The 55,218-nt window shown below is 71.2% G+C and carries 53 protein-coding genes, 4 tRNA genes and 1 pseudogene; 29 read left to right on the top strand and 29 right to left on the bottom strand.

Annotated elements, in window-relative coordinates; genetic code table 11:
- Positions 1–160 precede the first annotated feature (160 nt).
- Together C5508_RS05985 and cysD are read left to right on the top strand one after the other, a co-directional pair.
- A complete protein-coding gene (locus C5508_RS05985) occupies positions 161–412 on the top strand; it encodes an inositol monophosphatase family protein (RefSeq protein WP_332872181.1) in 252 nt (83 codons plus the stop codon).
- 83 nt (positions 413–495) lie between these two features.
- Positions 496–1,404 carry a sulfate adenylyltransferase subunit CysD gene (gene cysD / locus C5508_RS05990; protein ID WP_104524042.1) on the top strand — a complete coding sequence of 303 codons (909 nt, stop codon included), beginning with the start codon at positions 496–498 and terminating at the stop codon, positions 1,402–1,404.
- Here cysD and C5508_RS05995 read toward each other — a convergent pair.
- On the bottom strand, positions 1,395–1,622 hold the full coding sequence (locus tag C5508_RS05995; RefSeq protein WP_104524043.1) for a hypothetical protein: 228 nt from the start codon (positions 1,620–1,622) through the stop codon (positions 1,395–1,397). The genes cysD and C5508_RS05995 overlap by 10 nt on opposite strands.
- Before the next feature lie 68 nt (positions 1,623–1,690).
- Here C5508_RS05995 and C5508_RS06000 point away from each other — a divergent pair, with 68 nt between their 5' ends.
- A complete protein-coding gene (locus tag C5508_RS06000) occupies positions 1,691–3,028 on the top strand; it encodes a sulfate adenylyltransferase subunit 1 (protein WP_198597914.1) in 1,338 nt (445 codons plus the stop codon).
- A 93-nt stretch (positions 3,029–3,121) separates the two neighbouring features.
- Here C5508_RS06000 and C5508_RS06005 read toward each other — a convergent pair whose 3' ends face one another.
- From C5508_RS06005 to C5508_RS06010, 3 genes are all read right to left on the bottom strand, one after another.
- Positions 3,122–4,471, bottom strand: a complete 1,350-nt coding sequence (locus C5508_RS06005) for a cytochrome P450 (RefSeq protein ID WP_104524044.1) — start codon at positions 4,469–4,471, stop codon at positions 3,122–3,124.
- A gap of 94 nt (positions 4,472–4,565) precedes the next feature.
- A complete protein-coding gene (locus C5508_RS19835) occupies positions 4,566–4,730 on the bottom strand; it encodes a hypothetical protein (RefSeq protein ID WP_198597915.1) in 165 nt (54 codons plus the stop codon).
- Positions 4,731–4,826: 96 nt separating this feature from the next.
- Positions 4,827–5,216 carry an ATP-binding protein gene (locus C5508_RS06010; RefSeq protein WP_104524045.1) on the bottom strand — a complete coding sequence of 130 codons (390 nt, stop codon included), beginning with the start codon at positions 5,214–5,216 and terminating at the stop codon, positions 4,827–4,829.
- Positions 5,217–5,425: 209 nt separating this feature from the next.
- Between C5508_RS06010 and C5508_RS06015 the strand changes: the two genes are divergently transcribed.
- Positions 5,426–5,776: a hypothetical protein gene (locus tag C5508_RS06015; protein ID WP_104524046.1), complete on the top strand. Its 351-nt coding sequence runs from the start codon at positions 5,426–5,428 to the stop codon at positions 5,774–5,776.
- 64 nt (positions 5,777–5,840) lie between these two features.
- Here the strand turns inward: C5508_RS06015 and hrpA are convergent, their stop codons facing one another.
- On the bottom strand, positions 5,841–9,806 hold the full coding sequence (hrpA, locus tag C5508_RS06020; RefSeq protein ID WP_104524047.1) for an ATP-dependent RNA helicase HrpA: 3,966 nt from the start codon (positions 9,804–9,806) through the stop codon (positions 5,841–5,843).
- Between the two features lie 181 nt (positions 9,807–9,987).
- On the opposite strand from hrpA, the gene C5508_RS06025 reads away from it, so the two are divergent.
- The 3 genes from C5508_RS06025 to C5508_RS06035 all read left to right on the top strand — a co-directional run bounded on the left by C5508_RS06025 (position 9,988) and on the right by C5508_RS06035 (position 14,162).
- On the top strand, positions 9,988–10,491 hold the full coding sequence (locus C5508_RS06025) for a MarR family winged helix-turn-helix transcriptional regulator (protein WP_104524048.1): 504 nt from the start codon (positions 9,988–9,990) through the stop codon (positions 10,489–10,491).
- The gene (locus C5508_RS06030) at positions 10,488–12,245 is read left to right on the top strand and encodes an MDR family MFS transporter (protein ID WP_104524049.1); all 1,758 of its coding nucleotides are present in this window, start codon (positions 10,488–10,490) and stop codon (positions 12,243–12,245) included. Before C5508_RS06025 ends, C5508_RS06030 begins: the two co-directional genes overlap by 4 nt.
- Positions 12,246–12,365: 120 nt before the next feature.
- Entirely contained in the window at positions 12,366–14,162 is a 1,797-nt protein-coding gene (locus C5508_RS06035) for an acyl-CoA dehydrogenase (RefSeq protein ID WP_104524050.1), read from the top strand.
- Positions 14,163–14,231: 69 nt separating this feature from the next.
- On the opposite strand, the gene C5508_RS19840 is transcribed toward C5508_RS06035, so the two are convergent.
- A complete protein-coding gene (locus C5508_RS19840) occupies positions 14,232–14,402 on the bottom strand; it encodes a hypothetical protein (RefSeq protein ID WP_198597916.1) in 171 nt (56 codons plus the stop codon).
- 201 nt (positions 14,403–14,603) lie between these two features.
- Here C5508_RS19840 and C5508_RS06040 point away from each other — a divergent pair, with 201 nt between their 5' ends.
- Complete coding sequence (locus tag C5508_RS06040; RefSeq protein ID WP_104524051.1) at positions 14,604–16,082, top strand: MFS transporter; 1,479 nt, start codon at positions 14,604–14,606, stop codon at positions 16,080–16,082.
- A 109-nt stretch (positions 16,083–16,191) separates the two neighbouring features.
- Positions 16,192–17,229 (top strand): YihY/virulence factor BrkB family protein, encoded by a 1,038-nt coding sequence (locus C5508_RS06045; protein ID WP_104524052.1) that lies wholly within the window; start codon positions 16,192–16,194, stop codon positions 17,227–17,229.
- A 66-nt stretch (positions 17,230–17,295) separates the two neighbouring features.
- On the opposite strand, the gene C5508_RS06050 is transcribed toward C5508_RS06045, so the two are convergent.
- A complete protein-coding gene (locus C5508_RS06050) occupies positions 17,296–18,003 on the bottom strand; it encodes a hemerythrin domain-containing protein (protein WP_104524053.1) in 708 nt (235 codons plus the stop codon).
- 97 nt (positions 18,004–18,100) lie between these two features.
- Here C5508_RS06050 and C5508_RS06055 point away from each other — a divergent pair, with 97 nt between their 5' ends.
- The 4 genes from C5508_RS06055 to phaZ all read left to right on the top strand — a co-directional run bounded on the left by C5508_RS06055 (position 18,101) and on the right by phaZ (position 22,403).
- Entirely contained in the window at positions 18,101–19,282 is a 1,182-nt protein-coding gene (locus tag C5508_RS06055; RefSeq protein WP_104524054.1) for an acyl-CoA dehydrogenase family protein, read from the top strand.
- Positions 19,283–19,345: 63 nt separating this feature from the next.
- On the top strand, positions 19,346–19,672 hold the full coding sequence (locus C5508_RS06060; RefSeq protein ID WP_104524055.1) for a hypothetical protein: 327 nt from the start codon (positions 19,346–19,348) through the stop codon (positions 19,670–19,672).
- A gap of 159 nt (positions 19,673–19,831) precedes the next feature.
- The gene (locus C5508_RS06065; RefSeq protein WP_104524056.1) at positions 19,832–21,595 is read left to right on the top strand and encodes a PHA/PHB synthase family protein; all 1,764 of its coding nucleotides are present in this window, start codon (positions 19,832–19,834) and stop codon (positions 21,593–21,595) included.
- Positions 21,579–22,403 carry a poly(3-hydroxyalkanoate) depolymerase gene (phaZ, locus tag C5508_RS06070; RefSeq protein WP_104524057.1) on the top strand — a complete coding sequence of 275 codons (825 nt, stop codon included), beginning with the start codon at positions 21,579–21,581 and terminating at the stop codon, positions 22,401–22,403. The genes C5508_RS06065 and phaZ overlap by 17 nt, the downstream gene beginning before the upstream one ends.
- Before the next feature lie 7 nt (positions 22,404–22,410).
- Here phaZ and C5508_RS06075 read toward each other — a convergent pair whose 3' ends face one another.
- The 3 genes from C5508_RS06075 to C5508_RS19845 all read right to left on the bottom strand — a co-directional run bounded on the left by C5508_RS06075 (position 22,411) and on the right by C5508_RS19845 (position 25,013).
- Complete coding sequence (locus C5508_RS06075; protein ID WP_104524058.1) at positions 22,411–23,250, bottom strand: hypothetical protein; 840 nt, start codon at positions 23,248–23,250, stop codon at positions 22,411–22,413.
- Between the two features lie 637 nt (positions 23,251–23,887).
- Positions 23,888–24,817 carry an oxygenase MpaB family protein gene (locus C5508_RS06080; protein WP_198597917.1) on the bottom strand — a complete coding sequence of 310 codons (930 nt, stop codon included), beginning with the start codon at positions 24,815–24,817 and terminating at the stop codon, positions 23,888–23,890.
- A gap of 55 nt (positions 24,818–24,872) precedes the next feature.
- The gene (locus C5508_RS19845) at positions 24,873–25,013 is read right to left on the bottom strand and encodes a hypothetical protein (protein ID WP_198597918.1); all 141 of its coding nucleotides are present in this window, start codon (positions 25,011–25,013) and stop codon (positions 24,873–24,875) included.
- Between the two features lie 618 nt (positions 25,014–25,631).
- Between C5508_RS19845 and C5508_RS06085 the strand changes: the two genes are divergently transcribed.
- The 4 genes from C5508_RS06085 (at position 25,632) to C5508_RS06100 (ending at position 29,845) form a co-directional block, all read left to right on the top strand.
- Positions 25,632–26,522, top strand: a complete 891-nt coding sequence (locus C5508_RS06085; RefSeq protein WP_157944003.1) for a phosphorylase family protein — start codon at positions 25,632–25,634, stop codon at positions 26,520–26,522.
- Positions 26,519–28,438: a HEAT repeat domain-containing protein gene (locus C5508_RS06090; protein ID WP_104524060.1), complete on the top strand. Its 1,920-nt coding sequence runs from the start codon at positions 26,519–26,521 to the stop codon at positions 28,436–28,438. The genes C5508_RS06085 and C5508_RS06090 overlap by 4 nt, the downstream gene beginning before the upstream one ends.
- On the top strand, positions 28,435–28,830 hold the full coding sequence (locus C5508_RS19460; protein ID WP_157944004.1) for a cytidine deaminase family protein: 396 nt from the start codon (positions 28,435–28,437) through the stop codon (positions 28,828–28,830). Before C5508_RS06090 ends, C5508_RS19460 begins: the two co-directional genes overlap by 4 nt.
- A 121-nt stretch (positions 28,831–28,951) precedes the next feature.
- The gene (locus C5508_RS06100) at positions 28,952–29,845 is read left to right on the top strand and encodes a hypothetical protein (RefSeq protein WP_104524061.1); all 894 of its coding nucleotides are present in this window, start codon (positions 28,952–28,954) and stop codon (positions 29,843–29,845) included.
- Positions 29,846–29,975: 130 nt separating this feature from the next.
- On the opposite strand, the gene C5508_RS06105 is transcribed toward C5508_RS06100, so the two are convergent.
- Positions 29,976–30,179 carry a hypothetical protein gene (locus C5508_RS06105; protein WP_104524062.1) on the bottom strand — a complete coding sequence of 68 codons (204 nt, stop codon included), beginning with the start codon at positions 30,177–30,179 and terminating at the stop codon, positions 29,976–29,978.
- Between the two features lie 433 nt (positions 30,180–30,612).
- On the opposite strand from C5508_RS06105, the gene C5508_RS06110 reads away from it, so the two are divergent.
- Positions 30,613–31,539 carry a hypothetical protein gene (locus C5508_RS06110; protein WP_104524063.1) on the top strand — a complete coding sequence of 309 codons (927 nt, stop codon included), beginning with the start codon at positions 30,613–30,615 and terminating at the stop codon, positions 31,537–31,539.
- Positions 31,540–32,165: 626 nt separating this feature from the next.
- On the opposite strand, the gene C5508_RS06115 is transcribed toward C5508_RS06110, so the two are convergent.
- From C5508_RS06115 to C5508_RS06135, 5 genes are all read right to left on the bottom strand, one after another.
- Positions 32,166–32,855: a hypothetical protein gene (locus C5508_RS06115; RefSeq protein WP_104524064.1), complete on the bottom strand. Its 690-nt coding sequence runs from the start codon at positions 32,853–32,855 to the stop codon at positions 32,166–32,168.
- A gap of 74 nt (positions 32,856–32,929) precedes the next feature.
- Complete coding sequence (locus C5508_RS20215) at positions 32,930–33,874, bottom strand: hypothetical protein (protein WP_232796949.1); 945 nt, start codon at positions 33,872–33,874, stop codon at positions 32,930–32,932.
- A 493-nt stretch (positions 33,875–34,367) separates the two neighbouring features.
- Complete coding sequence (locus C5508_RS06125; RefSeq protein ID WP_104524065.1) at positions 34,368–34,814, bottom strand: very short patch repair endonuclease; 447 nt, start codon at positions 34,812–34,814, stop codon at positions 34,368–34,370.
- 30 nt (positions 34,815–34,844) lie between these two features.
- Entirely contained in the window at positions 34,845–36,068 is a 1,224-nt protein-coding gene (locus C5508_RS06130; RefSeq protein ID WP_104524066.1) for a DNA cytosine methyltransferase, read from the bottom strand.
- A gap of 91 nt (positions 36,069–36,159) precedes the next feature.
- Complete coding sequence (locus C5508_RS06135; protein WP_198597919.1) at positions 36,160–36,954, bottom strand: Eco29kI family restriction endonuclease; 795 nt, start codon at positions 36,952–36,954, stop codon at positions 36,160–36,162.
- A 186-nt stretch (positions 36,955–37,140) separates the two neighbouring features.
- Here C5508_RS06135 and C5508_RS06140 point away from each other — a divergent pair, with 186 nt between their 5' ends.
- The gene (locus C5508_RS06140; protein WP_157944005.1) at positions 37,141–37,341 is read left to right on the top strand and encodes a hypothetical protein; all 201 of its coding nucleotides are present in this window, start codon (positions 37,141–37,143) and stop codon (positions 37,339–37,341) included.
- Between the two features lie 299 nt (positions 37,342–37,640).
- On the opposite strand, the gene C5508_RS06145 is transcribed toward C5508_RS06140, so the two are convergent.
- From C5508_RS06145 to C5508_RS20680, 4 genes are all read right to left on the bottom strand, one after another.
- Entirely contained in the window at positions 37,641–37,937 is a 297-nt protein-coding gene (locus C5508_RS06145) for a hypothetical protein (protein WP_104524068.1), read from the bottom strand.
- 57 nt (positions 37,938–37,994) lie between these two features.
- The gene (locus C5508_RS06150) at positions 37,995–38,318 is read right to left on the bottom strand and encodes a hypothetical protein (RefSeq protein ID WP_157944006.1); all 324 of its coding nucleotides are present in this window, start codon (positions 38,316–38,318) and stop codon (positions 37,995–37,997) included.
- Positions 38,319–39,614: 1,296 nt separating this feature from the next.
- Positions 39,615–39,821, bottom strand: a complete 207-nt coding sequence (locus tag C5508_RS20675) for a helix-turn-helix transcriptional regulator (RefSeq protein ID WP_104524091.1) — start codon at positions 39,819–39,821, stop codon at positions 39,615–39,617.
- A 5-nt stretch (positions 39,822–39,826) separates the two neighbouring features.
- On the bottom strand, positions 39,827–40,048 hold the full coding sequence (locus C5508_RS20680) for a helix-turn-helix domain-containing protein (RefSeq protein ID WP_104524071.1): 222 nt from the start codon (positions 40,046–40,048) through the stop codon (positions 39,827–39,829).
- A gap of 144 nt (positions 40,049–40,192) precedes the next feature.
- Between C5508_RS20680 and C5508_RS06170 the strand changes: the two genes are divergently transcribed.
- Positions 40,193–40,885 carry a hypothetical protein gene (locus C5508_RS06170; RefSeq protein WP_104524072.1) on the top strand — a complete coding sequence of 231 codons (693 nt, stop codon included), beginning with the start codon at positions 40,193–40,195 and terminating at the stop codon, positions 40,883–40,885.
- A 158-nt stretch (positions 40,886–41,043) separates the two neighbouring features.
- Positions 41,044–41,952 (top strand): annotated as a pseudogene (locus C5508_RS20685) (tyrosine-type recombinase/integrase); the annotation flags it as partial.
- A gap of 218 nt (positions 41,953–42,170) precedes the next feature.
- Here the strand turns inward: C5508_RS20685 and C5508_RS06185 are convergent.
- Positions 42,171–42,243, bottom strand: a tRNA-Lys gene (locus C5508_RS06185).
- A gap of 288 nt (positions 42,244–42,531) precedes the next feature.
- Between C5508_RS06185 and mqo the strand changes: the two genes are divergently transcribed.
- A complete protein-coding gene (mqo, locus tag C5508_RS06190; RefSeq protein WP_104524073.1) occupies positions 42,532–44,034 on the top strand; it encodes a malate dehydrogenase (quinone) in 1,503 nt (500 codons plus the stop codon).
- Positions 44,035–44,325: 291 nt separating this feature from the next.
- Here the strand turns inward: mqo and C5508_RS06195 are convergent, their stop codons facing one another.
- The 3 genes from C5508_RS06195 to C5508_RS06205 all read right to left on the bottom strand — a co-directional run bounded on the left by C5508_RS06195 (position 44,326) and on the right by C5508_RS06205 (position 46,290).
- Positions 44,326–44,937, bottom strand: a complete 612-nt coding sequence (locus tag C5508_RS06195) for a hypothetical protein (protein ID WP_157944007.1) — start codon at positions 44,935–44,937, stop codon at positions 44,326–44,328.
- 23 nt (positions 44,938–44,960) lie between these two features.
- Positions 44,961–45,185, bottom strand: coding sequence for a hypothetical protein (locus tag C5508_RS06200; protein WP_157944008.1), 225 nt, complete (start codon positions 45,183–45,185; stop codon positions 44,961–44,963).
- 223 nt (positions 45,186–45,408) lie between these two features.
- On the bottom strand, positions 45,409–46,290 hold the full coding sequence (locus C5508_RS06205; RefSeq protein WP_104524076.1) for a Rieske (2Fe-2S) protein: 882 nt from the start codon (positions 46,288–46,290) through the stop codon (positions 45,409–45,411).
- A 205-nt stretch (positions 46,291–46,495) separates the two neighbouring features.
- Here C5508_RS06205 and C5508_RS06210 point away from each other — a divergent pair, with 205 nt between their 5' ends.
- From C5508_RS06210 to C5508_RS06220, 3 genes are read left to right on the top strand one after another with little or no spacing between them, the layout of a single operon-like run.
- Entirely contained in the window at positions 46,496–47,014 is a 519-nt protein-coding gene (locus C5508_RS06210; protein ID WP_104524077.1) for a GtrA family protein, read from the top strand.
- A gap of 46 nt (positions 47,015–47,060) precedes the next feature.
- The gene (locus C5508_RS06215; RefSeq protein WP_104524078.1) at positions 47,061–48,536 is read left to right on the top strand and encodes a metallophosphoesterase; all 1,476 of its coding nucleotides are present in this window, start codon (positions 47,061–47,063) and stop codon (positions 48,534–48,536) included.
- 23 nt (positions 48,537–48,559) lie between these two features.
- On the top strand, positions 48,560–48,883 hold the full coding sequence (locus C5508_RS06220) for a hypothetical protein (protein WP_104524079.1): 324 nt from the start codon (positions 48,560–48,562) through the stop codon (positions 48,881–48,883).
- A 76-nt stretch (positions 48,884–48,959) separates the two neighbouring features.
- Here C5508_RS06220 and C5508_RS06225 read toward each other — a convergent pair whose 3' ends face one another.
- Complete coding sequence (locus tag C5508_RS06225; protein ID WP_198597920.1) at positions 48,960–49,565, bottom strand: AMIN-like domain-containing (lipo)protein; 606 nt, start codon at positions 49,563–49,565, stop codon at positions 48,960–48,962.
- Between the two features lie 81 nt (positions 49,566–49,646).
- On the opposite strand from C5508_RS06225, the gene C5508_RS06230 reads away from it, so the two are divergent.
- The 3 genes from C5508_RS06230 to C5508_RS06240 all read left to right on the top strand — a co-directional run bounded on the left by C5508_RS06230 (position 49,647) and on the right by C5508_RS06240 (position 49,906).
- Positions 49,647–49,719: transfer RNA gene (locus tag C5508_RS06230), tRNA-Glu, on the top strand.
- 16 nt (positions 49,720–49,735) lie between these two features.
- Positions 49,736–49,809, top strand: a tRNA-Asp gene (locus C5508_RS06235).
- A 23-nt stretch (positions 49,810–49,832) separates the two neighbouring features.
- Positions 49,833–49,906: transfer RNA gene (locus C5508_RS06240), tRNA-Phe, on the top strand.
- Positions 49,907–49,953: 47 nt separating this feature from the next.
- Here C5508_RS06240 and C5508_RS06245 read toward each other — a convergent pair.
- Complete coding sequence (locus tag C5508_RS06245) at positions 49,954–50,931, bottom strand: glycosyltransferase (protein ID WP_104524081.1); 978 nt, start codon at positions 50,929–50,931, stop codon at positions 49,954–49,956.
- 229 nt (positions 50,932–51,160) lie between these two features.
- Positions 51,161–51,847, bottom strand: a complete 687-nt coding sequence (locus tag C5508_RS06250) for a phosphodiesterase (protein WP_104524082.1) — start codon at positions 51,845–51,847, stop codon at positions 51,161–51,163.
- A gap of 222 nt (positions 51,848–52,069) precedes the next feature.
- Between C5508_RS06250 and C5508_RS06255 the strand changes: the two genes are divergently transcribed.
- Entirely contained in the window at positions 52,070–52,285 is a 216-nt protein-coding gene (locus C5508_RS06255) for a hypothetical protein (protein ID WP_104524083.1), read from the top strand.
- 13 nt (positions 52,286–52,298) lie between these two features.
- On the opposite strand, the gene mftG is transcribed toward C5508_RS06255, so the two are convergent.
- A complete protein-coding gene (gene mftG, locus C5508_RS06260) occupies positions 52,299–53,804 on the bottom strand; it encodes a mycofactocin dehydrogenase MftG (protein WP_104524084.1) in 1,506 nt (501 codons plus the stop codon).
- The gene (locus C5508_RS06265; protein ID WP_104524085.1) at positions 53,797–55,101 is read right to left on the bottom strand and encodes a class I adenylate-forming enzyme family protein; all 1,305 of its coding nucleotides are present in this window, start codon (positions 55,099–55,101) and stop codon (positions 53,797–53,799) included. Before C5508_RS06265 ends, mftG begins: the two co-directional genes overlap by 8 nt.
- Positions 55,102–55,218: the final 117 nt, after the last annotated feature.

Raw genomic sequence — 55,218 nt, forward strand, 5'->3', positions numbered from 1 at the left:
TTTTTGTTTTTTTTTTTTATGTATCCGGCGACCTCTGCGCTTTATTTGTTCTCGTTGGTGGGAGGGTTAAAGGGTGTAGAGGAGACAGACCACCGCGAGCGTCTTGTAGCCGGCCGAGGCGGAGGCCGTCGCCGCCGCGCTGGACGGCGAGCTCGTACCGCTGGGCTCGGCCGGCTACAAGACGCTCGCGGTGGTCCGCGGCGAGGTGGACGCCTACGTGCACTCCGGCGGGATGTACCAGTGGGACTCCGCGGCCCCGGTCGCCATCGCCCGGGCGGCGGGCCTGGTCACCACCCGGCTGGACGGCTCACCGCTGGTCTACAACGCACCGGACCCGTCGCTGCCCGACCTCGTCGTCACCCGGCCCGAGCTCGCCGATCGGGTGCTGGCTGCGGTGCGCGGCGGGCGATAGCGGACACTGGAGGGGAATCAGCACCGATCCGATGAGGTTGGCGCACTGTGCCGACCGCCCCCTAGCCACCGGAGCATCGCCCCGTGACCACGCCCGACTACCGGCTCAGCCAGTTGGAGACGCTGGAGGCCGAGTCCATCCACGTGATCCGCGAGGTCGTCGCCGAACTCGAGCGGCCGGTGCTGCTGTTCTCGGGCGGCAAGGACTCGATCGTGATGCTCGAGCTGGCCCGCAAGGCGTTCGCGCCGGCCCGCATCCCCTTCCCGGTCATGCACGTGGACACCGGGCTGAACTTCCCCGAGGTGCTCGAGTTCCGCGACAAGCGGGTCGCCGAGCTCGGCGTCCAGCTCGTGGTCGCCTCCGTGCCGGACGCGATCGCCGCCGGCACGGTCAAGGAGGAGCCCAACGGCTCCCGCAACCGCATCCAGACGCCCGTGCTGCTCGACGCGGTCGAGGAGCACGGCTTCACCGCCCTGTTCGGCGGCGCCCGCCGCGACGAGGACAAGGCCCGCGCCAAGGAGCGGATGTTCTCCTTCCGCGACGAGTTCGGGCAGTGGGACCCCAAGAACCAGCGCCCCGAGATCTGGGACCTCTACAACGGCCGGATCCACCTGGGCGAGTCCATCCGCGTCTTCCCGCTGTCGAACTGGACCGAGCTCGACATCTGGCAGTACATCGCCCGCGAGCAGATCGCGATCCCGCCGCTGTACCTCGCGCAGGAGCGGGACGTGGTGGAGCGCCAGGGGATGCTCTACGCCGTCAACGAGTTCATCACCCCGCGCGAGGGCGAGCAGGTGCGCCGCGAGAGCGTCCGCTACCGCACGGTCGGTGACGCGAACCTGACCGCCGCGGTGCTGTCCGAGGCCGTCACCGTCGCCGACGTCATCGCCGAGATCGCGGTGACCCGCATGACCGAGCGCGGCGCCACCCGAGGTGACGACAAGGTCAGCGACGCGGCCATGGAGGACCGCAAGAAGGAGGGCTACTTCTGATGGCCCGAGCTCTTCGCCGCCCGCCGGCGCCATCGCCGGAGCAGGACGCGCCCCACGACGGCGAGCAGCACCAGCCCCGTCGCCCAGCCCGCGACCTCCGGCGGTCGCCGTCCGTCCACGCCCAGCACGGCGCAGAACCACGTCGCCACCGCGTGGCCGGCGACGTAGCCCACGACGACGACCAGCAGCGCCGGCACCGCCGCGGCGAACACGAACATGCGCTCCCTTCCCGGGCGTCGCGTCCCAGCGTCCGCCGTGCCGCCGTCCTCTGCCAGGAGAGCTACTGATGACCGCCGCCCAGCCCGGCATCCACCCCGAGCCGCCCGTCGACGTCCACTCGCGGGCCGCGGAGCAGGCCGCCGAGATCGCGACGGCCCGCAAGGACATCCTCCGGATCGCCACCGCCGGCTCGGTCGACGACGGCAAGAGCACCCTCATCGGCCGCCTGCTGTACGACAGCAAGGCCGTCTTCGAGGACCAGTACGAGGCCGTGGAGCGCGCCAGCGCCGGTGGCGACTACGTGAACCTGGCACTGCTCACCGACGGCCTGCGCGCCGAGCGCGAGCAGGGCATCACCATCGACGTCGCCTACCGCTACTTCGCCACCCCGCGGCGGACCTTCATCCTGGCCGACACCCCCGGGCACGTGCAGTACACGCGGAACATGGTCACCGGCGCCTCGACGGCTGACCTGGCGATCGTGCTCGTCGACGCCCGCAAGGGCATGGTCGAGCAGAGCCGCCGGCACGCCTTCCTCGCCTCGCTGCTGCGGGTGCCGCACCTGGTCGTCGCGGTGAACAAGATGGACCTGGTCGACTGGTCGGAGGAGACCTTCGAGGCGATCCGCGACGAGTTCAGCGCCTTCGCCGCCAAGCTGGACATCCCCGATCTCACCGTCGTCCCGATCTCCGCCCTCAACGGCGACAACGTGGTCCGGCGCTCCGAGCACATGCCCTGGTACGAGGGCCCCTCGCTGCTGCACCACCTCGAGCACGTGCACGTCGCCAGTGACCGCAACCTGGTCGACGTCCGGTTCCCCGTGCAGTACGTGATCCGGCCGCAGTCCGACGCCCACCACGACTACCGCGGCTACGCGGGGACGGTCGCCAGCGGGGTGCTGCGCCCAGGCGACGAGGTCCAGGTACTCCCGAGCGGCCTGACGACGACGATCGCCGGCATCGACGGGCCCCGCGGGCCGGTGGACGAGGCCTTCGCGCCGATGGCGGTGACCGTGCGCCTGGCCGACGACCTCGACGTCTCCCGCGGTGACCTGATCAGCCGTCCGGCCAACGCCCCGCGCGCCACCCAGGACCTGGACGCGCTGGTGTGCTGGATGACCGACGAGCCGTTGCGCCCGCGCCAGCGGCTGGCGATCAAGCACACGACGCGCACGGTCCGCGGCATGGTCAAGGAGCTCCAGTACCGGCTGGACGTGAACACGTTGCACCGTGACGGCGACGCCGGCGAGCTCGGGCTCAACGACATCGGCCGGGTGAAGATCCGCACGACCCAGCCGGTCTTCGTCGACGACTACGCGCGCAATCGGGTGACCGGCCGGTTCATCCTCGTCGATGAGGCGACCAACGCCACCGTCGGCGCCGGGATGCTCGTCCCCGGGAGCTGACGACCCCGGCGTCCTGGCTCACCTCCCGGCGTCCTGGCTCACCGTCCACCGTGAGCCAGGACCCGGGACGATCAGCTGAGCTGATCGTCAGGATCAGCGCAGCGCCACGGGGAGGCGCTCGAAGCCGCGCAGGGTCTGCAGGTCGCGGCGCTCGGGCGGCCCTGCGACCCGCAGGTCGGGGAACCGCTCGCTGAGCGCGCGCAGGCCCACCACGCCCTCGAGCCGGGCCAGACCGGCACCCACGCAGTAGTGGATGCCGCCGGAGAACGCCAGGTGCTCGCGGGCGTTGGCGCGGGTGACGTCGAAGCGTGCCGGGTCGGGGAAGACCTCAGGGTCGCGGTTGGCCGCACCGAGCAGCACGGTCACGCGGCTGCCGGCACGCACCGTCCGCCCGCCGATCCCGATGTCGGACCGCGCCGTCCGGCCGGTCAGCTGGACCGGGCTGTCCAACCGCAGCACCTCCTCGACCGCACCGTCCCAGCCCGCCGGGTCGGCGCGCAGACCGGCCCACTGGTCGCGGTGGCGGTCCAGCAGGACGACGGCGTTGCCCAGCAGGTTGACCGTCGTCTCGAACCCGGCGCCCAGCAGCAGGAGCACGACGGCGTGCAGCTCGCGGTCGGTCAGCGCCTCCTCCGGCGGCAGCGTCACCAGGCTGCTGACCAGGTCCTCACCCGGGTCGCGGCGCAGCTGCGCGAAGTGCTCGTCGAGGAAGCCGTGCATGGCCCGCAGCGCCCGCTCGGCGGCGAGATAGCGCCGCAGCGGCAGACCGGGGTCCAGCGTGGCGGCGGCCGCTGCCCCCCAGCGCAGGAAGTCCTCCCGCCGCTGCGTGGGGACGCCGAGCAGTTCGGCGATCACCAGCACCGGCAGCTGGGCGGCGTAGGCCTCGATCAGGTCCACGCTGCCGGTGCGCCGTTCCAGGGCGTCGAGCAGGGAGTCGGCGGTGCGCCGGATCGCCGGCTCGAACGCCGTGGTGGCGCGCGGGGTGAACGCCCGGCTGACCAGACGGCGGAACCGGGTGTGGTCCGGCGGGTCGACGACCAGCATCGACGGCGGCTCGGCCACGCCGGCCGAGGCGGGGTCGTCGCCGAACTCCAGAGCCCACCGGATGACCTTCGGGGCGGAGGACCGGTCCCAGCCGACGCCGAACCGGTCGGAGCGCAGCACCTCCTGGGCGACCGCGTGCGAGGTGGTGACCCAGCCCAGACTGCTGGCGCTGAGCGGGCCGCGGGCGCGGACCTCCTCGTAGACCCCGTAGGGCTGCTCGCGCAGCGCGCGGTCGCGCATCAGCCGGCCCACAGGGTCGCCGCGCCGGGCACTGCGGGACAGGTAGACGGCGGGCAGTCCGTGGCGCACCGCCCATCGGGCGGCGGTACGGGCGGGGCGGGTCAGCGACCCCAGGGCCGATCCGGCGGGCACCCGGCTCGTCTCGGCTGTGGCGCTCATCACCGCAGTGTGTCAGCAGGCGGTCGAGCGCCGACATGACACCGCCCCCGTCCCGGGGTGCGGAACGGGGGCGGTGCGCTGATCTCGGGGCCGGTCAGGCCTCGTTCGTCGGTGCGGGCGCGGCGCTCGGGTCGCCGTCCCAGTCCTTGCCGGCGACGTCGGCGTTCTCCGACGCGCTGTCGGTCTGACCGGCAACGGCCTCGATCATCTCCTCGTCGGAGGTGCTCTCGCCGGCCGCGTGGGTGTTGGGCTCGCTCATCGCAGTCCCCTTCCTGTGGGTCGCTCCTCGACGGAGCCTCCCCGATCGGGCGGCACGGCAAACCAGCCCTGCGTCACAGCCGCGGAGCGGCGGGTATCAGAGTCGTTGCGGGCGGAGCTCGAACCAGACCCGCTTGCCGCCGCGGTGTTCCTCGCAACCCCAGCGGTCGGCGACCACCTGGACCATGCGCAGGCCGCGGCCGCGCTGCCTCTCCACGTCCGGCTCCTGGACGACCGGTCGTGTCGGGGAGCAGTCGATGACCGCCAGGCGCAGCCAGTCCTCGGAGTAGATGGCCTCGAGGGTGAGGCAGTCGGAGCCGCCCACGTGGTCGACGACGTTGGCGACGAGCTCGGTGACCAGCAGCGCCGCGTCGTCGTGGTCCTGCCGCGCTCCCCAGGCCCGGAGCAGCTCACGCACGAGACGACGGGCCACCGGCACGCTGGCGGCGGTGGGCGGCAGATCGAGACTGGCGGTGAGGGTCGACATCGGTGTGTGTTCCGTTCTGCCGGTGGGCTGGGAAGCGGCCTGGGTGCCCGGACGTAGTCCTTATCGGCAGGCCGGAGCCCGACCTGTAGGTCGGTTGCGCGCAACTGTGATCCACGGCGACCGCAACTGCAACCCCTATTGCGAGAAAGGGCAGTTGCATGCAACTGCTGTTGCAGTAGGGTCGACGGCACCCGATCCCCAGGAGCCGCATGAGCGCCCCACCGCCCCCGCCCGGCGACGACGACGCCGTCGCGGCGCTCGAAGGGCTCATCGCCCAGATCGACGTCTCCATCGAGGAGCTCACCCGGGCCCGCGCCCGGGCGGTCGAGCTCGCCGCCGCGCGTACGGCGGGACGCCCATGGTTGGACCTGGTCACGGCCGAGGCCCGCCCGCTCGTCGTGGAGAGCGTCTCCTCGGTGCTGTCGTCCCTGGCATCGGCAGGGCACGCGTGGCGCCGCGAGGAGGCGGCGGCGCTGCAGCGCGAGGACGTGAGCATCAACCGGATCGCCGCACTGTTCGGCGTCACCCGGCAGCGGATCTCGGCACTGCTGCGGGACTGAGCCCCTCCCGCGTGCACGGGCCCGCTAACCCAGGATCGCGTCGATCGTCGCGTGCACGGGCCCGCTAACCCAGGATCGCGTCGATCGCCTTGTAGATCCGCTGCTCGGAGACCGGCCGCGGCGTCCCGACGACCTGGGCGAACAGTGCCACCCGGAGCTCCTCGATCATCCAGCGCACGCGGACGACCGGATCGTCGGACGCCCCTGTCGAGGGCACCTGCCGGCGCAGCCGCTCGTAGTCCTCGGTCACCGCAGCCACCTGCTGCATCCACAGCTGGTCCCGCACGGCGTTGGCCGGGAGCTTCTCCAGCCGGTGCGTCATCGCAGTCAGGTAGCGGACCAGGTCGGGCAGCCGGCGCCGGCCGGTCGCGGCCACGAACCCACGGTGCAGCAGGCCGGTCATCTGCCGGCGGAGGTCGGCGACCGCCGCCTCCGGAACCCGCCGCCCGGGCGCGGCACCGATGGCCACGGCCACCTCACGGGCACGGGTGAGGACCGCCTCGACCCGCCGCACCGTGTCCGCCGCGAGCTGCGGCAGCTGCGCCTTCGCCGCCGTCACGAGTCCTGCGAACGCGGCCTCGTCCCGAGGCGGCCCCCCGGCCGCCGCGATCAGCTCGTCGGCGGCGGCGTCGACACAGTCGGCGACCAGGTCGGGGATCTCGCCGTCCGGGTTGAACTGCAGGGCCAGGCGCGTGGCCGGCCCCAGCCCCTTCACCACCTGCTTGACCGGCGAGCCGGCGACCAGGACGAGCAGCCGGCGGGCGCCGAGCCGGGTGAGCCGCGCCGCCTCGGCCGCTGTGGGGACGACGCGGACGCCCACCGTCGCGCCCTCGTCCACCAGCGCGAGGTGGGCCGGTACGACGTGCCCCCCGCGCTGCACCTCGACGGTCTCCGGCAGCGTGCCGAAGGTCCACGCCGTCTGGCCGGTCCGCTCGAGGTCCGACGCCGCGCGGGCCAGGCTCGCCCGCGCCTGCGGGGCCACCTGCGCCTTGAGCGCGGACAGGTCCTTGCCGGTGGCCAGCGTCCGGTGCTGGTCGTCGAGCACGCGGAAGGTGGCACGCAGGTGACCGGGCACCTGAGCGGGCTGCCAGGCATCCGGCGGCACGACCACGCCGACGGCGCGGCGGAGCTCCCGCTCCAGCGCGGGCAGCAGCGGCTCCGCGGCGTCGATCAGCGGCAGCACCGCCCGCACCCGGTCCGGGATCGGCACCAGGGCACGGCGCAGCTGCTTGGGCAGCGACCGGAGCAGCTCGGTCACCAGCTCGGCGCGCAGCCCCGGCACGGTGAACGCCAGGGTCTCCCCCGCCGTCCGCTGCGCCACCGCGTCGAGCACGCCGAGCGGGACGTCGACGGTCACACCGTCCTCGGCCGCACCGGGGTCGAACGCGTAGGACAGCGGCAGGGTCAGGCGACTGCCCCCCGCCCCGGCATCCAGCCGCACCTCGTCGGGATAGTCCTCGGGGCGCACCTGTGCGGCCGCGGCCGCGTTGGTCAGCATCTCCGGCGTGAAGGTCAGCAGGCCCGGCTGCTCGTGCCGGGCACGCTTCCACCACCGGTCGAAGTGACGGGTGGAGACGACGTCGGCCGGGATGCGGGCGTCGTACAGCTCGAAGACCGTCTCGTCGTCGACGCCGATGTCCCGGCGCCGGGCCCGTTCCTCCAGCTCGGCCACCCGCTCGAGCGCCCGCTGGTTGTCGGCCCAGAACGCGTGGTGGGTGCTCCACTCCCCCTGCACGAGCGCGTGCCGGATGAACAGCTCCCGGGAGACGACGGGGTCGATGGAGCCGTACTGCACGCGGCGGCCCACGACGACCGGCAGGCCGTGGAGGGTCACCCGCTCGGTCGCGACGACGCTGCCGCGCTTGGCGTCCCACCGGGGCTCGGAGTACTGGCGCTTCACCAGGTGGTCGGCGAGCCGCTCCACCTCCTCCGGGTCGATCCGCGCGACGGTGCGGGCGAACAGCCGGCTGGTCTCCACGATCTCGGCGGCCACGACCCAGCGCGGCGGCTTCTTGGCCAGCGGTGTGCCCGGCGCGAGGACGAAGCGGGTGTTCCGGGTGCCCAGGTACTCCCGGCCCGGCCGGCCCGGCTTGCCGTCCCTGCCTTTGACAGGCTCCACCTGCAGCCCGATGTTCGTCAGCAGGCCGGCCAGCAGGGCCGCGGAGATGCCGCGCTCGTCGGGCTCTGCCGCCGCGTCGCCGAGGTTCATCCCCAGTCGCCGCGCCGTCCCGCGCAGCTGGCCGTGCAGGTCCTGCCACTCGCGGATGCGCAGGTAGTGCAGGAACTCCCGCTTCACCGTGCGGCGGAACTGGTTGCCCGACAGCGCCTCCTGCTGCTCCTCCAGGTAGCGCCAGAGGTTGAGCAGGGCGAGGAAGTCGGAGTTCTCGTCGGCGAAGCGGCGGTGCAGCTCGTCGGCCGCCTGCTGGTGCTCGGCGGGCCGCTCGCGCGGGTCCTGGATGGTCAGCCCGGCGGCGATGACCAGGACCTCCTCCAGCACGCCCCGGCGGTCGGCCTCCACCACCATGCGCGCCAGCCGCGGGTCCAGCGGCAGGGTCGCCAGGGAGCGGCCCGTGTCGGTGAGCCCCCCGTCGGCGTCGAGGGCCCCCAGCTCCTCGAGCAGCGCCACGCCGTCGTTGACCGCGCGCCGGTCCGGCGGGTCGACGAACGGGAACTCGGCGACGTCACCGAGGTCGAGGGCGGCCATCTGCAGGAGCACCGAGGCCAGGTTGGTGCGCAGGATCTCCGGGTCGGTGAACTCCGGCCGCGCCTCGAAGTCGGCTTCCGTGTACAGCCGGATGGCGATGCCGGGGCCCAGCCGCCCGCACCGGCCGGAGCGCTGGCGGGCCGAGGCCTGGCTCACCGGCTCGATCGGCAGCCGCTGCACCTTCGTGCGATGGCTGTACCGCGAGATCCGCGCGGTCCCCGGGTCGACGACGTAGCGGATGCCCGGCACGGTCAACGACGTCTCGGCGACGTTGGTGGCCAGCACGATCCGCCGTCCGGTGTGCGGGGCGAAGACCTTGTGCTGGTCGGCCGACGAGAGCCGGCTGTAGAGCGGCACGATCTCGGTGTTCGGGAGTGCCTGCTCGGCCAGCGCGTCCTGGGTGTCGCGGATCTCCCGCTCGCCGGCGAGGAACACCAGGATGTCGCCCGGGCCCTCGGCGACCAGCTCGTCGACGGCGTCGACGATGGCGGTGACCTGGTCTCTCTCCGGGTCGTAGCCCTCGTCGTCCGCTTTCACATCGGGGTCGACGACGGGGCGGTAGCGGACCTCCACCGGGTACGTGCGGCCGCTGACCTCCACCACCGGGGCGTTGCCGAAGTGCTTGGCCACCCGTTCGACGTCGATGGTCGCGGAGGTGATGACCAGCTTGAGGTCGGGCCGCTTCGGCAGCAGCTGGGCGAGGTAGCCCAGCAGGAAGTCGATGTTGAGGCTCCGCTCGTGCGCCTCGTCGAGGATGATCGTGTCGTACTGGCGCAGCAGCCGGTCGTGCGCGATCTCGGCGAGCAGGACGCCGTCGGTCATCAGCTTGACCAGGGTGGAGTCCGACACCTGGTCGTTGAAGCGCATCTTGTAGCCGACGGCCTCGCCCAGTGGCGTCCCAAGCTCCTCGGCGATGCGCTCGGCGACGCTGCGCGCGGCGATCCGTCGTGGCTGGGTGTGCCCGATCCGCCCCGCGACGCCCCGCCCCAGCTCGAGGGCGATCTTCGGCAGCTGGGTGGTCTTGCCCGATCCGGTCTCACCGGCGACCACCACGACCTGGGCGTCCCGGAGGGCTGCGGCGATGTCCTCCCGGCGGCCGCTGACCGGCAGGTCCTCGGGATAGGTGATGACCGGGACGGCGGCCCGCCGGCGGGCGATCCGCTCCTCGGCGACGACGACGTCGGCGGCGATTCGTTCGCGCTGCCGCGCGCGAGCCTGCGGGTCCCGGGTGCGCCGCAGGCCGTCGAGCCGCCGGCGCAGCCGGTGCTCGTCGGCGATCGTCAGGGACGCCAGGCGCGCGCGGAGGTCGTCGTGCGGAGAACTCACCGGCGTGCTCGCGTTCCTCTCGGGGTGGACGGGTAGGCGGGGCAGGCCCTCAAGGGTCCCATCTCCGGCCGTCGTCCACTGTCGGCCATGTCACATGCGTGCACCGTGCACCTTGTTGCTTGCACCCTGCAACGGCTTGTACCGTGCAACTCTTCCTGATTCCTACGCGTCCGAGGTGCCCATGCCGGCTGGAAGCGCGCCCGACCGCGACGCGCACGTCGCCGTCCTCGCCGAGCAGCTGCCGCGGATGATGCGGGTGCTGCACGGGCTGAAGAGCCAGCAGACAGCCGATGCCCGCGACCGTGCCGCCCTCGTGCTGCTCTTCCCGCTGAGCCGTCTCGGCGCGCTGCGGCAGAGCGCCCTGGCCGACCTGGTGCACGCCGATCCCTCCACCGTGAGCCGGCACGTGGCCACCCTCGTGGACCAGGGCCTGGTGCGGCGGATCGCGGACGAGTCCGACGGCCGCGCCTCGCGGCTCGTCGTCACCGACGCCGGCCACGCGGCCCTCGACGACCTGCGCCGGGAGCGCGAGTCCCATCTGGGCTCGATCACCGCCGACTGGTCCGACGCCGACCTCGCCACCCTCACCGACCTGTTCGGCCGGCTCCTGGACGGCCTCGCGGCCGCCCTGCCCGCCGGCACCCCGTCCCGCCCGAGCACGTCTTCCGCGAAGGACCCCGCATGAGCCAGACCACGTCCCGCGACACCGCGGCCCAGCGTCGGGAGGCCCGCGCCGCAGCCGCGGCACCGGGTGCCGACGGCGCGTTCTCGCACCGGCAGATCGTCACGATCCTGGTCGGCCTGATGGTCGCCATGTTCCTCGCGGCGCTGGACCAGACCGTCGTCGCCACGGCCATCCGCACGATCGCCGACGACCTGCAGGGCTACGACCTCCAGGCGTGGGCGACCACGGCGTTCCTGATCACCTCGACGATCTCGACGCCGCTGTACGGGAAGCTGTCCGACATCTACGGCCGCCGGCCGTTCTACCTCTTCGCCATCGCGATCTTCGTCATCGGCTCCGCGCTGTGCGGCATCGCCGACACCATGTACCAGCTGGCCGCCTTCCGGGCCGTGCAGGGCATCGGCGCCGGTGGCCTGATGTCGCTGGCTCTGGCCATCATCGGCGACATCGTGCCGCCGCGGGAGCGGTCGAAGTACCAGGGCTACTTCATGGCCGTCTTCGGCACCTCGAGCGTCCTGGGCCCCGTCATCGGCGGCTTCTTCGCCGGCCACGACTCGATCGTCGGCCTCGACGGCTGGCGCTGGATCTTCTGGATCAACGTCCCGCTGGGCCTGCTGGCCTTCGCCTCCGTGTGGCGGGTGCTGCACCTGCCGCACGAGCGCCGCGACCACCGGATCGACTGGCCCGGCGCCCTCGCGCTGATCACCTTCCTCGTGCCGCTGCTGATCATCGCCGAGCAGGGCCGGACCTGGGGCTGGGACTCCGGTCGCGCGGTGCTCTGCTACGCGATCGGCGCGGTCGGCTTCGTGGCGTTCGTGCTCGTCGAACGGACCTACCGGGACGACGCCCTGCTGCCCCTGCGGCTCTTCCGCAACCGCAGCTTCGCCGTCAGCGGCATCGGCTCCATCGTGATGGGTGCCGGCATGTTCGGCGGGCTGCTGCTGCTCCCCCAGTACCTGCAGATCGTGCACGGCTCCAGCGCCACCGTCGCGGGTCTGCAGATGATCCCGCTCGTCGCCGGCATCATGACCGGCGCGATGAGCTCGGGCATCGCGATCTCCAAGACCGGCAAGTACAAGGTGTTCCCGCTGGTCGGCATCGCGCTGATGGTCATCGCGCTGGTCTCGATGTCGTTCGTGGTGGGCGCCGACACCTCGATCTGGGCGATCGTCCCGTTCATGGTGATGCTGGGCCTGGGCCTGGGCTTCAACTTCCAGCCGGTGATCCTCGCGGTGCAGAACGCCGTCTCCCCGCGCGAGATGGGCGTGGCGACGTCGTCGGTCACGTTCTTCCGGCAGATGGGCGGCACCATCGGCACCGCCGCCTTCCTGTCGATCCTGTTCACCCGGCTGCCCGAGGACATCGGCGCCCGGGTGCAGGACGCGGCGGCACAGGACCCGCGGGTGGCGGAGGCCGTGCAGAGCGGTCAGCTGCAGACCGGCGACCTGTCCGACACCTCGTTCATCCAGCAGCTGCCCGGCTTCCTCGCGCAGCCGTTCAAGGCCGGGTTCTCCGACTCGATCGACCTGGTGTTCCTCATCGCCGCCTGCGTGGTGGCGGTCGGGTTCTTCGTGTTCCTCTTCCTGCCCCAGCTGGCGCTGAGCAACAAGTCCGGCATCCAGGCGCGGCAGCAGAGCACGACGTCGACCCATGACGTGCACGACCCCGCCGAGCAGGCCACGGAGGCCGTCGGCGCGGCGGCCCCGACGTCCACCCCGGCGCCGGTCGGCCGCCCGGGCGACACCCAGCACTGACCCCCGAGAGTCGGGAAACCGGGGTTCCGAGGCCGCTCGGGACCCCGGTCCCCCCGCTCTCGGCGTTCGTCGGCAGGGAGCGCGTGGCCGCGGTGTCGGCCGGAGGGCGACAATGTCGTCGTGCCGTCGTCTTCCTTGATCCTGTCCCGCCGCGACCTGGACTTCCTGCTGCACGAGTGGCTCGACGTCGAATCGCTGACCAAGCGGTCGCGGTTCTCCGAGCACTCCCGGGAGACCTTCGACGCGGTCATGGACCTCGCCCAGCAGATCGCCACGGACCACTTCGCGCCGCACAACCGAACGGCGGACGAGAACGAGCCGCACATGGTCGACGGCAAGGCCGTGCTGATCCCCGAGGTGGCGAAGGCGCTGAAGGTCTTCACCGACGCCGGACTGATGGCCGGCTCGTTCGACGAGGAGTACGGCGGCATGCAGCTGCCGCACACCGTCGGGCAGGCCGTGTTCGCCTGGTTCAAGGCGGCGAACGTCGGCACGTCGGCCTATCCGTTCCTCACGATGGGCAACGCGCGCCTGCTGCTGGCGCACGGCAGCCAGGAGCAGATCGACACCTACGTGCGGCCCGAGCTCGAGGGCCGCTGGTTCGGCACCATGGCACTGTCGGAGCCGCAGGCCGGGTCGTCCCTGGCCGACATCACCACCAAGGCCGTGCCCCAGGACGACGGCACCTACCGGCTCAGCGGCAACAAGATGTGGATCTCCGGCGGCGACCACGAGCTGACCGAGAACATCGTCCACCTCGTGCTGGCCAAGATCCCCGGCGGTCCGCCCGGGGTGAAGGGCATCTCGCTGTTCATCGTGCCGAAGTTCCTGGTCAACCCCGACGGGTCGCTCGGTGAGCGCAACGACGTCGTCCTGGCCGGGCTCAACCACAAGATGGGCTACCGGGGGACGACGAACACGCTGCTGAACTTCGGCGAGGGCGTGCACACCCCCGGCGGGCAGGCCGGCGCGGTCGGCTACCTCGTCGGCGAGGCGCACCGGGGCCTCACCTACATGTTCCACATGATGAACGAGGCGCGGATCGGCGTCGGCGTGGGCGCGACAGTGCTGGCCTACACCGGTTACCTGCACGCGCTGGAGTACGCCCGCACCCGGACGCAGGGCCGGCCGGCCGGCGCCAAGGACCCGGCGTCGCCGATGGTGCCGATCATCGAGCACACCGACGTCCGTCGGATGCTGCTCGCGGCCAAGTCCTACGCCGAGGGCGGCATGGCCCTGGGCCTGTACTGCGCGCGGCTGGTCGACGAGGAGCAGACGGCCGAGTCCCCCGAGGACCGGACCAGGGCGCACCTGTTGCTCGACATGCTGACGCCGGTCGCGAAGGCGTGGCCCTCGCAGTGGGGCCTGGTCGCCAACGATCTCGCCATCCAGGTGCACGGCGGCTACGGCTACACCCGCGACTACCCGGTCGAGCAGTTCTACCGCGACAACCGGCTCAACCCGATCCACGAGGGCACGCAGGGCATCCAGTCCCTGGACCTGCTGGGCCGCAAGGTCGTCATGCAGGGCGGCGCGGGCCTGGCCCTGCTCGGGGAGACGATCACCACCACGACGGCGCGCGCCGCGGGCACGGAGTGGGCCGGCTTCGCCGACGACCTCGACGCCGCCGTGGCCCGGATGGGCGCGGTGACCGCCACCCTGTGGGGCAGCGGCGACCCCGACCTGGCGCTGGCCAACTCGCACGTCTACCTGGAGGCGGCGGGACACATCGTGGTGGCATGGCTGTGGCTGGAGCAGGCGCTGGCCTGCAAGGGCGCCACGAGCGACTTCCACGAGGGCAAGCGCGCGGCGGCACGCTACTTCTGGCGCTGGGAGCTTCCGCGCACCCGCGGCTGGTTCGACCTGCTGGAGTCCCTCGACCGCACGGTCCTGGACACCCCGGCGACCATCCTCTGAGACCCCCGACAGCGCAGCGCCCCGCCACTCCCGAGGGAGTGGCGGGGCGCTGTGGTTCTCGGGTGCGGACTACGCGCGGGCGACGCCCACTGCCTCCGGCGCGGCGGGACGCCCCGCCGCCGAGCGGCTGGCAGCGCGCTGCTCCTGCTCGTACCGGGCGGTGGACTGCGTGCCCATCGCGATGACCAGGGCCGTCAGGAACAGGAACCCCAGAAGGGCCACGGCCGGCCACAACATCATCAGAAATCTCCCCCATGCATTTCGGTCGCCACCGCCGGGTCACGGGCGAGGCGGTACGTCGTCGAGGGGCTCTGTCCCCCGAACACCTGCGTCTCAATCGTCCGATCAGGTACTTCACCTGACACGGTGTGAGCGGAACCACACCGAGAGGTGGTACTGCGCGCCGTCCTGGGCGCTGCGGCTGCATGGTCTGATCGACACGTGTCCGACCCCACAGCCGCCGGCACCCGCCCCGCGGTCCTGGTCGTCGCGCTGTCCCTCGGGGTGACCACCCTCTCGCTGCTGCAGAGCCTCGTGGTGCCCTCGCTGGGCCGGATCGAGGAGCAGCTGGACATCTCCGCCTCCGCGGCCGGCTGGGTGCTGACCGCCAACCTGCTCGCCGCGGCGGTGCTGACCCCGGTCCTGGGGCGGCTCGGGGACCTGCGCGGCGAGCGGCCGGTGATCCTCGGCATCCTCGCGGCGATCTCGCTGGGGACGCTGCTGGCGATCGTCACCGAGTCGCTGCCCCTGCTGCTGGTCGCCCGCGTCCTCCAGGGCGCCTCCTACGGCCTCTTCCCGCTGTCGATGAGCGTGCTGCGGCGCGAGCTCCCCAAGGAGCGGCTGAGCGTGGCGATGGCGGTGGTCAGCAGCACGCTGGCGGTGGGCGGTGTCGTCGGGCTGGTCGCCACCGGGCTGCTCACCGGCGACGACGGCGACTACCGGCACGCGTTCTGGGTCGGACTCGCCGTCGGCCTGGTGTCCCTCGCCCTCGTCGCGTGGATGCTGCCGCACCACCCCGGCACGGCGTCCGGCCGGATCGACTGGTGGGGGGCGCTGGTCCTCGGCGCCGGCCTGGTCCTGCTCCTGCTGCCCCTCTCGCAGGGACCGAGCTGGGGCTGGGCCACGCCCGGCACCATCGGCTGCCTGGTCGGATCCGTCGTCGTGCTCGCCGGCTGGGTGGCCCTGCAGCGGCGCACCGCCGAGCCGCTCGTCCGCCCGGCGATGCTGACCGACCGGCGCACCGTCGTCCCCAACCTGGCGGGGCTCATGACGGGGATCGCGCTGTTCGCCTCCTTCCTCGCCGTCCTTGCCTACGTCCAGTCGCCGCCGGAGGTCACCGGTTACGGCTTCGGCGCCGGCGTCCTGGAGGCGGCCGTCGTCTACCTGCTGCCCGGTGGGATCGCCGGCATCGCCGTCGCCCCGTTCGCGGGCCGCCTCGTCGGCCGGTTGGGTGCCCTTCCCACGCTGGTGGCCGGCGCGACCTGCGGCGTCGTCGGGTTCGGGCTGCTCGCCGGGCTGCGCGGCGAACCCTGGCAGGTCGTCCTCGCCGGGCTGCTCACCCAGCTCTCGGTGACGGTGGCCTACGCCGCCCTGCCTGCCCTGGTCGTGCAGGCGGTCCGGGAGGACGAGACCGGTGTGGCCAACGCGGTCAACTCCATCGCCCGGTCCGTCGGGCAGGCACTCGGCAGCACGCTGGCGGTGACCTCGATCGCGGCGAGCGTGGACCCGGCCACCGGTCTGCCCCGGGCGATGGCCTTCACCCTCGTGGCCCTGATCGGCGTGGTCGCCTCCCTCGTCGTCGTGGGGATCGCGGTGGCGGGCCTGCGCGCCGGCCCCGGCCGCGGGGACGGCGCAGCCGCCGGGGAGGAGGCGGCTCCCCCCGGAGCCGGCGAGCGGTCGCCGGCGTCCGGGCTCCGCTGAGCCCGGCGTCGCGACCGATATGGAACCGTCACCGGCGCGTCCGGCATGGAACGGGAACGTCCGGGGAACCGAGGGGGACGACCGCCCTCGCCGACCGGAGGACTTCTTCATGGCCCGAGCCACCGGCTCGTCCAGCCGCACTGCGGCGGACTCCCGATCCCCAGGCAATCATGCCGCCGACCCGGCGCCGGACGACGACAACGTCAGCGGCACGCGCTCGGACTTCGCACCCACCGGCGCCGACCCGAAGCCGACCACCGGGGGCACCCTCAAGCGCACGCTGAAGGAGTTCAGCGAGGACAACCTCACCGACTGGGCCGCCGCCCTCACGTACTACGGCGTCCTCGCACTGTTCCCGGCCCTGGCCGCCCTCGCCTCCATCGTCGGCCTGTTCACCAGCCCTCAGCAGCTCAGCGACGCGCTGACCACGGTGGTGCCGGAGAGCGCCGCCGACACCCTGGGACCGGTCATCGACCAGGTCGCCGGCAACGACACCGCCGCCGGCATCGGGCTGATCATCGGTCTGGCCGCCGCCATCTGGTCGGCATCGGGCTACGTGGGCGCCTTCACCCGAGCGGCCAACGTCGTCTACGAGACGCCCGAGGGCCGCAAGGTGTGGAAGCTCAAGCCGCTGCAGCTGCTGGTCACCCTGATCGGTGTGCTGTTCGCCGCCGTCATCGTGGCGTTGCTCGTGCTCAGCGGCCCGGTGGTCGATGCCATCGCCTCGGCCGTCGGGATCGGCGAGGCCGGCCAGACCGTGTGGAGCATCGCCAAGTGGCCGGTCATCCTCGTCGTGCTGGCGCTGATGATCGCCGTCCTCTACTACTCGACCCCCAACGTGCGGCTGCGCGGCTTCAAGTGGGTCAGCCCGGGGGCCGGTGCCGCCATCCTGGTCGCGGTGGTCGCATCGGCCGCGTTCGCGTTCTACGTGGCCAACTTCAGCAACTACAACGCCACGTACGGGGCCCTGGCCGGTGTCGTGATCTTCCTGATCTGGTTCTGGCTGATCAACGTCACGCTGCTGTTCGGCATCGAGCTCGACGCCGAGATCGAGCGGACCAAGGAGCTCAAGGACGGCGTCCCGCGCGCTGACAAGGAGATCCAGCTCGACGCCCGCGCCGAGCCCAAGGACAAGCAGACGACGTAAGCGTCGGCCCCGCTCCAGTCGCGACGGTGGCCCTCTCCCGATCGGGAGAGGGCCACCGTCGCGTTCTCAGCGGCTGGTCGGCGGCTCGTCGCCCCGGCGGGACAGTGGCACCCGCTCGACGACGGCCGCGACCGTGGCCAGGCTCTTGCTCACCGCGCGTCCGGCCGGGACGAACCGCTCGGGGGCGCGCCGGACGCCCGCGTCGACCAGGTCGCGGGTGCGGTCGATCAGCGAGAGCGGCAGTCCCGAGAGGGCGTTGCCCGGCGGACGGCGCGACACCGTCGGGTGCGGCCGGGTGGGCGAGATGCGCGCCATGAGCGCCCAGCGGCGGCCCAGTGCCCGGAGCTCCTCCAGGCTCAGCGCCTCCTGCAGCTTCGGGAAGAGGACGTCCTCCTCGTCGCGCACGTCCTCGCGGAGCACCTCGACCAGCCGGCGCAGCCGAGCCGGTCGCTCCGGGGAGTCCAGCCCGTCCCGCTCCAGGGCGCTGACGAGCTCGTTGACCTCCTGGTGCTCCTTCTCGATCTGCAAGGTCAGCGCGTCGCCGTCGGGCAGCACGCGCCGGATCACCGGCCACAGCACCGTCTCCTCGGCGAAGGCGTGGCTGAACACCAGCCGGTCGATGCGGTTGAGCACCTCCTCCTGCGCGGTGCCGGTGCTCCCGTCCAGCTCCTGGAGCAACTGGTCGAGCTGGACGTGGTCGCGGCGCTGGCGGGCCAGCACGCTGCCGGGACCGCCGAGCTCCTCGACGGTCTGGTCGGCGATGGATCGGGTCACGGGGACGCCTCCTGGCTCTCGGGTCTGCCTCCTCCGTGCCCGCTCGCCCGCCCGCGCATGCCCGGTTGCCGCCGCATCCGCCGGGTAGGTGGCTGCGATGACCGACCGCTCGACGATCACCTCCGACTTCTACGACCTCGAGGCCCTCCTCGACGACGACGAGCGGGCCCTGCTGCACCGGGTGCGCTCGTTCATGGACGAGCAGGTGGAGCCGGTGATCAACGAGTACTGGACGCGTGGCGAGTTCCCGCGCCAGCTGATCCCCGCGATGGCGGAGCTCGGCATCGCCGGCAACCCCTACCGCGGCTACGGCTGTCCCGGCAGGTCCCAGCTGGTCGACGGGATGATCGCCATGGAGCTGTCCAAGGGCGACCCGTCGATCTCGACCTTCATGGGCGTGCACGGCGGGCTCGCCATGGGGTCGATCTACCTGTGCGGCTCCGAGGAGCAGAGGGAGCGCTGGCTGCCGGCGATGGCGCGCATGGAGCTGATCGGCGCCTTCGGCCTCACCGAGCCCGAGCACGGCTCCGACGTCGCCAAGGGTCTGCAGACCACCTGCCGCCGGGACGGCGACTCGTGGGTGCTCGACGGCGAGAAGAAGTGGATCGGCAACGCGAGCTTCGCCGACCTGACCATCATCTGGGCCCGCGACGTGGAGTCCGAGCGCGTGCTCGGGTTCGTCGTCGAGCAGGGCACGCCGGGCTTCACCACCGTCGACCTGAAGGACAAGATCGCGCTGCGGGCGGTGCAGAACGCGCACATCACGCTCGAGGGCGTCCGGGTGCCGGAGGAGAACCGGCTGCAGGAAGCGCACAGCTTCCGGGAGACGGCGAACGTGCTCCGCATGACCCGTGCCGGGGTGGCGTGGTCCGCGGTGGGCTGCTCGCGCGGTGCCTATGAGCACGCGCTGCGGTACGCCATGGGCCGCCAGCAGTTCGGGCAGCCGATCGTGGAGTTCCAGCTCGTGCAGGACCTGCTGGTGCGGATGCTCGGCAACATCACCGCCTCGGCGGCCATGTGCGCCCGCCTCTCGCACCTGCAGGCGGTCGGTGAGATGACCGACGAGCAGGCGTCGCTGGCCAAGGCGTTCTGCACCATGCGGATGCGGGAGACCGTCGGCTGGGCCCGCGAGCTCATGGGCGGCAACGGGATCCTGCTGGAGAACCACGTCGGCCGGTACGTGGCCGACGCCGAGGCGATCTACAGCTACGAGGGCACCCGCGAGGTGAACACCCTCATCGTGGGCCGCGGCGTGACGGGCGCCAGCGCCATCGTCTGAGTGGGGCGGGCCGACACCGCCGACTTGCCCGGGGCGAGCGCGCGGCCGCTCTAGGGTGCCGGCGTGCTGATGGCGATCGGTGTGGTGACGGGACTGCTCGCGGGTCTCTGGTCGACGTCCTTCTGGGGCCTGCGCAAGGCCGACCGGATCCTCCCGGAACTGCTCGTCGTCGTTCTCGCACTCCTCCCGGTCGCCTTCGCCTGGGGGCCCGAACTGTTCGGGTGGCCGTCGCCGGGGTCGATCGCCGAGTCCACCGGGGCGGTGACCGACCGCGCCGGCCACTGGCTGCTCGTGACGATCGAGTTCGGAACTGCGGCGGCCGTCGTGGCGGTGCTCCTGCGGACGGGCGTGCCCCGGCGGCTGGAGAGGTGGTCGCGCGAGCCCGAGTGACGCGATCCGGCCCGGAGCCGGGACGCGCCTGGAGGAGCGGCCGCCTCGCCGACGGCCTGCCGGTCCTCCGCCCCTGTGGTTGAGTGGTAGGGGTCACATCCGCGCCTCTCGGGACGGCATTCCGGCTCCCCTGCAGGCGGCGCGCGGAAAGGAACCACCATGGCCCAGCCCGCCACCGAACCCGCGCAGAACGCCTCCGCTCCCCCGCGGGAGCGGCCCGAGGCCGTCCCCAGCACCGGCACGCCCGAGGCGGCCGCCGAGGCCGCGACCGGCCTGGACATGGTGCTGGTCGACGCGGCCCGAGGGCCGCTGCGCCGGCTCGTCCCGCCGGCCGGGACGGCGCTGCGCTTCGGGTCCTCGCTGGCCCGCAGGCCCGGGACGGTGGCGCGCCGGGCCGGCGAGCTGGCCGGCGAGCTCGGCCGGATCACCACCGGCCGCTCGGAGCTCGCCCCGGGGAAGAAGGACAAGCGCTTCGCCGACCCGGCATGGAGCGGCAACCCGCTGCTCAAGCGCGCCATGCAGCTGCACCTGGCGACCGCCCGCACCGCGTGGGAGCTGATCGAGGACGCCGACCTCGACTGGCAGGACGACGAGCGGATCCGGTTCACCGCGACGAACCTCGTCGACGCGCTGGCCCCCAGCAACGTCCCGTTCCTCAACCCGCTGGCGCTGAAGGCGACGATCGACACCGGCGGCCGCAACGTCGTCGAGGGCGTGCGCCGGCTGGTGTCGGACCTGACCGCGCCGCCGCGCGTGCCCTCGATGGTCGAGCCGGATGCGTTCACGGTCGGCGAGGACCTCGCGGTGTCGCCCGGCGCGGTCGTCTTCCGGACGCCGGTCTTCGAGCTCATCCAGTACCGGCCGACGACGGAGAAGATCCGCTCGCTGCCGCTGGTGATGGTGCCGCCGACGATCAACAAGTACTACATCACCGACCTGGCGCCGGGCCGCAGCATCGTCGAGCACTACGTGGCCGCCGGCCAGCAGGTCTTCATGATCTCGTGGCGCAACCCCGACGAGCGGCACGCCGACTGGGACCTCGACACCTACGGCCAGGCCCTGCTCGACGCCATGGACGTCGTGGAGCGGATCACCGGGCAGGAGCAGGTCGCCGTCCAGGCGTTCTGCTCCGGCGGGATCATCACCGCGATGGTGCTGGCCCACCTCGCCGCCATCGGCCGGCAGGGCCGGGTGCGGGCGGCCAGCTTCGCCGTCACGGTGCTGGACTGGTCGAAGGCGGGCACGGTCTCGGCGCTGATGGACCCCGAGGCGGTGGAGGCGGCGACCGAGCGGTCCCGCAAGAAGGGCTACCTGGACGGCGCCCAGTTGGCCGAGGTCTTCGCGTGGCTGCGGCCCAACGACCTGATCTGGAACTACTGGGTCAACAACTACCTGCAGGGCAAGCCGCCGCCGAACTTCGACATCCTGTTCTGGAACGCCGACACGACCCGCATGTCGGCCGGCCTGCATCGCGACTTCATCGACGTCGCCGTCCGCAACGCCCTGACCGAGCCGGGCGAGGTGTCGATGCTGGGCTCGCCGGTGGACCTCTCCGCCGTGACGGTCGACACCTACGCCACCGCCGGGGTCGCCGATCACCTGTGCCCGTGGCAGGCCTGCTACCGCACCACCCAGCTGCTGGGCGGCGAGAGCCGGTTCGTGCTCTCGACCAGCGGCCACATCGCCTCGCTGGTGAACCCGCCGGGCAACCCGAAGTCGACGTTCCAGGTGGCGGAGTCCACCCCGCCGGACCCGAACGCGTGGATGGAGGCCGCCGAGACGGTCAAGGGATCCTGGTGGCCGGACTTCATGACCTGGCTCGGGGACCGCTCCGGCGAGGAGATCGATGCGCCGACCGAGCTGGGTGGGAACGGGCTGGACGTGCTGGCCGAGGCGCCGGGGACCTATGTCTTCGACAAGTAGCCCGGACGTCGTCAGGAGCCTCACCGTCGGCGGCCGGACGATCCGGGTGGCGGTGCGGCAGGGCACCGACGAGGACGTGCCCCCGCTGCTGCTCATGAACGGGATCGGCGCGAGCCTCGAGGTCCTGCAACCGCTGGTCGACGCCCTGGACGCCCGGCGCACCGTCGTCCGGTTCGACGTCCCCGGAGTAGGTGGCTCGCCGCGGCCCGTCGTCCCCTACGTGCTGTCCACGCTGACCCCGGTGGTCGCCGGCGTGCTGAGCAAGCTGGGACACGACGAACCGGTCGACGTGCTCGGCCTGTCGTGGGGCGGCGGGCTGGCCCAGCACTTCGCGGTGCAGCACCGACGCCGCTGCCGCCGACTGGTGCTGGCCGCGACGGCGACCGGCTCGCTGATGGTCCCGGCGCACCCGCGGGTCCTCGCCCGCATGCTCACACCCCGCCGGCACCGCGACCCGGCCTATGCGCGGCAGATCGCCGGCGACATCTACGGCGGCACGATGCGCACCGAGCCCGATCGGGCGGCTGCCGCACTGCACGCCAACACCCGCGTCGGCCCGAAGCGGGGCTACTACTACCAGCTGGCGTCCAGCGCAGGGTGGAGCTCGCTGCCCTTCCTGCGGTTGATCCGGCAGCCCACGCTGGTCATCGCCGGCGACGACGACCCCATCATCCCGGTGGTCAACGCCCGCGTGATGGCCCGTCTGCTCCCCCAGGGACGGCTGCACGTCTACCGCGGTGGCCACATCGCCCTCATCACCGAGGCGCAGGAACTGGCTCCGGTGATCGAGCGGTTCCTCGACGAGTGAGCGCCGGTCAGCCGCTCCCGGTGACCAGGTGCCCGCCGGCCGGGCCGTACGGCTGGACGGTGAAGCCCATCCGCTCCAGGACGGTGACGACGGCGGCGGTCATCGCCTGCTGCACAGCGTCGCCGGCCTCCGCGCCGCGCACCTGCTGGACGCTCATCCGGTCGTGCTGCCGCCAGGCGACGAGCAGGCCGCCGGCCTCGGGCCGCGGAGAGAGGCAGGCACCGCCGGTCCCGCGTCCCTCGCCGGTGTGCCCGTCGCAGTCGTGCAGCGGCAGCCCGGCCTCCAGCAGCGCCGCGGTGACGTCGACGGCGAGCGTCGTCAGGGCGTCGTCGTCGCTGATGAGCTCGGTCCACTCCTCCGGCAGCCGGTCCAGCTGGTGGCCGAGCTCGTCCAGCCAGACGCGCTCCTGTGGCGACTGCCGGGGGACCACGCCGCCGTCCTCGCGCTGGGCGCCGTAGACCGATCGCGCGCTCTCCGGGAGGCCGAGGGCGAACGCCGCCCAGTCGGCGTCGATGACGTCGGAGAACGGGCCGGCGAGCGGTGCACCGGGACCGTCCACCAGCCACCAGCCGGTTGCCATCGGGGCCACCGTCGCCAGCCGGGCAGAAGGGTGCGTGCCCACGGCGACCGGCGTCGGCACCGCCGCGACCTGGGTGGCACCGGAGCCGCCGGCGGGGACCTGCGCGGTCGGCGGGACCGCCGCGGCGGCCGGCGCCGACTTCTGCCGCTGCGCCTGCACGCCGTTGCGCTCGAACTCGTAGCGGGCGGTGGAGCTGGTGCCCAACGCGACGACGAGTCCGACGCTGCTCAGCAACGAGACCGCCAGCCAGATCAGCTCACCAGGCACGCCAGGCTCCTCGCGGCCCCTCGCCCCAGGCAGCCGCCCGCTGAGCCCAGGTCTGCGCACGCGCCGCGAAGCCCGGACCGGCCGACGGGGCCGGCGTCGGCAACTCGTACGTCATGAGGTCCAGAACCAGGGCCAATCCGTCGTCGGGGCGTCCCGCAGTGGGGACAGGGGTGGAAACCGGAAGGCCGGGCGCGTTCACGGAAGAGCTCCTCTGGGTCGTGCTCCGCGGCTGGGGAAGCGCCGCGGACAACCCGAAGGCTAGGGATTCGAGGGGTTCCCGAGAGCCTTTCCGGGACACCTCGAGGTCGCCCCGTTTCCCATTCGTTGCGCAGGGCCGCGCAACCGGTCGACGACCCGTTCTCCGGCCCGACGCCTTGTCGACAAGTCCCTGGATTTGCAGCGTGGAAGCCGGGATTCCGGGATCGGTCATCCCGGTCGGATGCGGAACACTCCGGCGTGTCGGAGGGGGCGGGCGGATTCGCGATCCCGCCGTCCCTTCCTCCATCGGCACCCCTCCGCGCACCCGGCACCGGCGAACCGCCCTGGAGTGGTGCTCGGGCAGGAAGGGGATCGAGTCGCGCCTGAGGTCGAGGGCGATCCCTCCCGGGAGACCCATCACCGTGACCGGCAGAACCGCTCAGTCGGCCCACTCGGGTGCCGGCCCGGTGCCCAGCCGCCACCGGGCCGCCCGCTCGGACGGGCTCGACGGGCCGAGCGCCAGGCTCATCGCGCGCAACTGCAGCCGGGTCACCGCCAGCTGCCCCCGGTCCGCCAGCGCGTTCCCCGACCGGCCGGGCACGCCGGCGAGCGGGGCGATGGTCGGGGAGACCAGTCGCGCGGCGGCGGAGGAGAAGCCGGAGTAGACGACCCGTTCGGGTGCGCTCAGACCGGGCGGTGCGGAGAGGAAGGCCAGCAGGTCCTCCGGCACCGGCTCCAGGAGCGGGGCGTACGCGGCCAGCGCATCGGCCAGTTCTGCTCGTGTGGCGGGCAGGTCGGTGGCACCCAGCGCTGCGGCGCTGCGGGCCCACTGCCGAACGTAGGCATCGCCCCACCGGGGACCGAACCGGCCCATGTCCCGGCCGACCGCCGTCTGCGCGGCCAGGAACACGTCGGTGAAGGCCAGGTGCACCCAGCGCAGGAGGTCCGGGTCGCCGGCGGAGTAGGGCCGGCCGTCGTCGGCGGTCCCGCGCACGGTGCGGTGCATGGCGCGGACGCGGGCCGATTCCCGCTCCGCCAGTTCGGCGGAGCCGAACGTGCTCACCACCAGCCAGCGGGCGGTGCCGGCCAGCCGCTTCCACGGGTCCTCGCGGTAGGCCGAGTGCCGCTGCACCCCGACCAGCGCCAGCGGGTGCGCACCCTGCCCGAGGAGTGCGGCGACGCCTCCGACGAGCGTGGAGAGGTCACCGTGCACCCGCCAGACGACCCCGTCGGGGTCGAACCAGCCCGGTCCACTGCCCACCCGGGCGATGTCGCGCACCCAGGCGGGGGCGCCGGTCGGGTCCCCGGACACGCGGGCGCGGAACATGGCCCGGGTGCGCACGGCGAGGTCGCTGAGCAGGAAGGTCACGGGATCGCCGGCCCGGCGGGCGCGCAGAGGGGGGTCACTCGGCAGGACGGCACGATCACGACTTCTTCTTGCCGCCCTTCCTGCCCAGTTCGCTGTGGGCGGCCGAGCTCGTGCGCGGGTTCTTGTTGCCCTCCTTCTTCGCCTTGCCGTTCCCCTTCTTGGCCGTGTCGCTGCCCTTGCCGCTCTTCTCTGCCATGCCGCCTCCAGCCGAGCACACCGTCCCGGTCCGGACGCCGGATCGCAGCCCTACCCGTGGCTCACCGAGAGACCCGACGGCCGCGCTGCGGGCCCCCGTCGTGACGGTCGAGATGCGAGCGGCGCCGCCCCGCCCGGCGCAGGAGCTGGCCGCGCTCGGAAGCGCGGTGGGCCCCGTGGGGATCGAACCCACAACCCGCGGATTAAAAGTCCGGACGGGAGCGTCTCGGGCGGTGCCGTCTGATCCTGAATGCGCTGCTCAGCTCCACAGTCCATGTCATCCACCAACTGGGCGTGACGGCGACTCCCGCGCAGTCTGCGACCACAGCGAGACCACAGTCCCGGGCCGCGCACGCCGGCCGTGCCACGGGCGCGTCTCTGTGGTGCTACGGAACAAGGCGCATCGACCAGCGGACCCACCAAGTCCCCCGCAGTGTCGCAACGTCCGTTGAGCTAACTGGCCGGCCCGCGGTCGCCAACGCCACTGCGCGGGCGCCCTCCACGGCCGCTCCTGCGACCAGCACCGTCACGGCTAGACTGAAGCTGTGCCCCCGCTTCCCGCCGCGCCTTGAGCCGCCGGGGCATCCGGGGTCGCCTCGGTCATGCTCGCGTGGCCGTGGTGACCATCCTGAACGAGGAGTTCGCCGCCGTCCGCTCACAGCTTCCAGCGCCGTACGAAATCGGGACATCTTCGGTATACGCGCCGGGGCCCCCTGATGACCCGGAGGATCCGGTCTTCCCGTACGTCGTCGTCCAGGCCCGTGATCGATCAAACACGCCGATGGCGCAGGACATCCGTCGCTGGGTGAGCGAACTCCGCCCGGAGATCTTCATCGTCAGCGGGATCGCGGGTGGGATCCAACGAGCGCGGGAAGGCGACGCTGCGAGCTTCAAGGGGCTTGGACCCGGAGACATCGCCATCGCGAACTACATCCACTACGGAGCGTACGCAAAGTACGTCCCGAGCGGGCGTCTTCAACGGTACTTTCCGATCGATCACCCAGCGGCTGATCTGGTGGAGCACTGCCAGGCCGTCGACCGCGAGCCGGACGAATGGATGGCACGCATCGGCGTCGACCGGCCGGGAGCCGGGCATCCCCAGGTGGAAGTGGGCGAGTTCGTCGCACTGGAGGGCGTCGCGAGCGACCCAAGTCACCAAGCCCAGCGCGAGTACGTGCACCACTTCGACAACGCGATCGCCATCGACATGGAGAGCATGGGCGTGGGTCGGGCCCTGCACGACCTCCGGGACACGGTGCACTACAACCCGCGCTGGGCATGCGTCAGGGGCATCAGTGATGCGGTCCGAGCCCTCGCTCCCGAGACCCAGGAAGAACCGGCCGCAGCCGAGGCGGCGGAGCACAGCAACAACGCCGAGCGCCAGCAGTGGAAGCCCTACGCGGCAGAGGTGGCCGCGGCCTTCACGCGGCAGCTTGTCGCGCGCATCCTGTCGGAACCTCGTCAAGGGCGGAGTGCCGACCCGGACTTCCCCAGCTGGGAGCTGTCATGACCCACGAGCCCACAGAAGGCCAAATCGTCCGACCCCCCGCCGATGATGTAGCCATGACGATTGAGGGGTCTGCAGCTCGTCGTTCGTTCCAGTACCCGGTGCTCGAGTGCGACGGCTTCTCGGAGGTCCTGGAGGGTGCGGGGCGACCTATCGATGACGACGAGCTCCTCAAGCACGGCCGTGCGGCGGGTGCTGTACTCCTGCAGGCGCGCGGCGGTTCGGGCAAGACCTACACCGCCAATCGCCTGTTGGAGGTGGCAGCAGAGCACGGAAGCAGCACCGCCTTCGCCACAGCCATCCATTGGGTCGCGCAGCACCCTGACCCCGAGGAGTGGCCGGGGGTAAGGGCAGAGACGGTTCTGGAGGCGGCAGAAACGCTCGTTGGATCTGACGACGAAGCGGTCCTTGCTCTGGACGGCTTGAATGAAGTCAGCAGCGCCGCTGCCACCCATCTCCTGCGTCTGGTGGAGGAGCTGGTCCGGCGCCATCCCAATCTGACCGTCGTGGTCACCGACAGGCTGTCTCGTCGGGACCTGACGCCGGGCACGTGGGTACTCGCGACTCTCGGCCCCGTCCCGACGGAGATCCTGCGTGAGCTCCTGGCCTCGGAGCAGGTCGAGCTGCGGATCGAAGACGCGGCCCTGCTCAGCAGTCCGTACTACCTTCGCCAGGCCTTGGAAAGCCGGGAAACAAGGTCCACACGGTCAGCTGCCCATGAGGGATATCTCAGGGAGCACGTTGGCCTGGATGAGAAGAGCATCGACGTGCTGGCCGCAGCGGCATACGACCAGTACCGGGAGAACAAGAGCCGGCGCCTAGACCCAGACACGCTGGCAAAGGACATCGGCTCTGAACAGCTCCGTGCCCTGACTGAGGCGGGAGCGTTGCGCTCCCCGGTGAGTGACGGGTTCAGCCACCACTTGCTGCATGACTACCTGGCTGCTCGCTACGTGGCCGTACGTCCCGAGCTCTGGACGCGAGACACGTTCGATGTGCTCACCTTTCGGGCCAGTTCTTTCGACGCCCTTGTCATGGTCTTGGAACAGGTAGATGACGAGGCCACACTCATTCGCAGGGTCCACGACTGGAATCTCTATGCCGCCGCGTACCTCTTGGCCGAGAGCCGTGTGACCACTCCGGCAACAAGCGAGGTCGAGACGGCTCTGTTGTCGATGCTTGCCGAGCGGCAGTTCGACCGCATGCTCAAGACGGCGGAGCAGGTTCGAGACGCGCTGCGGGTGCACCCTTCAGACTTCGCCGACAGGCTGCTCAAGCTCAGCTCGGTCGAAGAGGTCTTGGCCCTGGTGCGAGATGTGGCCGCCCCGTCGCGTGAGGCGTCCGCCTGGTATGAGAGTTGGTATCGACTCTTCACACGGCCACCCGGCGAGCGTGGCGACGACAAACTTGTAGCGAGGATTGCCGACACGGACGTGGAAGGCTGGACCGCCAGCAACGTCCTGAAGCGCACACGCCTTAGCGCAAGTCAGGTCAGCGGACTGGTCGATGCCTTGCGCGATGACGACCCGACGATCCGGTGGCGCGCAGCACATGTACTTGGCGCTCACCCGGTAAAGGGGGTCATCGAAGGTCTCCTGTCGAGCCTGCGCGATGATCCTGATGAATGGGTCCGATACGGCGCTCTCCGCAGCATCATCGAGATCGCAGCTGGCGCCGACGAGGACGACGCCGTAGACATCTTCCGCGGACTTGCACGCGAGGCAGACACCTTGTTGGACCGCGAACGACTCCTGCGGGAGTTCGAGAGAGCCATCGTCATCTCCGATCCCCCGCCTCACTGGTTGGACTCGACCGGCGTAGTCATCGAAGAGCTTTGGGGCCGAGCGTCCACAGTCGAAGAGCAAGACCGCTGGCGTGCGGCTGGTGCTGCGGTGAGGAATCTGAGGGCTGCGGTGTGACGTCCCTATCCGACGAAGCCCTTCACCGGCTGTCCGACCTGTCCTGGTCCGTCCGAAAGCGGGCGCGGATCCTCGGCCCGACCGCCGTGGGCTGCGCTGCGCTGTCCACAAGTGGGGCTATGTACGGCGGTTGCAACATCGAGCACCGATTCCGGAGCCACGACATCCATGCTGAGGTCAACACGCTTGGCACCATGGTTTCCGCAGGGGACGAGCACCTGGCGGCGGTTCTCATCGCGGCCGAACGAGAGCGCTTCACCCCGTGCGGTGCGTGCCTCGACTGGATTTTCGAGCTGGGCGGCGGCGGTTGCATCGTGGCGGTCCAGACCAGGCACGGCGGCCACATCGAGTCACTGTTGGCTCGCGAGCTGATGCCCCACTATCCGCGCTAGTCCGCAGCGGGCGGGCGACGAGCCGGCCATGTCCGCGTTGGCGACGTTGTGAAGGACGACTGGGATGCCGGCACGACCGCAGCGGTGGACTGGTCTCCGACCCGAAGTCGCGGACCTGCACATGCTGTCGCGCGACGACGGGGGCCTGTACAACGAGACGCTACTGCTGCAGCAGCAAGATCTCCTTCACCATCCGGCAATCTTGAGTCGCAGACAGACCAACCCAGAGGCCCCTGTACGGAACGCGGTGGAAGAAGCCATCGCGGATGTGGGGCGTTGGGGAGAGACCCTCGCTGGACCCATCTTGTCCGAGGCGGAGCATGAGGCCGTCAAGATGCTGCTGGGGATCACCCCGCCGGGTACGCGGCTCCGAAAGATCACGCACGCGGATCGGGCAGAGGCGGCCTTCATGAAGCTCGCTGGCCACGCAAATGGGGTGGACCTCTGGAGGCGCAAGCGAGCCGACGGGGGTAGCGACGAGACAGATCTGCTCGCCCGGTTCATCCGCGTGCTCGACCGCCTCGACGCTCCTCCGAGCGCGACCCGGGGCATCTCGCGTACGCCGCCGACCGGCAGTGGGGAACTCGCCGACGTCGGTGACCTTCACGGCACGTGGGCCGGTCGAACTGAAAGCACGCGAGTCAACAAAGACCGCAGTGCCGGCCGAACGGCGCCGACCTTCATGGTTATCGATACCTCGGACCACGAGCCCGTCATCCGTTGGTACTACCGGGATGGGTGGGCCTGGTCGGTATCCGTCCGTGCACTGTCGGTCGCCGGCTCACGCCGGCTGCTCATCATGTACGAGTCGGATGTGTCTTTCGAGGAGCGGAAGACGGACCCGTGGCACCGGGGGGCATGCCTTCTTGAGGCGGTCGGAGCATCCATCGCCGGGCCCTACTGGAGCGACCGCCGGTCGCATGGCTTGCTGATCTTCTCGCGCAAGATCACGGATTCAGAGCTAGCTGCGACGTGGGAGGACGCTGCTCGGCTGGACCAGCGGAGAGTCAAATGACCCTGCTGGCAAAGCGGCACGTGGTGGGCAGCCTGGCGGGGCCTGACTATTCGATTACGTAGGCGGCAAGCGACCCGTGAGACATCGTGGGGCTGACCGACGCTTGCTCTCGGCCAGCCCCACGTGCCTTCTAGCGGTCGTCGCTGTGGTACTTCTGGGACGACACGTTGCCTTGAGCATCGGTCGTGATGTGGTGCCCATCCATGTGAAGAGCGCCACCACCCGAGTGCGGGTGCGGTCCGCGCTCGATCTCGCTGGCGGACTGCGCCCACACCTCGTCGTTCGGACCGAGTCCCAGCGCTTCGCCAATCTCCTTGCCGTACTTGTCGCCCATGGTTCTCACCTCCTCTCGTTGTCGGGTAAGGCCGGTTTGCCCGGCGGCGGCGACGTGATTCGACGAGCAAGTGACGCGTATTCGACGAGGTTCCCCGGATCACCGCGAGCGGTTCCGCCACGCTCACGGGAGGGCGGCCAGGAACCGGCAGCTCGTCCGGCGGCGGATTCCCGTCGAGGGCTGCCAGCTCGGGCGGCAGCGCATCCAGGAACGGCTCCTACGGCCCGTCTGTCACCTCGCGAAGCATGTCAGGCCTCCTCGGGGAGACGAGGGGCGACTGCGGCCGCGAGCGAAGGCGAAGACGGGCAGTGGGCTGAGGTGCAGTGGCAGCACGACGTCGGAGGGCCAAGATTGCGAGAAAGACTCAGGCTGCTCGATCACCCCGTCGATTCGCGGATCAAGGAGCGAGCAGGCGAGCGGACGGGGGATAGACGTGTACGACTACTTCTGGTGGGCCTCAGCGATGGCGCGCATGGACACGCGCGACTCGCTGGCCGGGGTGCACGAGATCGGCGTCCACTTGGCGCATCGCCTGGTCGCACCCCCGGAGGAGGTGACGACGTTCAACCTCGTGCGACGCCTGGCCAGCAGCCACACGCGGCGGGGCGGTTCGTTCGCCGCGGCGCTGCACTCCAGACGGCTCGAGGGTGGAGACCGCAGTCGGGGCATCCTGCCCAGCGGGGCGGACCTGCAGCTCGCCGTGGAGGTGTCCCCTGGACAGTGGGCGCACCTCGTCCTTCAGGCCAAGAAGCTGGACGCAGGTACAGGGCGCTACAAGTCCTGGGAAAGGTGGCAAGTCGACGCCCTGCGGCGTTGGGCGTCCACCCACGGCGCGCCGGTCCCCGGCATGCTGCTTTACAACTCTGCGACCCCGCCATTCACGTCGCCGGGTTCCGGGACCGCGGTGGCGCTGGGCGCGTGCTGTTCGAGCCCGCTCACCTGTCACGGCTGGAGCTGGCCGACGTGGACGTTGCCGGACCGCAGGTCGCCCTTAGCGGTCACGCTCTGCCTGTTCCCGCCGGACCCGGCAGCTCTCCCCGCTGCCCTGTCGGGTGACGGTCCTTCCGCGGTAACCGTCAACCCCCACGCCATGCCGCTCGAGTGCATCTTCTGCCGGGGTTCAACGCTCGCTTCCGGCTGGACGCCGGCCCCGCCGACATGGGCGGTAGACCTGCTCGCCCGTCGGCCTGACCCGGACCAACTCGATGCCGGCACGCTGGTCGACACGCCGCCGGACGACCCGTCAGACCAGACGGACATCACGGCGGAGTCGTGGACCCCGCGCTACTCCCTGGTGCTGGACTTCGTGCTCAACCGTGACGGCTCGGAGCCACACCCGAAGGATGCAGAGTCGGGGTGATGGGCGTGACGGCCTAGCCTCACGTTGCCCGCTCAGTCGTCACTGACCTCGATGGTGTGCACCAACTCGTCGAGATCGGGGCTTGTATGCGGGAGCGGACACCGGCACTGCTGGCCAACGTCGGACTGCCGTCGTGACGCCTTCGTTCGGCGGTCCGGGGCCGGGCCGGTGCCGTGCCGCACTGGCTTGACGACCACCGCTGGGCCCCCGCCCGTGCCTGTGGCGTGCGAACGGAGACCCAAGGCTCTGTGGGCCACGGGCCAGACAGGTCCCGAGGGGTACGACGGTTCGCACCCACATTGACGGGAGCTGCCGGGATCCGTGAGCTGGCTGCGACCAATGCGCGACCACATGGGCAGTTTGTGCAGGTCAGCGGGGGTCCTCGCGGATACCATCCGCAGGCGCGCAGGCCCCGCCGGCAAGAGCCCCTGCTCATCGGGACCCCACCATGCCGGCTTTCGGCAGTTCCGGCAGCCCACCAACGCGCGCGCCGGCCGTCACCTTTCGCGCTCGCGCTTGTCTCTGCTGGGCGGCCTAGGTGTATTGGTTCGTAACGTTGTTGTCAGGGGAGAGCCCGGCCCTACCCGGCGCGGGGATAGCAGGAGCGTCCCTCTTCGCGGGTTCAGCTAACGGCCGGGGACCGTCGTCACCGATTGAGCCCGCAGCCAACCATCCGTGGTCTCACCGTTGATGGTCGTTTCCCCCGACTCCACGACCATCTCGACCCACGTGCCGTCCTGCCAGCCGGCCGCATCCGACTCGTCGACGAAGACCATCAGGTCATTCGCGCCGCCCTTCGCTGTCAGGTAGACGGTGAATTCCCCGGACGCTCCAGTGCCCCAGTAGTCGGATCCGGACAACTCGCCCGTGAACCTGAACTGATCCCCGTTCTTGATGCCGCCCATGCCAGCCGAATTCAACCTGTCGAGCAGCTCATCGACCGTGATGTTGGTGATCTGCGCCGACGGACTGCCCGGCTGCTCGGTCGCCACGGGCGCCGACGGACTGCCCGGCTGCTCGGTCGCCACGGGCGTCGGATCGGCTGATCGGGAGTCCTTGCCGTCGCCATCTCCCTCGAGCAGGGCGCCGACGCCGATGATGCCGGCGAGAACCAGGGCTGCGGCAGCGCCGATCACGATCTGACGCACCGGCAGCGGCGGCTTCGGTTTCCGGAAGTTGAGCGTCGTGTGCAAGGTCCCCGTGCTCTTGTCGACGAGTTCCCAGCCTTCCTTCTGCCACTTCGCGGTCGACCTGCCTTCGGTTCCGCGCAGGGCCTTCACGGTCTTCAACTCGTACCGCACACCGTCGTCAACCATGCCCCGACCCCCCGGTCCCACTCGGACCTCCGGCTCCGGGGTCGAGCTGCTCAATGAAGACCTAATGCTCGCATCTACTCGAGAGCGAGCAGGGCCGCCCGGTACTTCTCGGCGAGGCGGTCCCGGGTTGACTCGTCCAGCAGTGCCAGCCGGTCCGGGTCGGTGTTGGAGGCGATGTCCGCGAGCTTGACCGTGCGCGCCAGTGGATTGGCCCGCACGCGCCCGTAGTAGTCCTGGCGCGGTTCGTTCGGGAGGTGGGTGATGGCCACGACGGCGTCGACGACGTCATCCGGAAACTCCCGCCGGAGGTCGAACTCGGTACAGGGGGTGTCCTCGAGGACGTCGTGCAGGAGCGCCACCGCTTGCACTGCGGACGACTCCCCGGCCACCCGGCGGTGGACGTCGGCCACGTGACTCTGGAAGTAGTCCCGACCAGCCTTGTCGGTCTGGCCGAGGTGGTAGGAGCGGGCCACCTCAATCGCCCGGGCGACGTCCACGCTGCCCGGGCCGCCTTCCTTCGGGCTCGCAGTAGGCACGGGAAGGGTCGGTCCCTGGCCACGGTGCAGTTGGGCGTCGTACGAGCCGGCCTCGACCCGCGTAACGCCGTCAGCGATGAGTTGCAGCGCGACGTTCTGCGCGATCGCTCTGGACCCGGGTTCGCCATTCATCGTGTAGGCGACCAGCGCCGGCCATGGGACGAGCCCCTCACCACGGACGTACAGGTAGTGCTGGCCGGTCACCGCATCCCACGCCATCACGCCATACGGCTCGGGATCGTCGTGGTCCTGGAGTGCCCGCCATACAAGTGTGCGCTCAGCGGACCCGCACATCCAGCAGTCATCCGGCGGAAACGACACATGGTGCAGCACCGTCACGACGCCCGTGGGGTCAGACACCTCGACGTGAGCGATGTCCCGGCCCGTGAACCACCAGGCTGCAGCCTCTCCGTAGTGGCCGAAGATGCCTGGCCCTTCGCGCGACTCCTTGGCCCGGAGACCGTTGTCCCGCACAGCCGTCACGGCGTATCCGTCGGGGTCTGTTCCCTCCGCCAGTACGAGGTGGAGGTCCCCATCCTCATCGGACAGGAGGCCGAAGGTCTTCCCGTGAAGATAGGGATTCACGCTCAGCAATGCCGCCCCGTTCTCTAGTCGCCCGCGTCGACATTGGCAGGTCCACTCTCGTCGGTCCGCAGAAGGGTTTCACCCCCGACCAGTGAGGCCGCTTGACGCCAGGCCCGCTGCAGATTGGTCCGCCTGTCTGGGGCGTCAACGTCCCCAACATATCGCTCGTGGGTGCGCCCTTCGTCTGACCAGCGCAGATATGCATAGATCCGGCGACTGTGCGGCTGAACTCGGAGCGCGATGGAGGCGGTCACCGTCCTGCCCCCGACGGTGAGCAGGCGGTTCACTCGTCCACCTGCGGCGTCATCCTGTTCCTGAACGCATTCGCCCCGCGAGCGGCCGGTCGGCGCTCGCCATGCCTCGTCTTCGGGCCGGGTGGCTTGCCAGACACTCATGAATCGACCCGCAAGGCAGCGAGCACTGGCTCGGCTGCGGCCTCAGGATCAGTGAGAAGGTCCCGTTCCCAGACGCGAATGACGCGATAGCCGGCCTCAGTCAGCGCCGAGTTCACCTCCGCGTCCCGGGCCTTGTTGCGTTCGATCTTCGCCACCCACCACTCGGTGCGAGTGGGAAAGAGATCCGCGAAGCTATCCCGGCCCCGACGTGCAGGTTCCGCAGGGTTGCCGTGCCACATGTCTCCATCGACGAAGACGGCAACCCTCCGGGAGCGGTTCACCAGATCCGGACAACCGACCAGGTCACGAGCGTGGAGTCGGTACCTGACTCCGTGCGCGTGGAGAACGCGCCTAAGGGCAAGCTCGGCCTTCGAGTCCTTGGACCGAACCTTCGACATGATCGCGCTTGTGACGGCCTCGTCCCGAGGCCCGAGCCGCGCCATGACGTGATCCTCGTGTCCCGTGCCGCGCAGTCAGGCGGAGAGAAGGGTCGGGCGCATAGCGCCGGCGACCGAATCTGCGATGGCGCCGGCGAGATCAACTGGTACGGCGTTCCCGAGTTGGCGCATCTGCTCGCCTCGCGGCCCCACGAGCGTCCAGTCATCGGGAAAGGTCATGATGCGAGCCACTTCGCGGACGGTTAGGTAGCGGATACTTCCGTCGTCGCGCAGCAAGACGGACTCGCCCCCGGGCACGCCGTGGACGCCCGCCTTCACCGTCTTTGCCGGCTTGTCCAGGTGGTTCGGCGTGTGCCCCGCGTAGATGCGGGCACCCGGCCAGCCGACGTGATGGCTGTACCCGGGGTACTCAATGCCTTCGATGGGCGCAGGCAAGTCACCAATGGCGTCGCGCAGCGTCCTCCAGCGAGGCAGCTCCAAACAGCCGGTGGTAGGGCCGGTGAACATCGGCTCCCTCCGCTTGAGTTCGTGCTCGTCCCAGTAGACGCCGGAAGTCTGGGCACCAACCAGGGAAGCGGCCGAATGCGTCGGCTCGGGGAAGTCCCAGTTGACTCCGAGATCACGTCGGAACGCGACTACAAAGACGCGCCACCGCACCTGAGGAACGCCGTAGTCGGCTGCGTTAACGAGCTTGAACCGCACGTCATAGCGGTCCGCGTCATCGTCTGCCGCCGTGCGCTGCGCCTTGAGCAGCCGCTTGTCGTGGTCTTGCCAAGCCTCGCCCTCGACCCGCTTCTCGAACGGAGCCTCGATCTCGCGAAGGATGTACTGCCAGTAGGGGTCGAAGGACGGTCGCAGCAGCCCCTTCACATTCTCGGCCACAATCACGCGCGGGCGCGTCTGCCGGACGCAGCGCAGTAGCTCCGGCCACATGTTGCGCTCATCCTCGTGGCCCCGGTGGACACCTCCGAGGCTGAACGGCTGACAGGGGACTCCGCCCGCCACGACATCAACCGCCCCGGCCAGGTGAGAGAAGTCCACCGATCGCACATCGCCTTCGATCAGCGGCCACGGGTCGTTGAGCTCCGTCGGCAACGCCGCGTCAGGATCGAAGTCGACCGCAAGGTTGCTGCGCAGCGTGGAACAGGCTCGACGGTTGAACTCGTTCAGAAGCAGATGCCGGAACCCGGCTCTGTGCATGGCCATCGCGAGCCCGCCGCCGCCTGAGAACAGCTCGACGCTCGTGCCCACCTCACCCTGCGCCTCGTCACGATCGAGCTGCACTGCGGACGCCGTCATGCACTGAGAATCTACCGCGGACGCCGCGGTAGCAATGGGACACGCCAACCGATCTCATGTGACAAACGAGAGCACGAGCTGCCGACAGAAGTCAGTCGTCGGACTCATCCTCCGGGCCCTGCTCGTCGGTGGGTCCTTCGTCCAGCGCGCTCTCGGGGACGGCGGAGTCCGGAACCGTGGGGTCGGGAAGGGACACACCAGAGCCAGCTTGGGGAGGTACCGATTCGAAGTGGACGGCGATGCTCTGTCGGGATTCTTCGGCCGTGAACTTGCTGGGCTTCTCCATCAGGGGGCTCCAACTTCGGCCCGGATGCAGCTCGTCCCACGACGGGCGCCGTCCAGCCCGGCGACCAGCGCCAGGATCGTGGTTGCCGAAGCCGTCTACGACGAGGTTCCAGACTGGCTGGAACCCCCGGATCATCAACCGCTCGGCCATGGGGATGAAAAGTTCGTCCGCCACCAGGTAGCGCACCCTGAAGTCGTCAACGCTCAGGTCTTCTGCGGCCGCGACGCTCTCCCGGTGTTCGTCGATTCGGCTCCACAGTTGGTGGCCAACGACCGCCTGGTCGGTCATGCCCTTCCGCGCCCCCGCCGGGACGGCCTTGCCTACGTAGATAGGAGTCTGCGTGCCGGAGATGGGGAGGTAGAGCTCGAGGTTGCCCGTGAAGTAGATGGCGTAGATGCCCGCCCCGTAGAAGGGAGGAACTGAGGCAAGGGGATGGGTCTCCCTACGCAGCAGTTCCGCCTCGACGCTGCGGCCGAGGTTGATCCTGCTCAGCGGGTCGTATGGCTGCGGTCGGGCTGCCGACGCCCAGTCAGTACGCCGGCCGCGGGCCGCCCCACCCGGTTCCGATTGCGCACCTTCATCGATACCCCCGTCGGTCACCCAGCGAGACTAGGCCTGGCGATCGCGCGCCTTCGAGATGACACGGGGTGGCAGCCTTTACAGAACTGGAGGGCAAGCGCGGACCACGGGATGAGCAGCAACCTTCGGTGATCAGAAGGGTCGGCGGGGCACGCGCGCCTGCGGCAAGTCCTGCGCGGAGGTCGAGTGCGCGTCAGGATGCCCGTCATGCCAGCCATGAAGACGCCGGTGATCACGAAGGCTTGGCGACACAAGGGGGAGGCGGGCCGGATCCACTACATCGCGAAGAGGGCGGACGGCTCGACCCGCCACCTGTACGTCAACGAGGACAACGCGCTGTACGAGATCCTCGAGGACCACCTGGCGGCGATCGGGTACGCCGGCCCTGCATCAGCCGAGGAGCACTAGGGGCCCGGCGGAATGCCCGCCCGTGAGAGACGGCCTGTCGTCCATAGGCCTGCAGGGGCGGCAGCGCGCTGGCAGTCTCCGGGTGTATGGCGAAGGAAGCGTGGACGTTGACCGAGCTGCACGAGGAGCTGAGGCGCTTTCGGGCGGCTGCGGAGTCCGCTGGGCTGAAGCCCCGGACCGTCGAGACCTATGTAGGCCGATCCGAGCAATTTGTGCGGTGGCTGGGCGGGGAGTTCAAGTTCCGAGGACCGAACGGGTAGCCGTCGTCCGGACCGGGCCGGGAGTTTCGGCGGCACGGGTCAATAGACGACGGTTGGGTCTAGCGGACCCAGCAGGTCTGGAACGTCGTCGCCCTCGACACTCGTGACCTCGGTGTTACGGAGGAGGATGGCCAGCACCCCATCGGCCGTGTTGACGTCGCCCTTGATCACGGCTCCGACCGGGGAGAGGAGCACCTCCGTGTTGGCATGCTCGCGCAGGACTGCAAGCGCCGAGCTGCTGCCCGTCGCGAAGCCACCACGACTACCGGCGTCCGCGCTCCCGGCGACCTGCACGGCATAACTGACTCCGTCGATGTAGCCCTGCACCAGGAACACTGCACTCCCTCTTCCTGGTCCTTATCAGCCTGGGGCTCGTTGCTCCGTCAGGGCGGTCTACCGAGGTCTCACGGCGCCGCGCAGCACGTCATCGATGAGAGCTCGCAAGGCGTCTACGTCGGCGTCTTGCGTCTCGCCAAAGGCGATGACCTGCCCGTCATACTGCTGGTCCGGGGGATAGAGCCCGACGGACCAGCCGACATGCTCCAGCCGGGACCACGCCAGCGAATCGTCGAAGTCGGTGATGAGCAAGGAGTACCCGCCATCCAGAAGCACCTCCAGGGCAGCGTTCATCCCGCCGGTTTGTGTGAAGGTCGTCGGGAGGCCGGCAGCGGACAGATTGTCGATGACGTCCTGGTATTGGCTCTGCCCTATCGCCATCGTCTCCTCGTATGTCAGCACGCAATCCCTTTCGTGGTTGGAGCAGACGTCCACGGGCGGGCTAACCGGTCCGAAGGACCTCGGCCAATCACGCCCGATGCCCGGCGCAGCCTTGCGACCGATGCCCGGCTCCAGGCGCCCCCCTGTCGCCCTGCGGCGAACCGACGTTCCGACTAAAGGTGTAAACGTAATACGCGGCGCAGCCCTTGAGGATCAGGCCAACCTTGCGCAACCGGCGCCGCGCCGTGGGCCCCCGCACAGGCGAACGCCAGGTCAGGCGTGGGATTGGGCGGGGCCGAACTCCGTGGAGCGCCGGTGCTCGCAGGCCATCAAAGCCCGAGTATCGGGCTTATCGGGCATGCCCTACGCGCGCGCACGCGACCTCCGGTCGGGCGGGCCCGGCGAACTAGCGGGCTTAGATGCGATGTCGATCGACACTCGGAGCGATGGTGTCGACTCGGTCGAGGCGTCCAGCCTTCCGCAGAGCGGCAACGATGACTCCTACCAACTCGCCGCGGCGCGCGCCTCGGGCGGCCATGGATTCGATCATGGTCACCCGGTCCCAATCGTCCAGATGTAACGACCGCAGGGCTTTGTCGAACTCCTCGTCAGTCATCCGCATGTAGCGGCGATGCGTCGCTTCCGTGGCGGACAGTGCGCCCGAGCGAGCTCCGCGAGCGAGGGTGTTCTCCCTCGGGGTACTAGTCGGGGTACTCCTCGGGGTAGGGGCCGGATTTCCGGCCCCTCTGCGGCTGGCATCCCGGCCGCTGTGTGGCCAGGATCCCGGCCCCTTTCCGTCGGGCCGTCGTCCCGCCAAGGCGTTCGTAAAGTCTTCTTGGCGCGGTCCCATTCACCACGGACCAGGGCGTCATCCACCCAACGGGCCACCGGCACCGAGGCCCGGTGCTCCGCCGTCTGGCCGGCGTGACCAGCCCTGGTCTTGCGTAAGTACCCGGTGCGGATGAGAACCGCGATGTGGTGCTTCGTCTGCGAGCGACTAAGGCCGCAGGATTGCTGCAGCAGTTCATGGGCCGGAAAGGCGCCGTCGCCTGTCTCGGAGGTCATGAACTCGCCGATCACCATGGCCACGCCGCGCGTAGCGATAGGTAGCTCGACGGCGTCTCGAAGGGCGCGGCGCCAGATGCGCAGCGAGACGTCAACCACGGCGGTACCTGTATTGGTCACCGTCGAGCCTCATGGCCCGCTCGTACTCGGCGGGCGCCACCGTGCCGTCTGCGCGCGGACTTTGGCGACGAGGCGAGGCCGGCCTTCAGCGCACGGAGAGCTGCCGAAGCGTCAACCGTGAACTCCGTGCTCAATGCCCAGGGCGGCCAGGAGACCGCTGCTGACAACCCGGTAGCGGGTCCCCAGACGAAGAACTGGAACGGGAAACTCACCCGTGCGCGCCAGCTGGTATGCCGTCGTGCGGCCGATGCCAAGCGCCTTGGCCGCAGTAACGAGGTCGGTGGTAGCCGGTAGGGCCAGCAGCTGAGAGCGGGTCATGCCGCTCACCGCGATGCCTCGCGAAGTGCCTCGAGGAGGTTGCGGTACGCGATGGCCTTCGACCGCCGTGGCTCAAAGGCGCCCTGCTCCCAACGCTGGACTGTCACCGGCGACACGTGAAGCTCTGCGGCTACCTCGGCAAGCGAGACGCGAGCGTCACACCGAATTTTGCGCCGGGCCTCCGGGGGCGGCGGCTGAGCCGCTCGGACACGCTCTGCGAGGGTCATGACCTCGGCTCCCTCTAGCTAGACACACTCAGACGATGAGTGAGTGAGTGTGACCGCGCAACGTTCGACCGTCAACGGAGACACACTCAGACTCTGAGAGTGGCTAGCTAGACGCAACGGCAACGTTCGGATAGCGTCGGAGCTGTGACAGAGGGGCGCGACGGCCAAGCGGGGCGTGGCTTCGTGGTCCCCGTGTCTGATGACGGCAGCGAGTGGCTCAGCTTCGATCCACGTGACAGCGGATGGGCCGTCTTCCGATCGAAGGTCTACGACGCCAAGCGAACGTGGCTCTTCTTCCGTTTCGGCCTCGACCGGGGCTACGACATCGAAAATCGCTTCATCAACCATGAGCCCGCCGTCGTCTACAGCCGCAACAAGCAGTTTTCCAGCGCCTTTATCGAGGTTCGAGAGGTGCGGCTCGCCATCCCCAGCGGCGGAGCCGGCGGCCGGGCACTCCGGGATGCGCCCATGGCTCGCGTAGAGGCCGCAGTCAATCAGCCTGCTTATAGGAAAGAGCTGCTTGAGCGGTTGCCGGGCCCCGATTCGACGCTGGAAGCCTTCCCGAGGGGACAGGCGAATGGTTGGTGGTTCACGCCCTCCAAGCCTCGAATGCGTCCCCCGCTGAAACTCGCAGTTCCCGAGGGGCGTAACCGTCCGGATTCCTTCTACGAGTCAGTTGCGGCGGCCTTCGCCTTCATGTCAGTAGTCAGCCAACGCCCGGCTCAGGACTTAGCGATCGAGAACGAGGTTCCGGTCAGCACGGTGCATGGCTGGGTCAAGGAAGCGCGACGCCGTGGCTTCTTGCCCGCGGGCGAGAGATCGAAGGGCACGGAGTAACCATGGAGAGACGGGGCCGCGTCTACCGCCGCTGCGCCTGCCGGGATGACGCCGGCAGACAGCTCGGGCAGTCGTGCCCGCGGCTCGCGTCCGACGGGAAGCACGGGGTCTGGTACTACGCCGTGGACCTCCCCTCGACGGCTGGGAAGCGGAAGACGATGCGGCGGGGCGGCTTCTCCACCAAGGCCGCCGCCAGCCGGGCGCTGGCCGACGTCACCAACCGGGCCGCCCACGGCGTGCAGGTGGACGACCGCGAGACCGTGGCGACCTTCCTGACCCGCTGGCTGCAGGTGAAGGCCAGCGAGGCGAAGCCCACCACGCTGCGCTCCTACCGGGCGCACGTCGACAACGTGATCGCCCCGGCGATCGGGCACGTGCCCATCGAGCGGCTTCGCGCCGAACACGTCGAGCAGCTCCTGGTCGACGCGATGCATGGCCGCGGGCCGGTGACCGTCAGGCGCATCCACGCCACCCTCCGCTCGGCACTCAGCTACGGGGTGAAGACGCGGCGGCTCCAGTTCAACGTGGCCCGTAACGTCACACCCCCGAACGGGCCCCGCCCCGAGGTGCAGCCGTGGTCCGCCGCCGAGCTGGCTGTCTTCCTGCGGCACGTGGAGACCGACCGGCTCGGTCCGCTGTTCGAAGTCATCGCTGCCACCGGCCTTCGTCGCGGCGAGGCGCTCGGCCTGCGCTGGACCGACCTCGACCTGGGCAACCGCACCGCCCGGATCCGACAGACCGTCGTCGACGTCGGCGGCCGGCTGCAGTTCTCCACCCCGAAGACCCGGTCGTCAGAGGCCACGGTGCCGCTGACCGAGCGCGCCGTGCTGGCACTGCTGCAGTGGCGCCTCGGGCAGGACATCGACCGGCAGGCCTGGGGCGCGGCGTACGAGGACCACGGCCTGGTCTTCGCCCGCGAGAACGGTGCCCCGCTCCGCCCGGAGTACGTCACCCGCCGCTTCGTGGCCCTCAGCAAGACGGCCGGCTTGCGACGGGTGCGGCTGCACGACCTCCGGCACGGCGCCGCGTCGCTGATGCTCGCCGCCGGCGTCCCGATGGCGATCGTGTCGAAGATGCTGCGGCACTCCTCGATCGGCATCACCGTCGACACCTACGGCCACCTGTCCGAGGACACCGCCCGCACCGCGTCCGACGCGATGGCGGCGGCGCTCGAGCAGGCCTTCGAGACCGCCGCGGCGGCGGCCCGCGACCACACTGCGACCACATCAGCCGCTGACGACGTCCCGGAAGTCACCCCGCACGGAGTCCGTGCAGGTCAAGACGGTGGGCCCCGTGGGGATCGAACCCACAACCCGCGGATTAAAAGTCCGCTGCTCTGCCAATTGAGCTAGAGGCCCGGCGCCGAGCCGATTTCGGGCCGGGCACGCGGGGCGAGGCTACCGCTCGCGGCGTCCCCGTCACTGCTTCCGGACAGACGGGCAGGGCGCCCGCCCCGCTCGCAGGCGCACATCACAACCTCCCACGGCGCACGCCCGGCACGCGGCGGTGCATCCTTGAGGTGTCGTGCACGCCGCCGCTGGTGACATAGCTCATAGCTCATCGACCCCGTGTTCGGGCGACCGTGCGCCGACCATCAACAGGAAGGGCGCTGCGGCGCCTCGCCGAGCACAGCCAGAGAGGCAGCCGTGACTTCCGAGCGCAGCGCAGTTCCGGACAGCGCGAACCCCGACGTCGTACTCGTCGGGGCCGGCATCATGAGCGCCACCCTGGCCCAGCTGCTCAAGGTCGTGGCCCCCGACTGGAGCGTCGCCGTCTTCGAGTCCGGCAGCGCCGTCGCGGGCGAGAGCTCCGGCCCGTGGAACAACGCCGGCACCGGGCACGCCGCCCTCTGCGAGCTCAACTACACGCCAGCGGACGAGAACGGCCGGGTGGACCCCACCAAGGCCGTCACCATCAACGAGCAGTTCCAGGTGTCGCGGCAGTTCTGGTCCCACCTCGTGCGCGGCGGGATGACCGGCTCCCCCAAGGACTTCATCTCGCCCGTTCCGCACCTGAGCTTCGTCACCGGCGAGAAGGGCCGCAGCTACATGCGTGCCCGCCATTCGTCGCTGGCCGCCCAGCCGCTGTTCGAGGGCCTCGAGTACACCGAGGACCAGGCGCAGATGGCCGAGTGGCTGCCGCTGATGATGGAGGGCCGCGACCCCCAGGAGATCGTCGCCGCCACCCGTTCCGCCGCGGGCACCGACGTCAACTTCGGCGCCCTCACCCGGCTGATGCTCGACGACGTCGCCGGCCGGGGCGTGAACGTCTACCTCAACCAGCGCGTGCAGGAGCTGGAGAAGGAGTCCGACGGCCGCTGGAAGGTCACCGTCCGGGACAGCAGGTCCGGCGAGCACCTCACGGTCCGCACCCGCTTCGTGTTCGTCGGTGCCGGTGGTGGCGCGCTGCCGCTGCTGCAGAAGGCGGCCATCCCCGAGATCAAGGGCTTCGGCGGCTTCCCCGTCAGCGGTCTCTTCCTGCGCACCCGCTCGCCGGAGCTCGTCAGCCGGCACCAGGCCAAGGTCTACGGCCAGGCCGCCGTGGGCGCACCGCCCATGTCGGTACCGCACCTCGACCTGCGCCTGATCGACGGCGAGTACTCGCTGCTGTTCGGCCCCTACGCCGGCTTCTCGCCCAAGTTCCTCAAGGCCGGTTCGATGTTCGACCTGCCGCTCAGCGTCAAGCCGAACAACCTGGGCTCCATGCTCGGCGTCGCCCGCACCGAGCTGGCGCTGACGAAGTACCTGGTGGGCGAGCTCCTGCAGAGCCGTTCGGCCCGGCACAAGACGCTCACCGGCTTCGTCCCGACCGCCGAGCAGGACGACTGGGACATGGTCACCGCCGGCCAGCGCGTGCAGGTCATCAAGCAGGACCCGAAGACGGGCAAGGGCGTGCTGCAGTTCGGCACCGAGCTCATCGTCGGCGCCGACGGCACCATCGCCGGACTGCTCGGTGCCTCCCCCGGTGCGTCGACGGCGGTGTCGGCGATGCTGACCCTCCTCCAGCGCGCCTTCCCCGACCGGGTCGACGCCTGGCGCCCGCTGCTGCAGGAGGCCATCCCCTCCTACGGCCGCTCGCTGGCCTCCGACACCGCGCTGCTGCAGCAGGTGCGCACCGACACCATGCAGACGCTGGAGCTCAACGGCTGACGTCCGCTCCGCCTTGCACGCGTCAGGGCCGGTCCTCCTCGGGACCGGCCCTCACGCGTCTTCGCGATCTGCAGGGTCAGAGCACGTCCAGGACCAGCAGCAGGATCACCGTCAGCAGCGCCGACAACGCGAGGGAACCCAGGCAGCCCAGGCGGCTGGAGAAGAGGAAGAACATCGCCCTCCGATGCCCATCGAGTGGGACGGCCCACACGCCGTGTGCGGTGAGTCACCCCCTCGAGGATCGGACCACCCGTTCAGGGGATCGCGGGTGACCGTCGCGGTTACGTACCGTCATGTTCGTTCCGGTCGGGGGCTGGTCAACCTGCCTCCGTCCGCCGACGGACTTCCGCCCCGCATGACCGCGCGGCGGGCACTACCCCGGCCCGGCTGACCCGTTCCCCCCGGGGCAGCCGGGCCGGCCTCTTTCCCGACCCGACCCGGAGCGCTCCCCCGCCAGGCGGGATCGCAGACCAACTGCACGAGGTCGGCGAGCGCCGTCCGCAGCTCGTCGTCGACCGGCAGCTCGACGACGACCGGCGGCTCCTCCCCCAGCGTCACCTCGAGCGGGAACACGTAGGGCTTCTTGGTCTCCGAGAGGACGTGCGGCTCGCACGTCCCCGGTCGGAACGTCACCCCGACCTCGGCCGCGCCCGCCCGCGCTGTCAGCTCCAGCGGCAGGTCGGCCCAGGCGTCCAGCAGCACGCTGCGGCCGATCCGGCGCACAGAGACCGACTGGTCGCCGTCCACCCGGCGCACGACCAGCCGCCCGGCGAGCTCGCCGTCCCGGGCGTCCAGCTCCGTCACGCGCAGCTCGGCCACCGCGGCGACCCGCGCGGCCGCGCACTCCTCGACGTGCACCCGGGCCGGGACGCCCCCCGCCAGCGGCACCCTCAGCCCCTCCACGGAACCGTCCGGACGCACGACGGTCAGCCGTGCGACGGCCGGTCCGGGGACGACGGCGCAGTCCACGGCGCCGTAGGCACCGGCAGGTCGATCACCCGGCCGGGCACGAACGCCGCCGTCACCGGCGTCTCCGGGACCGGGGCGAAACCCGGCGCGTCGAGCGCCACCGCGGACACGGTGAACGGGGCCTCCCCCGTGTCGGTCACCCGCACCTGGAACCGCCCGCCGACCGCCTCGTCCGTGCGCAACCGGACCGCCTCCGCCGAGATCCCGGGCACCGCCGGGGGCGCGGCGGCGGACGTCGCGGGCGGCGGACGTCGCGGGCGGCGTCGGCGCGAGCGAGGAAGTCCGGACGTCGTCCGGTGCGTCCGACGCCGGCGAGCAGGCGACCAGCGCCGGCAGCACTCTCAGCGCGGGCGCCCTCCTCATGGCCCCGCAGCGTAGGACCGCCCAGGTCCCGGGCGGAGCCGTTCAGCGGTGGCGGCCGGGGATGCGCGCCATGACCCGGCCCGCCTCCATGCGCACCTCGAGCTTCTCCTGCGGGTTGGCGGCCGGTCCGCGGCGCGGCTGGCCGTCGTCGAGGTCGAACGCCGAGCCGTGCCACGGGCAGACCAGGCACTCCGAGCCGCGCACCGTCTCCACGGTGCCCTCGTCCAGCGGACCCGAGAGGTGGGAGCAGGCGGCGACGAAGACGTCGACCCGCGTTCCCCGGCGCACCACGGCCAGCGGAACCGCCATGCTGCCGCCCTTGCCCGAGCGCATCGTGGGCCGCCCGTCCGCCAGGTCGTCCAGCGGGCCGAGGTCGATCCACTCCGACGACAGGGCACGCACTGCCGTCGCCGCGTGGGAGGCGCCCGAGGACTGCGCGTAGGACATGTGCCCGCCGATGGCGGCTGAGCCGCCCGCGAGGCCGAGCCCCGAGTAGGAGAGCACCCGCCCCAGACCGCCCCGTCCGCGGCTGCGCGCCACCAGGGAGCCCACGTAGAGGCCCAGTGCGGCGGTGTTCATCACCGCGTGCAGGGCGCCGAGGCGACGGACGCCGGCCCCCTGCTCCGACCAGTCGGCGGCACCGGACAGCGCGGCCGGCACGGCGGCGGCGACGCCGGTGCCGATCAGCAGGGTCGCCGCCGGCCGCATGGGCGGGATCGCGTCGAGCAGTCCAGCGGACACCCAGCTGCCCACCGGCACCTGGACCATCACCGGGTGCAACGGATGGCCCAGCCACGTGCCGTGCAGGAAGTCCTTGAACGCGCCCGGCTTGAGCGCCCCCTGAACCGCCTTGCGCGCCGGCTCGATCGCCTTGTCGAACGCCGACACGTCCGCGACGCGGTCCAGGAATCCCATGAGGCTCATGGGCGAGTCACTACCCCCGAGGTCAGCCCCCGATACCCCGTCGGCCCACGACTCCCAGGCAACGGGACTCACAGGCAACGGTGAGCAAGGACACGGGTGGATCACAGTTGCGACCGGCATGTTCAGGGGTGACAACGGTTGTGCCGAAGAGGAGCCTTGACCCTGCTCATCTCCGCTGACCAGCCCATCTGCCGATCGGAACCCCGTGACCTGCCCGTCCCTGCACCGCCGTGGCCATGCCGCCGAAGCCCTCGGCGACCTGTCGCATGCGACGGCGCAGCGGATCCGGGGGATCGCACCGCGGCTCACCGCCCACCTGCGGCGTGACGACACGACCGCGCAGTTCGCCCGGTTCGTGCTCGTCGGCGCTGTCACCACGGCCGTGTACGCCGCGCTGTTCGTCGCGCTCTCCGGTCGCGGCTACCTCCCCGCGCACCTGGTCGGCACCGCGATCTCGACGGTGCTGGCCAACGAGCTGCACCGCAGGCTGACCTTCCGCGCCGACGAGCGGGTCCACTGGTTCACCGCTCAGTGGGAGGCCGGGGGCGTCACCATCCTGGGCCTGCTGGCCACGAGCACCGCCCTGGGCTGGCTGCACGCCGTCACCGACGGCACGAACACCGGGCTGCAGATCGCCACGGTCGCCGCCGTCACCGCCTTCATCGGGCTGATGCGCTTCGTGGCCCTGCGCTGGATCTTCCGCCCGGAGCCGGCCACCGCCTGACCCGCTCAGGCTGAGAGGGGCACCGATCATGGCTAGCCTCCACCGAGTGAGCGAGATCGGCCCCAGCCCGTCCCCGTGGCAGGGCCGCGCCCGGACCGCCGGGCGGTGGGCGTCTCGCGTCGCCCTCGCGCTCGGGGGCGCGCTCGCCGCCGTGCTGCTCTTCGCCCGGGTCTCGGCCCCCATCGGCCCGTTCGACGCCACGCTCTCCTTCCGGCCGGCCGGCGGCGGGGCCGAGGTGTCGGTCGCGCCGCTGGGCGAGCTCGCCGTCGACGTGTACGACGGGCCCCTGCGGCTGGACGTCTCGCTGCAACGGGTGGACCAGGAGCGCGCCCGGGCGCTGGCCACCGACCCGGTCCGGCTGGCCGGGGTGGTCGACCAGGTCACCGACGACCTCCGGTCCGCTGTCGTCCGACTCATCTGGCTGACCGCGCTCACGGCCCTCGCCGGCGGGGCCCTCACCTCCTGGGCGGTGCTGCGCCGCCGCCGTGAGCCGGTGATCGCCCTGGGGCTCACCACCGCCGTCCTGGCGATCACGGGTGGGATCGGGGTGGCCACCTGGCGTCCGGAGGCGCTGTCCCAGCCGACCTACACCGGCCTGCTGACCAACGCCAGCAGCCTCATCGGCAGCGCCGAGGACATCGTGGCCCGCTTCGACGCCTACCGGGCGTCGCTGGAGGACCTGGTGGGCAACGTGGGCACGCTGTACTCGGCCCTCTCCGCCCTGCCCGCTCCGGCCGCGGGTGAGGACACCGTGGCCCTGCTGCACGTCTCCGATCTGCACCTGAACCCCGCCGGCTTCGACCTGGTGCGCCAGGTCAGCCAGAAGTTCGGGGTGGAGGCGATCCTGGACACCGGTGACATCACCGACTGGGGCAGCGAGCCGGAGAACCGGCTCATCACGTCCGTGGGCGATCTCGACGTGCCCTACGTGTACATCCGGGGCAACCACGACTCCGCGACGACCGCCGGGCTGCTCGCCCTCCAGCCCAACGTCACCGTCCTCGACGACTCCGCGGTCACCGTCGCCGGGATCCAGGTCGTCGGGGCTCCCGATCCGCGGTTCACTCCCGACAAGAGCACCGGGGACGACGACGCGGGCGACGACGTCCTGATCGAGTCCGGGGAGGAGCTCGCCGACGTCGTCGCGGAGCTGGCCGCGCCGCCCGCGATCGCCCTGGTGCACGACCCGAAGCAGGCGCCCCCGCTGGACGGCGCGGTCCCCCTGGTGCTGGCCGGCCACACGCACAGCCGGAAGGTCACCGAGCTCGACGACGGCACGCGGCTGATGGTCCAGGGCTCCACCGGCGGCGCGGGGCTGCGGGCCCTGGAGGGTGAGTACCCCAAGCCGCTGACCTGCACGGTGCTCTACCTGGACCGGAGCACGGGGCTGCTGCGCGCCTACGACGACATCACTCTCGGCGGCCTCGGCGAGACCGAGGTGACCGTGCAGCGCACCGTGGTCCCGCGCTCGGACGAGGTCCCTGCGGACGCCCCGGCGGCTCCGGCCTCCGGGCCCCGATGAGCCGGCCGCTCTAGGCTTCGGCCATGTCGACGACGACCCGTACCGCCCGCCTGGCCGGCGGACTGCTCGCCGGGGGCCTGCTCCTGACCGGCTGCTCCTACACCTCGCAGAACGTCTCGTGCCAGGGCACCTCCTGCACCGTCACGCTCAGCGGCGAGGGCGCCGAGGCCGAGATTCTGGGGCAGACGCTGACCTTCGGCGGCGTCCAGGACGGGCGCGCCTCGCTGACCGTGGGCGGCGCGAGCGTCTCCTGCGGCGAGGGGGAGAGCGTCAACGCCGGCCCCCTGGAGCTCTCGTGCTCCGGTATCACCGACGACTCGGTGGAGCTCAACGCGCGGCTGAACTGAGGTCGGGCGGGTCTGCGGACGCTCTGACTCTGCCCCACATGTGGGGCAGAGTCAGAGCGTCGCGGAATGGACCGGCTCAGCCGGCGTGCGCGACCTCCACGACGACGCGCTGCGGGTCCTGCAGGAGGTGAACGCGGAACGGCGCCTGGCTCCGGGTGCCGATGAAAGCGGTCGTGGTGCCCTCGAAGGTCGCGAGGAAGTCGACCTCGGTGACGCTTCCGGTCCCGGTCGCGGTCACCGTGCCCGCCGAGCTGAACTCCTCGATCCCGGTGTCGTAGGGGTAGCCGACACCGGTGATACCCACCTGCAGCACGGCGTCGCCCTCGAGCTCCACCGGCTCGCCGCGGCCCGGCTCGATCGCCTCCTCGACGTACCGCACGTCCCAGCCCGGGGTGCCGGTGCCACCGAGTTCGAAGACGACCTGGTCGAAGCCGTCCTGCGCGGCCACGCGCACGGTGCTGACGGTGAGCAGCGCGTCGTCGGAAGCCGTCCCGGTGTCCGGCTGCGTGTCGCCGGGAAAACTCGCGGGGTCCGGTGCCGCCGACCCGGTCGCCGAGGTCTCGCCCGCCGTCGCTCCCGCCGAGGACGACGCCGTGTCCGAGCTCCCCTTCTGGGCGCAGCCCGAGACGAGGGCGAGCGAGACGGCGAGGGCGGGAACGGCCAGGTTGAGGGGAACGCGCACGAGCACAGCCTCGCATCCGAGGACCCCTGGTCAGAGGAGGCGCGAGGGGCATGTATTGTTCTCGCTGCCCCCGGCGAACGAGCCCTCATCGTCTAGCGGTCCAGGACGCCGCCCTTTCAAGGCGGTAGCACGGGTTCGAACCCCGTTGGGGGCACGATGCACCACAGCAAGGCCCTGTAGCGCAGTTGGTTAGCGCGCCGCCCTGTCACGGCGGAGGTCGCGGGTTCGAGTCCCGTCAGGGTCGCTCTCCGGTGGAGTCGCCGGGAGGGGCAGGTAGCTCAGTCGGTACGAGCGCTCGCCTGAAAAGTGAGAGGTCGGCGGTTCGACCCCGCCCCTGCCCACCCACTGCGAACGGGCTCGGCGCGACGCGCCGGGCCCGTTCTCGCATTCAGGCCCAGCTGCGGTCGCCGGCCACCTGCGCGTAGACCTCGGCGTGCACCTGCCGCACCGCTTCCCGCTGGCCGTCACGCCACACCCGGTCGGCGGGGCGAGGCATGGGCCGGATGAGCGCGGCACCGATGGCCGCGGTGAGCGACACGGCGTCGACGCCGCCCTGCTCGTCGTGGGAGTAGGGCACGACCTCCGACCACTGATCGGCGAACCAGCCGCAGCTCGGCGCGACGACGCGGGTGCCCACGTCGCGGCAGACCTCCACGTCGCGGGAGTGCGTGCCGCACGGCTCGGGAAGGACCGCGACGTGCAGCTGCTGCAGCTGCGCCACCCACCCGGCCGCCGGGAACACCACCAACTCCAGCTGACCGGCCTCGGCCATCGCCGGGATCGCGGGATCGAGCGCCGGCACGTCCGCCTCCTCGACCAGCAGCCGCAACCGGCCACCCCCCGACACCGCGCCGGAGACGGCCGCCCGCACGAGCCGGCCCACGTCGGGTACCGAGGCCGATGACGCACCCACGCGCAGCCCCACCAGGCCCCGCTCGGCGCCGAGCTCGGGATCGGCGACGGCGACCGACGGGTGGGCGACCACGATGGCGGTCCGGCCGTACCGCTCGGCGATGTCGTCGGCCGCTCCCGGGGTGAGCGTCAGCACGACCTCCGCGATGCCGAGGACGGCCGCCAGGTGGGCGTCGTGGGGTCCGGGCGAGGCCGCTCCCGGGGCGTGCAGCTGGTGCACCGTGACGACCAGCGGAACCCCCTGGCGCTGCAGCTCCTCGCTCCAGGCCTCCATCGCCGCCGCGTCGAGCCGGCCGTAGCCGACGTGCAGGTGGACGACATCGACGTCGCGGGAGTGGGCGGCCAGGTGTGCGTGGTCGAACCAGCAGCTGGGCTCGGCGCCGTTACCGACCCGCGTGACGCCATCGGGCAGGACCGCGTCCACGTAGGCGTCACGGTGCGGGATGGTGGCCACGCGGATGCCGGCCCCCGGTAGCGCGGGAAGCCCCGTATCCGGGGGGTGAGCGTGGGTCACGCGACGGTGCGTCTCCTCGTACGGTCGAGCATTCCGGCAGCACGATGGTGCCGCTCGGCGATCTCAGGACGTGGCCTCCTGGTTCGGGCCGGTCCGGTATCGCCTACCCCGGGCGTCCGGCGTCGAACCCGGAACCGACTCCATCGGGTGAGCCCGCGTGCCGGACGCGTCACCGGCCCCAGCGGCCCAGCCTGCGCGCGGTGGCGTATGCCGGCGCCCGGAATTTGGCCATCGGCCCGTCCGCGACGAGACCCGGCGGCGCGTTCAGGACGGCGTCGAAGCGAAGAGCGGAGTCAAACGGCCCGCGGGCCGCCGTGCTGCGCAATCGGGCGAACGGCCGCCACTCGCCCTGCCCGACGGCCGCGGCGAGGGTGAAGTCGATCCGGCCCTCCGCGGCCGCCTCGGCCACCGGCTCGGGGTCGGAGGAGATCCCGGCGGTCTGCGGAAGAGCCGCGATGCGGATGGTGCCGACGGCCGACCGGAAGCCCATGATCGAGCCGTAGGGGCCCTCGGCGTCCACCCTCGGCACCGGCACCAGCCGGCTCCACCGGCCCTGTCCGGTGCTCGACAGCAGGAGGTCGACCGGGTCGCGGTCGCCGCCGAGGCGGATCGCCAGGCCCAGGACGTCGGGCAACGGAGCGGGTAGCCCGGCGCCGCGCGAGATCCGGACGACGACGGCGTCGCGGCGCACCTCGTCCAGCCATGGCACCCCGATCGGCGGCGTGCTCCCGTGGCGCTCCAGCACGCCGTCGAACACCGCCCCCCGCGGGTGCATGGCCCTCCCCCGCCGGTACCTGGCCACCGCCCCGAGGGGCACGGCCACCGCCTTGCCGGCCAGCTCTGCCAGATCCGTCACGGCACCGTCCTGCCCGTCCGGCGGCCGGGCTACCCGTCGCATCCCGGACGCTGCGCGGAGTCCTTCCGCGGGGCTACCGTGGCGGTGGTCGAGGGTTGTCGAACCCTGCTGTGACGGGTGTGACCAGACGGTTCGGACGCAGCGAACTCTGCGCAAGTCCGCCCGGATGTCTGGAGAGATCTGCCCTGTGGCACGGACCGGTCCCGCCCCTAGGTTCAGAACATGTTCTCGACGCTCCTGGTCATCGGCGGTGTTCTGGTCGGCCTGCTCGTTCTGCTGGCCGCGATCGTGAGCCTCAGCGCGCGTCCGGCGACGACCACGCGCACGCCCGCCGGAGTGCGGACGCCGACCTGGGCCGCGGACGCCGGCCGCCCCCACCCGGACGCGTGGGCTCCGCTCTCCGCCGCGAGCACCAGCGAGATGCCCGCCGTCCGCTGATCGCGCCGGGCGCTCAGCGACCGGTCATCAGATCGGCGGCGCGCTCGCCGATCAGCACCGCGGTGGCCGCGGGTCCGCGGACGGGCACCCGCGGCAGCACCGAGGTGTCGGCCACGCGGAGCCCCTCCACACCGCGCACGCGCAACTCCTGGTCCACGACGGCGCCCCGATCGCCGTTCGGCCCCATGCGGGCGGTGCCCGAGAGGTGGACGGCGGTGGTCAGCCGCTCGGTGATCCAGCCGCGCAGGGCCGCGTCGCCCGCCGGCAGGGCCACCGGATCCCCGACCGCACGCATCGCCCGGCTGCCCAGCAGCTCGGCGGCCAGCCGCACCCCCTGTCGCATGCGCCGCGCGTCGGCGCCCTCGACCAGGTGCCGGTATTCGACCAGCGGGGGCCGGTCGGGGTCGCCGTCGACCAGCGACAGCCGGCTCCGGCTCTCGGTCCGCTGCAGCGCCACGCCCACCTCGACCGGCTGACCGGTCGCTGGCCGCCCGCTCATCACCTGGGCGAACGGCGCCATCCAGGGCAGCACCTCGAGGTCACCCGGCACCGCGGCGCCGTCGGAAGTGGCGTGCAGGACCCCGTGCAACGGCGCCTCCCCCGGCCCGGCCAGGACGCCGTCGCGCGGGGCGAACGGCAGGTGGACGATCGGGTGGTCCGTGGCGCCCTCCCCCACCGGCGCGTCGACCAGGACCTCGATGCCGGCCGCCCGCAGCCGTGCGGCCGGGCCGATCCCCGACAGCAGCAGCAGGTGTGCCGAGCCCACCGCGCCGGCGCTGAGCACCACCTCGTGCGCCCGGACGTCCCCGGCGGTCGTGGCGACGCCCACCGCACGGCCGCGCTCGACCAGGACCCGCAGGACCCGCACGCCGCCGCGCACCGTCAGGAGCGGGTCGTCGCGCCGCGGCGCCAGGTAGGCCGCCGCGGTGCTGACCCGCACCCCGTCGACGACGTTGCGCGGAACGGGCCCGTAGCCGGGCGGGCCTCCGGCGTTCTTGTCCGGTTCGGCCGGCAGGCCCAGCTCGTCGGCCGCCTCCGCGAGGGCCGCGGCCAGCAGTGGACCGTCCCCGGGGCGGGCCACCGGCATCGGGCCGTCCGCCCCGTGGTCCGGGCGATCGCCCAGGTCGCGGTCGCTCTCCAGTCGCCGGAGCACCGGCAGCAGCTCATCCCATCCCCACCGGTCGTTGCCCGCGGCCGCCCAGTCCGCGGCATCGGCGGGAGTGGGCCGGATGAAGTAGCCGGCGTTGATCGCGCTCGACCCGCCGACGACGCGGCCGCGCGGCACCCGGATCGTCCGGCCGTCGGCCAGCAGCCCGGGCAGATCCCAGTTCGCCGGATGCCCGGGCACCGCTGCGCGCAGCGTGGAGGCGTCGCGCAGCTCCGCCGGCAGCGGGGAGTCCGCCCCCGCCTCGAGCACCAGGACCCGGCGCCCGGCGTCGACCAGCCGGGCGGCCAGCGCGCACCCGGCCGTCCCGGCTCCGACGACGACGACGTCCCAGCCGCCGAGCGGCTCAGCCATCCTTGAGGCCGAGAACCCGGGGCAGGTCCAGCCGGCGCACCTTGCCGGTGGAGGTGCGGGGCAGGTCCGGGAGCGGGTGGAGGGCCTTGGGGCGCTTGGCCGGCGCGAGGCGGGCCCGGGCCCAGTCGGCCAGCTCACCGGCGTCCGCGTCGCCGACGTAGGCGGCCACCACCCGCTGCCCCCAGTCGGGATCGGGCACGCCGAAGACGGCGCTCTCCACCACCCCCGGGTGCGCGTCGAGGACCGCCTCCACCTCCGCCGGGTAGACGTTGACCCCGCCGGAGATCACCAGGTCCTCCCGGCGCCCGTCGAGCCACACGACGCCGTCGTCGTCGACCCGGCCGAGGTCGCCCACTGTCACCCGGTCGCCGCGCCAGGCGGCCGCCGTCTTCTCCGGAGCACGCCAGTACTCGAAGCGGGCCCACGGCGGCACGGCGCACCAGAGCTGGCCGCGCTCGTCGGTCTCCAGCCGCCGGCCGGGCCGCGCCCGCCCGACGCTGCCCGGGTGCGCCAGCCAGTCCTCGGGCGAGCAGACGGTGAACTGGGCCTCCGTGGAGCCGTAGAACTCCCAGACGCTGCCCCCGGGCAGGGCGGCCAGGGCGGCGCGCTTGAGCGGCTCGGGGCAGGGGGCGCCCGCGTGCACCAGGCGACGGAAGGAGGACCAGTCGACGTCGCCCCGGGCCAGCAGCCGCTGCAGGTGCGTGGGCACGCAGAAGGCGGTGGTCGGCCGGAGCTCGGTGATCGCGCGAGCGGCCCTGGCGGCGTCGAAGGGCCCGGGCAGCAGCACCTCGCCGCCGGCCAGGAGCGTGTGGATCGCGAACCGCAGCGGTGCGCTGTGGTGCAGCGGCGAGAGGACCAGGTGCCGGTCGGCCGGGCCGAACCCCCAGAGCTCGATCTCCTCGGCGGCCAGCGCACGGGCGTCGTCCTCGGTCAGCACGCCCGCCCACACGCCCTTGCGGCGGCCGGTGGTGCCCGACGTGTAGTGCATCGGCCGGGCCAGCGGCACGTCGGCGAGGTCCGCCTCGTCCTCGCCGAGAAGGCGCCCGGGCTCGTCGCCCGCGTCGAGCGCGGGGTCGGCGTCCTCCGCGAGGGCCGCGCGCTCCGCAGCCGGCAGGGCGGGGTCCAGCACCACCGGCAGGATGCCCGTGCGCAGGGCCCCGAGCACCACGGCCAGCAGCTCCGGCGACGCCGCGGCCGAGACCAGCAGCCGGTCGCCTCGGCCCAGCCCCGCGGCGGCCAGGGAGGCGGCCGCGCGCCGCTGGTCGCGCTCACTGCCGGCGCTGTTCCTGTCTCTTATCCCCCTCTGACGCTGCCGACGAAGAGGATAGTTGAGAACTCCGTGGTCGCAGTATACTTAAAACAACAAAAATATAACTACAACAATTAGATGTACTTATAATCAAATTAGAATAAA

The sequence above is a fragment of the Blastococcus atacamensis genome, from assembly GCF_002938425.1.
Lineage (GTDB): Bacteria > Actinomycetota > Actinomycetes > Mycobacteriales > Geodermatophilaceae > Blastococcus > Blastococcus atacamensis.

Bases quoted from the DNA above. Each gene is read 5' to 3' on its own strand.
- C5508_RS05995 (WP_104524043.1), bottom strand. From the start codon at position 1,622: ATGTTCGTGTTCGCCGCGGCGGTGCCGGCGCTGCTGGTCGTCGTCGTG.
- C5508_RS06000 (WP_198597914.1), top strand. From the start codon at position 1,691: ATGACCGCCGCCCAGCCCGGCATCCACCCCGAGCCGCCCGTCGACGTC.
- C5508_RS06005 (WP_104524044.1), bottom strand. From the start codon at position 4,471: ATGAGCGCCACAGCCGAGACGAGCCGGGTGCCCGCCGGATCGGCCCTG.
- C5508_RS19835 (WP_198597915.1), bottom strand. From the start codon at position 4,730: ATGAGCGAGCCCAACACCCACGCGGCCGGCGAGAGCACCTCCGACGAG.
- C5508_RS06010 (WP_104524045.1), bottom strand. From the start codon at position 5,216: ATGTCGACCCTCACCGCCAGTCTCGATCTGCCGCCCACCGCCGCCAGC.
- C5508_RS06015 (WP_104524046.1), top strand. From the start codon at position 5,426: ATGAGCGCCCCACCGCCCCCGCCCGGCGACGACGACGCCGTCGCGGCG.
- C5508_RS06025 (WP_104524048.1), top strand. From the start codon at position 9,988: ATGCCGGCTGGAAGCGCGCCCGACCGCGACGCGCACGTCGCCGTCCTC.
- C5508_RS06030 (WP_104524049.1), top strand. From the start codon at position 10,488: ATGAGCCAGACCACGTCCCGCGACACCGCGGCCCAGCGTCGGGAGGCC.
- C5508_RS19840 (WP_198597916.1), bottom strand. From the start codon at position 14,402: ATGATGTTGTGGCCGGCCGTGGCCCTTCTGGGGTTCCTGTTCCTGACG.
- C5508_RS06045 (WP_104524052.1), top strand. From the start codon at position 16,192: ATGGCCCGAGCCACCGGCTCGTCCAGCCGCACTGCGGCGGACTCCCGA.
- C5508_RS06055 (WP_104524054.1), top strand. From the start codon at position 18,101: ATGACCGACCGCTCGACGATCACCTCCGACTTCTACGACCTCGAGGCC.
- C5508_RS06065 (WP_104524056.1), top strand. From the start codon at position 19,832: ATGGCCCAGCCCGCCACCGAACCCGCGCAGAACGCCTCCGCTCCCCCG.
- phaZ (WP_104524057.1), top strand. From the start codon at position 21,579: ATGTCTTCGACAAGTAGCCCGGACGTCGTCAGGAGCCTCACCGTCGGC.
- C5508_RS19845 (WP_198597918.1), bottom strand. From the start codon at position 25,013: ATGGCAGAGAAGAGCGGCAAGGGCAGCGACACGGCCAAGAAGGGGAAC.
- C5508_RS06090 (WP_104524060.1), top strand. From the start codon at position 26,519: ATGACCCACGAGCCCACAGAAGGCCAAATCGTCCGACCCCCCGCCGAT.
- C5508_RS06100 (WP_104524061.1), top strand. From the start codon at position 28,952: ATGCTGTCGCGCGACGACGGGGGCCTGTACAACGAGACGCTACTGCTG.
- C5508_RS06105 (WP_104524062.1), bottom strand. From the start codon at position 30,179: ATGGGCGACAAGTACGGCAAGGAGATTGGCGAAGCGCTGGGACTCGGT.
- C5508_RS06115 (WP_104524064.1), bottom strand. From the start codon at position 32,855: ATGGTTGACGACGGTGTGCGGTACGAGTTGAAGACCGTGAAGGCCCTG.
- C5508_RS06125 (WP_104524065.1), bottom strand. From the start codon at position 34,814: ATGGCGCGGCTCGGGCCTCGGGACGAGGCCGTCACAAGCGCGATCATG.
- C5508_RS06130 (WP_104524066.1), bottom strand. From the start codon at position 36,068: ATGACGGCGTCCGCAGTGCAGCTCGATCGTGACGAGGCGCAGGGTGAG.
- C5508_RS06140 (WP_157944005.1), top strand. From the start codon at position 37,141: ATGCCAGCCATGAAGACGCCGGTGATCACGAAGGCTTGGCGACACAAG.
- C5508_RS06150 (WP_157944006.1), bottom strand. From the start codon at position 38,318: ATGGCGATAGGGCAGAGCCAATACCAGGACGTCATCGACAATCTGTCC.
- C5508_RS20675 (WP_104524091.1), bottom strand. From the start codon at position 39,821: ATGACCCGCTCTCAGCTGCTGGCCCTACCGGCTACCACCGACCTCGTT.
- C5508_RS20680 (WP_104524071.1), bottom strand. From the start codon at position 40,048: ATGACCCTCGCAGAGCGTGTCCGAGCGGCTCAGCCGCCGCCCCCGGAG.
- C5508_RS06205 (WP_104524076.1), bottom strand. From the start codon at position 46,290: ATGAGCCTCATGGGATTCCTGGACCGCGTCGCGGACGTGTCGGCGTTC.
- C5508_RS06220 (WP_104524079.1), top strand. From the start codon at position 48,560: ATGTCGACGACGACCCGTACCGCCCGCCTGGCCGGCGGACTGCTCGCC.
- C5508_RS06255 (WP_104524083.1), top strand. From the start codon at position 52,070: ATGTTCTCGACGCTCCTGGTCATCGGCGGTGTTCTGGTCGGCCTGCTC.
- mftG (WP_104524084.1), bottom strand. From the start codon at position 53,804: ATGGCTGAGCCGCTCGGCGGCTGGGACGTCGTCGTCGTCGGAGCCGGG.